Source organism: Bowmanella pacifica (genome assembly GCF_014645355.1).
Classification (GTDB): domain Bacteria; phylum Pseudomonadota; class Gammaproteobacteria; order Enterobacterales; family Alteromonadaceae; genus Bowmanella; species Bowmanella pacifica.
Genome location: NZ_BMLS01000003.1, coordinates 458,519 through 515,785, shown reverse-complemented (window position 1 = coordinate 515,785; position 57,267 = coordinate 458,519). Strand labels below are relative to the sequence as shown.

Annotated in this window: 57 protein-coding genes, 1 pseudogene and 1 riboswitch (2 of these 59 only partly in view); of the genes and pseudogenes, 33 read left to right on the top strand and 25 right to left on the bottom strand. The window is 51.3% G+C overall.

Annotated features, from left to right (window positions below; translation table 11 throughout):
- Together IEX02_RS12345 and IEX02_RS12340 are read left to right on the top strand one after the other, a co-directional pair.
- On the top strand, positions 1-645 hold the final stretch of the coding sequence (locus IEX02_RS12345) for a TonB-dependent receptor (protein WP_188695401.1). The gene continues 2,034 nt to the left of window position 1, outside the view; 645 of the gene's 2,679 nt are visible here — the last part of the coding sequence; its start codon lies off the left edge, out of view; it ends in the stop codon at positions 643-645.
- A gap of 160 nt (positions 646-805) precedes the next feature.
- The gene (locus IEX02_RS12340; protein WP_229702209.1) at positions 806-1,132 is read left to right on the top strand and encodes a cation transporter; all 327 of its coding nucleotides are present in this window, start codon (positions 806-808) and stop codon (positions 1,130-1,132) included.
- A 28-nt stretch (positions 1,133-1,160) separates the two neighbouring features.
- On the opposite strand, the gene IEX02_RS12335 is transcribed toward IEX02_RS12340, so the two are convergent.
- The 5 genes from IEX02_RS12335 to IEX02_RS12315 form a co-directional block, all read right to left on the bottom strand.
- Entirely contained in the window at positions 1,161-1,610 is a 450-nt protein-coding gene (locus IEX02_RS12335) for a GNAT family N-acetyltransferase (RefSeq protein WP_188695395.1), read from the bottom strand.
- A gap of 30 nt (positions 1,611-1,640) precedes the next feature.
- Complete coding sequence (locus IEX02_RS12330; protein WP_188695392.1) at positions 1,641-2,252, bottom strand: DUF1294 domain-containing protein; 612 nt, start codon at positions 2,250-2,252, stop codon at positions 1,641-1,643.
- Positions 2,253-2,421: 169 nt separating this feature from the next.
- Positions 2,422-3,021 carry a pentapeptide repeat-containing protein gene (locus IEX02_RS12325; protein WP_188695389.1) on the bottom strand — a complete coding sequence of 200 codons (600 nt, stop codon included), beginning with the start codon at positions 3,019-3,021 and terminating at the stop codon, positions 2,422-2,424.
- A 304-nt stretch (positions 3,022-3,325) separates the two neighbouring features.
- Positions 3,326-4,579 (bottom strand): sugar-transfer associated ATP-grasp domain-containing protein, encoded by a 1,254-nt coding sequence (locus tag IEX02_RS12320; protein ID WP_229702208.1) that lies wholly within the window; start codon positions 4,577-4,579, stop codon positions 3,326-3,328.
- Positions 4,580-4,936: 357 nt separating this feature from the next.
- Entirely contained in the window at positions 4,937-5,227 is a 291-nt protein-coding gene (locus tag IEX02_RS12315) for a hypothetical protein (protein WP_188695385.1), read from the bottom strand.
- Between the two features lie 195 nt (positions 5,228-5,422).
- Here IEX02_RS12315 and IEX02_RS12310 point away from each other — a divergent pair, with 195 nt between their 5' ends.
- Together IEX02_RS12310 and IEX02_RS12305 are read left to right on the top strand one after the other, a co-directional pair.
- Complete coding sequence (locus tag IEX02_RS12310) at positions 5,423-6,100, top strand: heavy metal response regulator transcription factor (RefSeq protein WP_188695382.1); 678 nt, start codon at positions 5,423-5,425, stop codon at positions 6,098-6,100.
- 1 nt (position 6,101) lies between these two features.
- Positions 6,102-7,508: a heavy metal sensor histidine kinase gene (locus tag IEX02_RS12305; RefSeq protein WP_188695380.1), complete on the top strand. Its 1,407-nt coding sequence runs from the start codon at positions 6,102-6,104 to the stop codon at positions 7,506-7,508.
- Here the strand turns inward: IEX02_RS12305 and IEX02_RS12300 are convergent.
- Positions 7,505-8,218 carry a substrate-binding periplasmic protein gene (locus tag IEX02_RS12300; protein ID WP_188695377.1) on the bottom strand — a complete coding sequence of 238 codons (714 nt, stop codon included), beginning with the start codon at positions 8,216-8,218 and terminating at the stop codon, positions 7,505-7,507. The genes IEX02_RS12305 and IEX02_RS12300 overlap by 4 nt on opposite strands.
- Positions 8,219-8,504: 286 nt before the next feature.
- On the opposite strand from IEX02_RS12300, the gene IEX02_RS12295 reads away from it, so the two are divergent.
- The gene (locus IEX02_RS12295; protein ID WP_188695373.1) at positions 8,505-8,891 is read left to right on the top strand and encodes a DUF6746 family protein; all 387 of its coding nucleotides are present in this window, start codon (positions 8,505-8,507) and stop codon (positions 8,889-8,891) included.
- Positions 8,892-8,940: 49 nt separating this feature from the next.
- Here IEX02_RS12295 and IEX02_RS12290 read toward each other — a convergent pair whose 3' ends face one another.
- Positions 8,941-9,351, bottom strand: a complete 411-nt coding sequence (locus IEX02_RS12290; RefSeq protein ID WP_188695370.1) for a VOC family protein — start codon at positions 9,349-9,351, stop codon at positions 8,941-8,943.
- Between the two features lie 236 nt (positions 9,352-9,587).
- Between IEX02_RS12290 and IEX02_RS12285 the strand changes: the two genes are divergently transcribed.
- From IEX02_RS12285 to IEX02_RS12270, 4 genes are all read left to right on the top strand, one after another.
- On the top strand, positions 9,588-10,151 hold the full coding sequence (locus tag IEX02_RS12285) for a sigma-70 family RNA polymerase sigma factor (protein WP_188695367.1): 564 nt from the start codon (positions 9,588-9,590) through the stop codon (positions 10,149-10,151).
- Complete coding sequence (locus IEX02_RS12280; RefSeq protein WP_188695364.1) at positions 10,148-11,173, top strand: FecR family protein; 1,026 nt, start codon at positions 10,148-10,150, stop codon at positions 11,171-11,173. Before IEX02_RS12285 ends, IEX02_RS12280 begins: the two co-directional genes overlap by 4 nt.
- A 76-nt stretch (positions 11,174-11,249) precedes the next feature.
- Positions 11,250-14,177: a TonB-dependent receptor gene (locus tag IEX02_RS12275; RefSeq protein ID WP_229702207.1), complete on the top strand. Its 2,928-nt coding sequence runs from the start codon at positions 11,250-11,252 to the stop codon at positions 14,175-14,177.
- A 60-nt stretch (positions 14,178-14,237) separates the two neighbouring features.
- On the top strand, positions 14,238-15,131 hold the full coding sequence (locus IEX02_RS12270; RefSeq protein ID WP_188695362.1) for a hypothetical protein: 894 nt from the start codon (positions 14,238-14,240) through the stop codon (positions 15,129-15,131).
- Between the two features lie 116 nt (positions 15,132-15,247).
- Here IEX02_RS12270 and IEX02_RS12265 read toward each other — a convergent pair whose 3' ends face one another.
- Both IEX02_RS12265 and IEX02_RS12260 read right to left on the bottom strand, forming a co-directional pair.
- Positions 15,248-16,009 (bottom strand): SDR family NAD(P)-dependent oxidoreductase, encoded by a 762-nt coding sequence (locus IEX02_RS12265; protein WP_188695360.1) that lies wholly within the window; start codon positions 16,007-16,009, stop codon positions 15,248-15,250.
- A gap of 266 nt (positions 16,010-16,275) precedes the next feature.
- Positions 16,276-17,334: a zinc-binding dehydrogenase gene (locus IEX02_RS12260; protein ID WP_188695357.1), complete on the bottom strand. Its 1,059-nt coding sequence runs from the start codon at positions 17,332-17,334 to the stop codon at positions 16,276-16,278.
- Between the two features lie 166 nt (positions 17,335-17,500).
- Between IEX02_RS12260 and IEX02_RS12255 the strand changes: the two genes are divergently transcribed.
- Entirely contained in the window at positions 17,501-18,505 is a 1,005-nt protein-coding gene (locus tag IEX02_RS12255) for an AraC family transcriptional regulator (RefSeq protein ID WP_188695353.1), read from the top strand.
- A gap of 247 nt (positions 18,506-18,752) precedes the next feature.
- Positions 18,753-19,334 (top strand): TetR/AcrR family transcriptional regulator, encoded by a 582-nt coding sequence (locus IEX02_RS12250; protein WP_188695350.1) that lies wholly within the window; start codon positions 18,753-18,755, stop codon positions 19,332-19,334.
- Between the two features lie 33 nt (positions 19,335-19,367).
- Here the strand turns inward: IEX02_RS12250 and moaE are convergent, their stop codons facing one another.
- From moaE to IEX02_RS12210, 8 genes are all read right to left on the bottom strand, one after another.
- Positions 19,368-19,865 carry a molybdopterin synthase catalytic subunit MoaE gene (moaE, locus tag IEX02_RS12245; RefSeq protein WP_188695347.1) on the bottom strand — a complete coding sequence of 166 codons (498 nt, stop codon included), beginning with the start codon at positions 19,863-19,865 and terminating at the stop codon, positions 19,368-19,370.
- A gap of 1 nt (position 19,866) precedes the next feature.
- Complete coding sequence (gene moaD / locus IEX02_RS12240; protein ID WP_188695343.1) at positions 19,867-20,112, bottom strand: molybdopterin synthase sulfur carrier subunit; 246 nt, start codon at positions 20,110-20,112, stop codon at positions 19,867-19,869.
- Positions 20,105-20,593: a cyclic pyranopterin monophosphate synthase MoaC gene (moaC, locus tag IEX02_RS12235; RefSeq protein ID WP_188695341.1), complete on the bottom strand. Its 489-nt coding sequence runs from the start codon at positions 20,591-20,593 to the stop codon at positions 20,105-20,107. Before moaC ends, moaD begins: the two co-directional genes overlap by 8 nt.
- Positions 20,590-21,129 carry a molybdenum cofactor biosynthesis protein B gene (gene moaB / locus IEX02_RS12230; protein WP_188695339.1) on the bottom strand — a complete coding sequence of 180 codons (540 nt, stop codon included), beginning with the start codon at positions 21,127-21,129 and terminating at the stop codon, positions 20,590-20,592. The genes moaC and moaB overlap by 4 nt, the downstream gene beginning before the upstream one ends.
- Positions 21,126-21,455, bottom strand: coding sequence for a hypothetical protein (locus tag IEX02_RS12225; protein WP_188695335.1), 330 nt, complete (start codon positions 21,453-21,455; stop codon positions 21,126-21,128). The genes moaB and IEX02_RS12225 overlap by 4 nt, the downstream gene beginning before the upstream one ends.
- On the bottom strand, positions 21,456-22,424 hold the full coding sequence (gene moaA / locus IEX02_RS12220; protein ID WP_188695333.1) for a GTP 3',8-cyclase MoaA: 969 nt from the start codon (positions 22,422-22,424) through the stop codon (positions 21,456-21,458).
- Positions 22,415-22,535: riboswitch (molybdenum cofactor riboswitch) on the bottom strand. Its footprint overlaps the gene before it by 10 nt.
- Before the next feature lie 371 nt (positions 22,536-22,906).
- On the bottom strand, positions 22,907-23,572 hold the full coding sequence (narL, locus tag IEX02_RS12215; RefSeq protein ID WP_188695330.1) for a two-component system response regulator NarL: 666 nt from the start codon (positions 23,570-23,572) through the stop codon (positions 22,907-22,909).
- 193 nt (positions 23,573-23,765) lie between these two features.
- Complete coding sequence (locus IEX02_RS12210; RefSeq protein WP_188695327.1) at positions 23,766-25,619, bottom strand: histidine kinase; 1,854 nt, start codon at positions 25,617-25,619, stop codon at positions 23,766-23,768.
- A gap of 258 nt (positions 25,620-25,877) precedes the next feature.
- Here IEX02_RS12210 and IEX02_RS12205 point away from each other — a divergent pair, with 258 nt between their 5' ends.
- From IEX02_RS12205 to IEX02_RS12140, 14 genes and pseudogenes are all read left to right on the top strand, one after another.
- The gene (locus tag IEX02_RS12205) at positions 25,878-29,666 is read left to right on the top strand and encodes a nitrate reductase subunit alpha (RefSeq protein WP_188695325.1); all 3,789 of its coding nucleotides are present in this window, start codon (positions 25,878-25,880) and stop codon (positions 29,664-29,666) included.
- 1 nt (position 29,667) lies between these two features.
- Positions 29,668-31,197: a nitrate reductase subunit beta gene (narH, locus tag IEX02_RS12200; RefSeq protein WP_188695321.1), complete on the top strand. Its 1,530-nt coding sequence runs from the start codon at positions 29,668-29,670 to the stop codon at positions 31,195-31,197.
- A 3-nt stretch (positions 31,198-31,200) separates the two neighbouring features.
- Positions 31,201-31,926: a nitrate reductase molybdenum cofactor assembly chaperone gene (gene narJ, locus IEX02_RS12195; RefSeq protein WP_188695318.1), complete on the top strand. Its 726-nt coding sequence runs from the start codon at positions 31,201-31,203 to the stop codon at positions 31,924-31,926.
- A gap of 10 nt (positions 31,927-31,936) precedes the next feature.
- Positions 31,937-32,617 carry a respiratory nitrate reductase subunit gamma gene (gene narI / locus IEX02_RS12190; protein ID WP_188695315.1) on the top strand — a complete coding sequence of 227 codons (681 nt, stop codon included), beginning with the start codon at positions 31,937-31,939 and terminating at the stop codon, positions 32,615-32,617.
- 46 nt (positions 32,618-32,663) lie between these two features.
- Positions 32,664-33,461, top strand: coding sequence for a peptidylprolyl isomerase (locus IEX02_RS12185; protein ID WP_229702206.1), 798 nt, complete (start codon positions 32,664-32,666; stop codon positions 33,459-33,461).
- Between the two features lie 27 nt (positions 33,462-33,488).
- Entirely contained in the window at positions 33,489-33,827 is a 339-nt protein-coding gene (locus IEX02_RS12180) for a PM0253 family protein (protein ID WP_188695312.1), read from the top strand.
- Positions 33,828-34,084: 257 nt separating this feature from the next.
- A complete protein-coding gene (gene nosR, locus IEX02_RS12175) occupies positions 34,085-36,226 on the top strand; it encodes a transcriptional regulator NosR (RefSeq protein ID WP_229702205.1) in 2,142 nt (713 codons plus the stop codon).
- 23 nt (positions 36,227-36,249) lie between these two features.
- Positions 36,250-38,157, top strand: a complete 1,908-nt coding sequence (nosZ, locus tag IEX02_RS12170; RefSeq protein WP_188695305.1) for a TAT-dependent nitrous-oxide reductase — start codon at positions 36,250-36,252, stop codon at positions 38,155-38,157.
- A 38-nt stretch (positions 38,158-38,195) separates the two neighbouring features.
- Positions 38,196-39,482, top strand: coding sequence for a nitrous oxide reductase family maturation protein NosD (locus IEX02_RS12165; RefSeq protein ID WP_188695302.1), 1,287 nt, complete (start codon positions 38,196-38,198; stop codon positions 39,480-39,482).
- Complete coding sequence (locus IEX02_RS12160) at positions 39,479-40,396, top strand: ABC transporter ATP-binding protein (protein ID WP_188695299.1); 918 nt, start codon at positions 39,479-39,481, stop codon at positions 40,394-40,396. The genes IEX02_RS12165 and IEX02_RS12160 overlap by 4 nt, the downstream gene beginning before the upstream one ends.
- Positions 40,393-41,223, top strand: a complete 831-nt coding sequence (locus tag IEX02_RS12155; protein ID WP_188695296.1) for an ABC transporter permease — start codon at positions 40,393-40,395, stop codon at positions 41,221-41,223. Before IEX02_RS12160 ends, IEX02_RS12155 begins: the two co-directional genes overlap by 4 nt.
- Before the next feature lie 22 nt (positions 41,224-41,245).
- The gene (locus tag IEX02_RS12150) at positions 41,246-41,767 is read left to right on the top strand and encodes a nitrous oxide reductase accessory protein NosL (protein ID WP_229702204.1); all 522 of its coding nucleotides are present in this window, start codon (positions 41,246-41,248) and stop codon (positions 41,765-41,767) included.
- 8 nt (positions 41,768-41,775) lie between these two features.
- Positions 41,776-41,916: pseudogene (tatA, locus tag IEX02_RS12145) on the top strand (twin-arginine translocase TatA/TatE family subunit); the annotation flags it as partial.
- 112 nt (positions 41,917-42,028) lie between these two features.
- Positions 42,029-42,352, top strand: a complete 324-nt coding sequence (locus IEX02_RS12140; RefSeq protein WP_188695291.1) for a c-type cytochrome — start codon at positions 42,029-42,031, stop codon at positions 42,350-42,352.
- A 30-nt stretch (positions 42,353-42,382) separates the two neighbouring features.
- Here IEX02_RS12140 and IEX02_RS12135 read toward each other — a convergent pair whose 3' ends face one another.
- A complete protein-coding gene (locus IEX02_RS12135) occupies positions 42,383-42,793 on the bottom strand; it encodes a ribonucleotide reductase subunit alpha (RefSeq protein WP_188695288.1) in 411 nt (136 codons plus the stop codon).
- A gap of 105 nt (positions 42,794-42,898) precedes the next feature.
- Positions 42,899-44,098: an HPP family protein gene (locus IEX02_RS12130; protein ID WP_188695285.1), complete on the bottom strand. Its 1,200-nt coding sequence runs from the start codon at positions 44,096-44,098 to the stop codon at positions 42,899-42,901.
- A gap of 213 nt (positions 44,099-44,311) precedes the next feature.
- On the opposite strand from IEX02_RS12130, the gene nrdG reads away from it, so the two are divergent.
- Both nrdG and nrdD read left to right on the top strand, forming a co-directional pair.
- Positions 44,312-44,803, top strand: a complete 492-nt coding sequence (nrdG, locus tag IEX02_RS12125; RefSeq protein ID WP_188695281.1) for an anaerobic ribonucleoside-triphosphate reductase activating protein — start codon at positions 44,312-44,314, stop codon at positions 44,801-44,803.
- Entirely contained in the window at positions 44,790-46,571 is a 1,782-nt protein-coding gene (gene nrdD / locus IEX02_RS12120) for an anaerobic ribonucleoside-triphosphate reductase (RefSeq protein WP_188695278.1), read from the top strand. Before nrdG ends, nrdD begins: the two co-directional genes overlap by 14 nt.
- Positions 46,572-46,575: 4 nt before the next feature.
- Here the strand turns inward: nrdD and IEX02_RS12115 are convergent, their stop codons facing one another.
- From IEX02_RS12115 to ubiT, 3 genes are read right to left on the bottom strand one after another with little or no spacing between them, the layout of a single operon-like run.
- On the bottom strand, positions 46,576-46,989 hold the full coding sequence (locus IEX02_RS12115; protein ID WP_188695276.1) for a bacteriohemerythrin: 414 nt from the start codon (positions 46,987-46,989) through the stop codon (positions 46,576-46,578).
- Positions 46,986-47,411, bottom strand: coding sequence for a hemerythrin domain-containing protein (locus IEX02_RS12110; RefSeq protein ID WP_188695273.1), 426 nt, complete (start codon positions 47,409-47,411; stop codon positions 46,986-46,988). Before IEX02_RS12110 ends, IEX02_RS12115 begins: the two co-directional genes overlap by 4 nt.
- Before the next feature lie 7 nt (positions 47,412-47,418).
- The gene (gene ubiT / locus IEX02_RS12105; protein WP_188695270.1) at positions 47,419-47,895 is read right to left on the bottom strand and encodes a ubiquinone anaerobic biosynthesis accessory factor UbiT; all 477 of its coding nucleotides are present in this window, start codon (positions 47,893-47,895) and stop codon (positions 47,419-47,421) included.
- A 235-nt stretch (positions 47,896-48,130) separates the two neighbouring features.
- Here ubiT and ubiU point away from each other — a divergent pair, with 235 nt between their 5' ends.
- From ubiU to IEX02_RS12085, 4 genes are all read left to right on the top strand, one after another.
- The gene (ubiU, locus tag IEX02_RS12100; protein WP_188695267.1) at positions 48,131-49,126 is read left to right on the top strand and encodes a ubiquinone anaerobic biosynthesis protein UbiU; all 996 of its coding nucleotides are present in this window, start codon (positions 48,131-48,133) and stop codon (positions 49,124-49,126) included.
- 3 nt (positions 49,127-49,129) lie between these two features.
- On the top strand, positions 49,130-50,014 hold the full coding sequence (locus IEX02_RS12095; protein WP_188695263.1) for a U32 family peptidase: 885 nt from the start codon (positions 49,130-49,132) through the stop codon (positions 50,012-50,014).
- A 116-nt stretch (positions 50,015-50,130) separates the two neighbouring features.
- Positions 50,131-52,794, top strand: coding sequence for a nitrate/nitrite transporter (locus tag IEX02_RS12090; protein ID WP_188695260.1), 2,664 nt, complete (start codon positions 50,131-50,133; stop codon positions 52,792-52,794).
- Positions 52,795-52,806: 12 nt separating this feature from the next.
- Positions 52,807-53,997: an NnrS family protein gene (locus IEX02_RS12085; RefSeq protein WP_188695257.1), complete on the top strand. Its 1,191-nt coding sequence runs from the start codon at positions 52,807-52,809 to the stop codon at positions 53,995-53,997.
- Positions 53,998-54,071: 74 nt separating this feature from the next.
- Here IEX02_RS12085 and IEX02_RS12080 read toward each other — a convergent pair whose 3' ends face one another.
- Positions 54,072-54,830 (bottom strand): HesA/MoeB/ThiF family protein, encoded by a 759-nt coding sequence (locus tag IEX02_RS12080; RefSeq protein WP_188695254.1) that lies wholly within the window; start codon positions 54,828-54,830, stop codon positions 54,072-54,074.
- A 144-nt stretch (positions 54,831-54,974) separates the two neighbouring features.
- Here IEX02_RS12080 and IEX02_RS12075 point away from each other — a divergent pair, with 144 nt between their 5' ends.
- Positions 54,975-55,469: an NTP transferase domain-containing protein gene (locus IEX02_RS12075; RefSeq protein ID WP_188695251.1), complete on the top strand. Its 495-nt coding sequence runs from the start codon at positions 54,975-54,977 to the stop codon at positions 55,467-55,469.
- A gap of 156 nt (positions 55,470-55,625) precedes the next feature.
- Positions 55,626-56,309 (top strand): iron-sulfur cluster repair protein YtfE, encoded by a 684-nt coding sequence (gene ytfE, locus IEX02_RS12070; protein WP_188695248.1) that lies wholly within the window; start codon positions 55,626-55,628, stop codon positions 56,307-56,309.
- Positions 56,310-56,547: 238 nt separating this feature from the next.
- Here the strand turns inward: ytfE and IEX02_RS12065 are convergent, their stop codons facing one another.
- Together IEX02_RS12065 and IEX02_RS12060 are read right to left on the bottom strand one after the other, a co-directional pair.
- Entirely contained in the window at positions 56,548-56,769 is a 222-nt protein-coding gene (locus tag IEX02_RS12065) for a hypothetical protein (RefSeq protein ID WP_188695246.1), read from the bottom strand.
- A gap of 42 nt (positions 56,770-56,811) precedes the next feature.
- Positions 56,812-57,267: the final stretch of a nitric-oxide reductase large subunit gene (locus tag IEX02_RS12060; protein WP_188695243.1), read on the bottom strand. Its footprint extends 1,815 nt past the window's final position; only the last 456 of its 2,271 coding nucleotides appear in the window; its start codon lies off the right edge, out of view; its stop codon occupies positions 56,812-56,814.

Genomic DNA, 57,267 nt, shown 5'->3' with positions numbered 1-57,267 from the left:
GATGATTCTATTACCTCGGTAAATGGTTCGGATCAGTTGAAGCTTTGCTATGAAGACCCGGTTGGTAATGCGCGCTTCTGTGATACCTTCACGCGCCATCCTGTCAGTAAGCAGGTGGTGACCATTGAACAGCGTCCCGTGAATGCTGCCGTGGAGTCAGTCAGAGGGGTAGATCTTAACCTGATGTACGGTTTTGAGCTGATGGGATGGCAGGCCCGCACGAATCTGGAAGCGACGCGTTTAATTGAGCATGAACGTATTCCGTTTGCCGGTCAGCCCACCATAGATTTACTGGGTTATATCACCGAAGACCAGGGGAGCTATACCGAATGGCGCGGTAATCTTAGCTTCTCCATGCGTAAAGGTGATTGGTCTGGCACTTATTCCCTGCGTTATATCGGTCCGGCGGACGATGTTAATGCTACCGAAGCCGATCCTTTGGGGATGGCGGTTGGCAGTGTCAGCTATTCAGATATTCAGGCCAGTTATCTGGTGACACCGCAGTTAAAGATCTCGGCTGGGGTGGATAACCTGTTTGACAAAAAAGCCCCTTATCTGACGTCTTGGAATGACGCCAATACCGATGTGATGACTTACGACCTATTAGGACGTCGCGGTTACGTCAGTGTGAATTACCAGTTTTAGACTCAGTCTCCCGACCTGAGGTGCAGACCGGCCATTTGTTGATGGCCGGTTTTTTTATCTACCTCGGCTGAAGGGACTATACCTATAGAAACCGACCTTAAATCGGGCTGAAGAGTTTATGAGTGATGTCGAGCATAGGGTTGGTGTAAAGGAGGCCAACTTGGTTAAGCGAACCTTAACACTGACAGGACTTCAAGAACGTGAAAGGGTGTCGATGTGTGAGGAAATTGACCAGCTTCTGGGCATCGACGAGGTATTATTTATTCATCGAGCAGACAAATTGCTACTGGCTTACGATCCCACCCATGTGGACTTGGATGATATTGAGGCGGTGGTGCAGCGCCATGGTGGCGAATTTGCGGCCAACTGGTGGAACAGAGTGAAAGCTGGCTATTACCGTTTTGTTGATCAAAATGTCAGGGACAACGCCAAGCATGAGCCCCATTGTTGTCATAAGTTACCGCCGGGCCGTAACCGCCACAAGTAATGTCTTTGCGGACAGAATATGAGGTTGTTTACAACCTGGCACATAGCATGACCATGTCCAGGCAGCGTATACCGTTTTCATAAATTTCCTGCGGATAATCAGCAAAGACGTCGTGCTTGATATGGTCCAGTCGAAAACCGCATTTTTGATAAAGCGCCAGTTGTGACAAGCTCGAGTTGCCCGTACCCACATACAGGCAACCATGGCCACTTAGTCTGGCTATTTCTTTAACCTTTTGAATTAAGCGTTTAGCCACGCCCTGTCCCCGGTAATCCCGGCAAACTGCGATGTTTTTAAGCTCGGCCTGGCCATTACTATCAGTTAAAACCGCAACACCAATAAATTCACCTTGCCAGGATGCGACGATGACTTTTGATGTGGGCAGGTAGGCGTCGACAGCGGCTTTGTTAGGATCAGCCTCTAACAACAGGGTCATTAGCACATCGTTGACAGGTTGGTGATACTGTTCAATTTTCATATGGGTGAATAGACTCAGAGGGCGGTTAGCTCAGCCGTGGATAAAGACCAGAAACTGGCGACCAGACTGGCTAAAAAGCCACAAAAATGCTGCCAAGTTAATGATAACTGTTGCCCAGTACACGCGTTTAAAGGACAGTTTGCTGGACTTATGCCTAAGCTTGTTTTGTGCGTAAAACGCGCCGGGCCAGCCACCTAGCAGGGCGCACAAGTGCAAAGTGCGCTCCGAAATACGCCAACGATCATGCTGGGCGGCGGATTTATCCACGGCATACATCACAAAGGCTATTAGGCTGGCACCCAGATAAAGCAGCAACAGTTGCAGCGGTAATACTTTCAACAGCGTAAAGACAGCTAAAAGTGCACAGAACGCCAGAACAATAAAAGTCCCCGGAGTGCGTGAGTCCGCAGCTGGCGACTGTTTTGCTTTGCGATCAAGGGCTAGGTTGATATTGGTGGCTTTGTATTTGCCTGGTGACTCCAACACCGGCTCATAAACAATCACATCGCCTTCTTTTGGTCTTCTGGACGGGCGAACAAACGCTTTGATATGCACAAAAGCGCGTTGTCCACCCCCGTTGGGTTCGACAAAACCAAAGCCTTTTTCATCATTCCAGTTTGTTAGCCGTCCCTGGTATTTCAATTTGTTCTCCTGATTGGCTTTGACGCTGCTCGAAAGTGGGTTGTGATTATATCTAGTCAGCACGCTCCACTGTATCCTGAGCGTCCTTCAATTTTTACGTCCAGTGTCGCGTTATTAGTAATCCCCTAGTGTGGATTCTTTTTTAGCAACAGAGTGTTCGCCTTGAGGATTAATCAACCAATTCAATGCCTAAGCTTTCTAACAAGTACAGTGCTTCGTAGCGCGAGAACTTAGCCTTCTGTACATTGTTATTCAGGACGTCGATGGTATAGGCCGTTGAATCGGTAAAATCGACGGCTTGTAAATTTGTTCTCATAAACAAACTATGTCTAAAGTCACTCTGTATCATACTTGCACCGGCAAAGTCGCCTTCGCGAAAGTCAACATCATGCAACTTACAGTCGTTAAAAAGAAGGGCATGTAAGGTCAGACCGAAAAAAGACGAATCATTTAAGATGCAGCGCGTAAAGCTAAGCTCAAAATCTGCATGATACGCAGGCCACGAGGCTCTCGTCCAATCCACGCCCACCAATTTGCACTCGTTGAATTTAAGTCCGAACAGCGTAGAGCCTGAAAACTTCATCAGGCTTAAATTACAGCGTTCAAAGGTGCAATGAGTGAATTTGCAATAGGTAAATTCAGAGGCTGAAAAGTCACAGTCAGAGAAGTGACACTCTTCAAACTCGATGTCGCGATAAGGTGTGTCAGGTAATGTCACCTTTTCAAAGGAGGTGTCGAAATAGTGCTCACCGCTTGTAAATCTTGTCATTGTGTTCGCTTATTGGCCGTACAGTACTGTAGACAATAAAATACCCGTCTATGTCAGGCGTTTCACTGCACTTCTATTTGGTCATCTTGTAGCATGCCACACAGCGTTTTCCTAGCATAAGCGCCAGTATGCTGGGTAGTGGGGGTGAAAGGACGCCATCTAGTCTTGCGTACCCAGGCTGGCAGCGCCAAACGGCACAGACGATCTGCCAGACAGGTAGCCATTACTGCAACGCCAGTAGTGAAGGACGTACTTATTGTGTGTTCAATTGCACCGAGCCTATCGTCTAGCGACCTTATTGGTATTACCAAAGCCAATGGTGTTTACGGATCCCTCGTCGATGATTTCTTGGTGATACTTCGTCGTTATTCCCTGAATAAAGTAAGTTCTTGAGGCCTCGCTGTGCCAATAAGGCTTCAAATGCTTCATCAACAAAGGGCTGGCGATAGGCATGTTGTGATAAATCAATATCGCCAAAGGCATTTACCTCCAGAACTTTGGGACCATCATTGCAGATTGCAATATCCCACCCGGGGCAAAGAAAACCGGGAAAGGCTTTTTGGCCGTCAATGACTATGCGTCTGATTTCTTGCCAAAAAGGGAGCATAAACCCGACTAGTGATTGTCCGGTTTCAGGGTGTTTGAGCAGGCTGACTTGCTCTAAGCCGGTTCCCGCGATAGCGCGAGTGATCTGCCCAGTTTCAACATCAACAGCGGCGAGCATATTGCCACTGGCACCGTGTTCAAAATTATCTGAATCCCGTTGTCCCTGATTAATTTTGAACATAGCTCTGGTAACCTGCACGCCACTGACACCTAAAAATGTGTGAACTCGCACACCAGACACTTTCGCAGTGCCGGTGAGCCTTTCGATGTCCTTGTGTGAGCTTAACGGCTCTTGAAATATCCAACCTAAGGTTCGACCATCATCGGTGTTGTTGCAAAAGGCCTTGACGGATTCTTTGACACCATTTGCCAGTTTTACTGTGTTACCGTCTGATTCTTCAATCAGAACATTCCCTCTGCCATAGGCTCCAAATGCACGTTTTACGTAGCAGGGTAAGTTGGTCGGGTCAGACAAAAATTCTGCCATCTCCTGGTGGGAGTGAATTTGTGCAATGCAAGAAGGACGGAGTGTACGATAGGTGGCCTTTATTTTCGGCGTGGGGATATTCAACCCCTGAAGCAGACCGTACATACTTACTTTATCTAGGCTGAGGATCTTAGAATAATCATCTATCAACATATCCTCAATAACAGCCTGAGCGCGTTGCCCGGCGAATTTTTGTTTTTGCACAAATGAAATATCGTCTTTGTACAGTTGAAAGTCGATGTATTCGCTCAGCCCCAACTTAAGACCGGTGAACCTTAGTCTCAAAGCCTCCACAAGTAAGCTCGTCAGGGGTCTGCCTGATACTTTCGATGCATTTACATAGTTGCTTAACATGGTCTCTCCCAAGCCTGGTAATGGCGTGTGTCCTGTTATTATTTGGCTGTTAACCAGTTTGGCCCCATCAATCAACTTGATTAAAAGGCAACTGAATGCAACCAAGTCCATTTCGGATATAAAGCAATTCGCTTCTAGACTTTAGAAATGGTTACAACAAGACTCAGTATCGGAGGTGATGCCACTGCACTAACGCGATGATTACCAACCTAAAGTGATACTTTGTTGCTAACTATCCGGTTGCTAACTCTTTAAATCGCAATAAGTTGAACGAACCGGACAAACTAATTTTAGCTCCAGCCACTAATTTTGCATTTTGAGTCTGTTCTCTTGTGACGTTCAGGGCATTTTGATGGAGGGGATGAGACTAATTCGTTGATGATTGCTTCTTCAGGGCGTGCGCCCGATTAGCTAAAAGTGGAGGTAAAGTCCGAGATGACCTGTGCTGACAGGCCATCTTTAGTGCTGTTAGTGTTGGTGCTTTTGTTTTTCTTGATGGTCATGGCCATCGTGACCCTGATGTTTGCTGTTTTCTTTGACCTTCTTATGATGTTTCTGTTCGGCGCATTTTTTCATCATGGCCTGTTTTGCGGCCTCATCCATTTTTTCATGCTGCATCTTGTCGTGCTGCATCGCTTCGCAGCGCATGTGGCTATGGGTATCGTTGGTGTGTGCTTTCTCTTTATGATCATGCGCAAGAGCAGGTGTGGCCAGAGTTAAACCAGACAGCATCACTAGGGCAGAGAACAGGTTTTTCATAACATTTCCTCGATATCAGTCAGCGTAGAATTTGCAGCGTTCCGGCCGCTATAGCGCGACCTAACCCTGAAAATAACAAGCCAAGCTTATAATTCCGGCCTGACCCATCCATGACAGCCGCATTACAAAGCTGTAATGGTGATCACAGGCAAGTCAGGTAACATGCGGTTAAGGGGCCAGAAAGTGCGGTTGCATATGCGGATACTTGTTATTGAAGATGAAGTGAAAATCGGTGATTACCTGCGAAAAGGTTTAGAAGAGGCAGGGTTTTCCATACAACTTTGCCGCACCGGCCTGGATGGTTACCACGCTGCCGTAACCGAGCCCTTTGATTTGGTTATTCTGGATGTGATGCTCCCGGATGCCGATGGCTGGCAGGTACTCAAACGATTGCGTGATAAAGATCTGCAAGTGCCGGTGATGTTCCTCACTGCTAAAGACAGTCTGGAAGACAAAATTCATGGTCTGGAGTCCGGGGCGGATGATTATTTGGTTAAGCCTTTTGCCTTTGCCGAGTTGCTGGCCAGGGTTCGCACCTTGTTGCGCAGGGGCACCAAGCAAGTGCTGTCTGATGCCTTAGTGATTGACGATCTGAAGCTCGACTTACCCCGCCGCCGCGCCAGTCGTCAGCAAAAGCGTCTGCATCTGACACAAAAAGAATTTGCTCTGCTGGAGCTGTTGGTGCGCCATCGCGGTGAGGTGTTAACACGTTCATTAATTGCCTCGCAGGTATGGGATATGAACTTTGACAGTGACACCAACGTGATTGATGTGGCGATTCGTCGTTTGCGCGCCAAAGTGGATGACCCATTTGAACTGAAACTTATCCATACCGTGCGTGGCATGGGTTATAAATTGGATACCGAGGAATAGCGTGCGTCTGATTGATAAAATCCTCTCCCTGCGTTCTCGAATGCTGTTGCTGGTAGGCGGTACCCTCATCCTTTGTTTTGTGTTGGTGGGGGTGCTGGTGGATCGCCAGGTAAAAGATCACTTTACCGAACAAGATGTGGCCGAGCTGGCGGTGGTTAGTCAGGCGGTGCGTGAGCGACTTCACCCCTTTAAACAAATGCCATCACCCGAGCAGTTAGTCCAAGTGCTGTCCGGTGCAGAATCCGGATTTCATGGCATGTACTTTAGTTTGTACGATAAACGAGGACAGCAGATATACAGCAACAGTGCACTGGCGCAGATACCAGTGCTAAGAACCCGGGCTATGGACAAGGTGGAAGACGCGCAGCCTGTGGTGTGGAATGAGCAATCAGAGCACCTACGTGGCATCTTGCTCACTATAACCTTGCCTGGTGGCGAACCTGGCGAGATGGCGGTTTCACGCAATATCGATTTTCATCAAACTTTCCTCGGTGGCTTTCATCAAACCTTGTGGCTGACGTTGTTGATGATATGGATTATCACTTTATTAATGGGGGCGATTGCCATTCGCTTAGGTTTAGGGCCGCTGCACCGTCTTAGCCGGCAAATAAGTGGCATTACCACCGAGCGCTTAGATTTACGTTTGGATCCCACTCAGGTGCCAAGAGAACTGTCTGAATTGGTGGTGTCCTTTAACCAGATGATCAGCGAAGTGGAGCTGGGTTTTGAACGCCTGAAGCATTTTTCTGCCGACATTGCCCATGAGCTGAGAACGCCGCTGACGGTATTGGCAATGCAAAGCCAGGTGGCGTTGAATCAGGCCCGTAACCCGGATGAGTATCGGGAAGTGCTGTATTCCAATCTGGAGGAATATGAACGTCTGACCGCCATGGTGAAAGACATGCTGTGGCTGGCCAAGACAGATAATGGCCTGGTGGCATTGGAACTAGAGTCTTTCGAGCTGGCGGAGGATGTGGATAAACTGGCCGAATATATGGGGGTGCTATCCGAGGAGCGGCATATCCATATTCGTCGTAGCGGACAATCTTTGCTACTGGCTGACCGCGGATTGATCCAGCGCGCCCTGAGCAATCTGCTTGGCAATGCCATACGGCATGCCCGTGAGGGAAGTGAAGTGTTAGTGTTGCTCTCGCAAACACCACAACAGTCATTGATTGAAGTTATCAATCAAGGGGAGCCCCTTACTGAAGAACAGCAATCTCATCTTTTCGAGCGATTTTATCGGGCTGATGGCGCTCGTTCACGGAGCAAAGAGGGAACAGGATTGGGTTTGGCAATGGTAAAATCCATTGTTGAGCTGCATCAGGGGAAAATCAGTGTAGCGTCACAGCAGGGACGCATCAGTTTTAAGATAGCCTTACCTAAGTCTATGCCACCAAGCAGTTAACGCGACGGCTCAATGGGTTGTGACAGACGCAGCAAGCGCAACCCCTCATCCAGTTTACTCATTGCTGCTTTGGCGGATGGACGTTCGCGACTAAAAGCCACATGGATATCACTGATATGATTAATGGGGCCTTTACGGATACTGCTTAGCGGCAATTTCAATTGCTGCAGGTGATATTCGGCAACCCGGTCAAACATAATTGCAGACTGTACCCTGTCCCGGCGCAGCAACTTGATAATTTGATTTTGACTGGACACCGCCACTTCGCTGAAACGATAACGCTGTTTGTCATACAGATCGCCGTATTCATAACCGATGATAATCGCTACCGTCATGCGATTTGGGGCATTGAGAATGGACTCGAAGTTCAGTGATGAATTAGGGGGAAAATAAAACGACGCGGTGGCCTGCAAAAGCGGCTCATCACCAAACAGAAAATCACGCTCGGTGGACTCTTGTCGCGTGACATTAAAAGCGCCGTCTACATCGCCTTGTTTGGTTAGGTGCAGGGCACGGGCGTAAGGCACAATCACAAAGGTGACTTTCGTGCCGGTTAGGGCGTAGGCCTTTTCAATAATATCGCGGGAGATCCCTTGTCCGTCTGCTTTAGCATAAGGCGGCCAACTGCTTTCTGCGGCCAGAATAACAGTGGTCTGGGCATAACTGGATTGAGCGGCGAATAACAACCAGCCAAGCAAAAATAAACGCATGAAATCCATCTGCAAGTGTTTGAGCCAATCTAACCATATTAACCGCACTGAAACCACAAGACTTTGATTTACCTCAGAGATTTTTCAGGTTTAAGGCGTGTTTTCAATGCGTGGCAGTAAACGATAGCTTAGTGGTGATCGTTGTTGTTTTATATGTGAAAAAGACGTCCGGGTCGCTTAACGCGTCCGGCCTGCAGTCCATCGGGTTGTGGCCTGTATAATTTGCAATTGATATCTATTCTCATTATCATCCTTGCCGAAGCATGTCATCAGATAAGGAATAATCATGTGCAATAAATGGTTGAAACAAGGTCTTTGTGCGGTATTGATGGTTAGTGCAACCTCGGCCCTGGCTGATGCCAGGCCGGATCATTATCAGGGGCAGCAAGCGGATAGTCTTGAGCAGGCCATGACCAATCTGGTCAGCTACAATGCCAAGCTGAAGACGGTGCTGGCCAAGTCCAGTTTGTCTTTGGAAGATATGGCACATATTCATGAGCTGACCTACAGCCTGGAAAACGCGTTGCAGCGTTTGGATGTGGAGTTGGATAGCCTGGCTGCGACCTTGGAAGAAGTGCACATAGGCTCAGAAAAAGCACAGAGCGAGCAGGTCAAATCTCAGGGGCAAAAATACCTGAAGCACGCCGAAACCTTGCTGCAATCAGGACGTTAAAACGTTCCGCTAAAGGCCGGGGGAACCCATTCGCCGGCCTTGGTATTTTTTAGTTTGCGCCTGCCACGGCAGCAGGATCCATCCAAAACGCTTCCCAAATATGACCATCTAAATCCGCCAGGGCCCGGCTGTACATAAAGCCCATATCCTGTATTGGGTTGATATCGGCCGTTCCCCCATGCTTGGCGGCGGTCATATTCATGGCATCAACACTGGCGTGACTGTCGCAGGTAAGGGCCAGCATCACTTCGCTTGCACCATCTGCTGGTAAAGGGCGGCGGGTAAAGCTGGCCCATTTGGTGTGAGTCAGCAACATCACATAGATATGTTCGCTCCATACCATGCACGCAGCTGTATCGTCGGTAAACTGCGGATTGTTGGTAAAGCCTAAAGCCTCGTAAAAAGCCACGGATGCGTTGAGATTGCTGACCGGTAAATTGACAAAAATCATCTTGGACATGTTGAACTCCCTTGTTGTTAAGAACCTTGTCGTGGATTAATCAGTTATAGTCGGAATACGCGCCGCACAATCGACAATGGAAGGGAATTTTTTGTCATCTTCTCGCCTACTGTTATTCAGTCCATAGTCCTCGCCCTACATAAATTTGTCACAGTAGTGCAATAAAATTCACGCCATTTAGCTGATGACTGGCGGAAATCTGTGCGTCAATCGTCATGATATAAATGAGTAACGTTTTGCAAAAAAAGCACGCCATCAGCGCCGTCTTTATATCAATGAGAGCAACCCTTGAACGGGCGGTGGGACGTATTGTTCCGGCCAAAGAAATCGAAGATGTTGTACAGGATACTTATGTTCGTATTTTGCAGTCTGAACAGTTAGATTGCATCAAGCGACCGGAATCCTACTTGTATAAAACCGCGGTGAATCTGGCTAAAGATTACCTGAAAAGTGCTCATCACAATCTGTCTGCTTATGTGGAAGATATGGATCTTGTTGAACACAGGCAAAGTGATGAGGACAGTGTATTTAAACAGTTTGCCAGTGAGCAGGAGTTTGCCCGTTTCTGCGATGCGGTGGGAGAATTGCCTGAACAATGCCGACGTGTGTTTGTACTGCGCAAGGTTTATGGTTTTTCACAAAAGGAAATTGCCAAGTCGATGGGGTTGTCGGTCAGTACCGTAGAGAAGCACATCGCCTTGGGGATCAAGCGCACCTATTTGTCGTTACGCAAATCGACCCGTCCCGCTGTTGTGCACCACACTAATGCCGGTGATAACGTTGTGGGAGGGCAGGGATGAGTAAAGTGATTCAATACCACAAGCCCGATGATGTGTTGGAGCAGGCCAGTCAGTGGTTGGCTAAACTGGACAGGGGCTTGAGCCGGACTGAGCAGCAAGCCTTTGTGGATTTTATGCAACATCCCCAGGCCAGAATCACCCTGGAAGAACTGGCACAGCTTTGGGACAAAATGGATGTGCTGGCAAAACTGGCAGAGCTGATGCCACCAACGGCCGCAGCGGCGCGTTCACGCCGCATAGGCTGGACACTACCGCTCTCCTTAGCGGCTTCCCTGTTAGTTATGGTGAGCACCTTTATGCTGTTTCAACCTCCTCAGCCCCTTCCTGTGGCTGCGGCACAGCAAACAATCCATGTTTATCAAACCGAAGTGGGCGAATACCGGCGCATTGTGCTGCTGGACGGCACTGAGGTGGCACTAAACAGCGATTCGCGCCTGCGGGTGAGTTTTACCGCTAAGGTTCGGCAGATCTATCTGGAGCGGGGAGAAGCCTTCTTTGATGTGGCTCATGAGCCAGCTCGTCCATTCAATGTGTGGGCTAATGACCGGTTGTTTCAGGCGGTTGGCACGGCATTTAGTGTTCAGGTTGACGCTCTGAAAGTGGCGCTTATCGTGCAAGAGGGTATTGTCAGCGTAAATAAAGCAGTCACGAGCCAAGGTTTGCCGGCTGAGGAGTTGGTCCCCGGCGGTCAGCTTATGCAGGCCGGTACCCGAGGGGAGTATCGGCCGATGCAGGATAACACCGCGCCTATTGTCGCCAAGGAGCTGGAAAAACGTTTGTCCTGGCGACAAGGCAATATCATTTTTACCGGCGATCGTCTGGAAGATGCCATCGCTGAAGTCAGCCGTCATACCCTTGTTCAGTTTGAGTTTATCGACGAACAGGCCCGCAATGTGCAGGTAGCCGGTCGTTTTAAACTGGGCGATTTGGATGGGTTGTTGGTGGCGCTGCAAGACAACTTCAATATTCACTACCAGCGGATCGGTGACGACAGGATCTTGCTCAGTGCACGAAGCTGGTAACAAAACCTTCATCAAAAACTTGTGGCGGATTTTCCGTGCTGTCTCGTCAATCAGGCGGTGGTGCATTGTCACTGCAATGGATGGGATGCGCGGTGCTGGCGGGTTGTCATATGGCATCTTGTTAGGCAGCTATTGGTTGCTGGCAGGTCAGGTGTTTGCCGCTGAACCGAGCAAGATTCGTTTCAATATTCCTCCGTTGCAGGCAGACAAAGCGCTCACTCTGTTTGCAGAGCAGGCGGATTTAACCTTGGTGTTTCCCTATGAAATCGCGCGGAAAACCCAGGCCAATGCCGTCACCGGCGACATGACAGTGTCGCAGGCGGCTTACCTGCTTCTGCAAGGCACGCGCCTTCAGCCATCTTATTTGGCCGATGGACGCTTAAAAATAGCGCAACTACGCACTCAGCCTGTAGAGGAACAAAACGTGAAACAACATAAATTGTCGGCTATTGCCGCTTTTCTATCTTCTTTGTTTATTGCTCCGAATGTCACCGCACAGATGTCAGAAGACGGTACGGTGGAAGAAATTGTGGTTACAGGGCAAAAGCTTTCGCGCCTTAGGGCACTGGATACTAAGCGCAATGCCTCGATGCTGATGGAAGCGCTGTCTACCGACAACCTTGGGCGTTTGCCGGATAAAAATGCCGCCGAGTCATTAAACCGTTTACCCGGCGTGTCTATTTTAATCGAGAAAGGGGAAGGGCGTTTTGCCTCTATTCGTGGTATTCGTCCCGACTGGAACCGGGTAACGGTAAATGGTTTTGAAACGGGCTCGCCGGAGAAAGACGGCAGCGGACGCTCTATGCCCTTGGATATTCTGGGCGGTGAGTTGCTGCAAAGTGTGGAAGTGTATAAAGCCAAGACCGCCGATATGGACGGTGAGGGTATTGGCGGAACGGTCAATATTGTGACCAAAAGACCGCTGGATACCGACGAGCTGCAGGTAACCACCAATCTGCGTTACGGCTTTGAAAGCGCCGATCAGGACAACCCTTATTACGACAGTGATGACCCCTATAATTTCGATGTGGCAGCTTCAGGACGGATTAACGAAAGACTGGGCTGGAACCTGGGGGCATCCACCTCGCACCGGCAATATCTGGCGCAGGGTATCTATCAGGATGACTGGGCTGAGATCAGTGGCGTTGCGTATCCCGAACAAACTAAAAACAACTACTACGTGGTGGGGCGTGATCGCGATACTGCCGTGGCGGGGCTGCAATATAAAGCGTCCGATACCACCACGTTGATGCTGCAGGGGTTTTACAGCCAATTCGACGAATTTCAGCATCGTAACCGCTTCCGTCAGGGCATTGAACAGGATGGCGAGCTGATTGCCGATATCAATGGCGATACCGTGACTATGGTGCCAGGCGGGTCCTTTATTCGCGCCGACTTACGCCGCGAAGATATTAATAAAAAGCTGCTGAATCTGAGCTTCAGCGGGGAAACCTTAAGTGGCAGCTGGCTGCATCAATACGGCATTAACTTTGGTCACAATGAAATCAGCGAGCCGAACGCCGACTGGGGCTTTCGTCAGAATACGCCCCAGGATTTAGGTCCAGATAGCTGGTCGCTAAATGAAAACGGGGTATTAGAAATTGCTGAAGGCGGGCTGCAACATAATCTTGCGTCTAATCTGCGTTTTCATGATGTGTCCTACCAGAATGACTCTGCCGAGCAGGACGTGTTTTCTGCCAAGTTCGACAGCGAATACGCCTATACCCTGAACGGTTATGCCGGTGCGGTGAAATTTGGCGGTAAGTACAGTCGTAGCAAGAAGTCTTTTGATTACAACAATCTGTCTTACGATATTGAGCGCAATAATCTGGCGGACTTTAACGTGACCGACGGTGCCTTTTTAAATGATGTGGATGGTCAGGCGCGTGCCAACTTGTGGTTCAATCTGGATGCGCTGAATGCCCTGCTACATACCAACCCTGAGCTGTTTGATCAGGTGGACGATAATGGTGTGGCCAATCTGGCATCGGATCGCAGCGTAGAAGAGCAGGTGAGTGCGGTGTATATCATGAATACCCTGCAGCTTAACAAACTGGAGCTGGTGGCTGGATTGCGCTTTGAACAAACCGACGTGACATCAAATGCCAATCAGCGTATTGATGATAAGTTCGAGCCTGTCAGTATCGAAGGCGACAACAGTGTTGTATTGCCTTCCTTAATTGCCAATTACCATTTCACCGACAAGCTGATTGGGCGGGCCTCTTATACCACGGCCCTGGGACGCCCCAATTACGGTGATATCAGCGCGACGTCCAGTTTTGGCATTGATGAAAACGGCGACGGTGTGCTGAGCATCGGCAATCCCGATTTAGAACCTTATACCGCGGATAACCTGGACTTGGCACTGGAATGGTATCCCACCGATGCCAGTTTGCTATCGGTTGCCTGGTTTCAAAAGGATATCGATAACATCATCATCAATGATGAGAAAACCCTCAGTGGCGGCAGCTATGAAGGGATTGATTATGGTGTAGATGAACTGGTTGTACGCACCAAGCGCAATGCCGACACCGCCGAGGTGCGTGGTGTTGAATTTAATATCCAGCACCAGTTCAGTAACCTGCCGCAGCCATTCGATGGGGTGGGGGCGATGTATTCCTACACTAATATCGATGCGGAATTCTATGACAGCAATATTGGCCAGAACCGTAAGCTGGAAGGACAACCGGAGGAGATTCAAAGCTTCACCCTGTTCTACGAAGATGACAACTTGTATGTGGGACTGACCTACAACTACAACGCGTCATTCCTGACCGATTCTAATGATCTGCAAAGGGTGGAAGACGATGTGGAGCAGGGCGAGTTTGGCCGCTGGGATCTGCGTATGTCCTACAACCTGAGCGACAGCCTGACACTGTACTTTGATGCCAATAACATCAATGACGAACCGACCACCGAGTTTCAAGGCGGCAACGAAGCCTGGAATACCGAATACGAATATGTGGGTACCACTTACTACTTCGGCCTGACTTACAGTCTGTAAGGCTGTCTTTAAGCAAATTATGCCCCCTTGCTTGGGGGCCTTTTAAACAAGAGCAGATAAATGAAACAGTATGCAAAAGCCTGTTTATTACTGGGCCTTAGCCTGCCTGTGTGGGCACAAGCGAATATGGCGCCAGCCCTGAGCACGCAGACCTTGGCTGAGCACCAAACCTTTGATGCCCGACAGGGCGTTGCGGTGGATGAGCAGCATTTTTATGCGGTCAACAGTTTTCGTATTACCAAGCATCGTAAGTCAGATGGCAGAGCGCTACTGCAGTGGGATGGTGAGTCCGACCAGCACGGGCCCTTGATTCATCTGGACAGTGGCATGGTATGGCAGGGAAAGCTGTATGCCTCGCATTCCAATTATCCTCATTGGCCAATGACAAGCTCGGTGGAAGTATGGGATACCGCCAGCATGGCCCACATTGCCACTTATAGTTTTGGCACTGAGCTTGGCTCGTTTACCTGGCTGGATAGGCATCAAGGCTACTGGTGGGGAGCCTTTGCCAATTACGACAAAGTACAAAAAGGCCAGACTCAGGCCTATGGCCTGACCGCCAATACCCAAGTGGTAAAAATGAACGATCAGTTTCAGATCCTGGAAAAATGGCAATTGCCAGCCGGTATTCTTAAACGTATATCGCCCATGAGTAACTCTGGTGGCAGTTGGGGGCCGGATGGGCTTTTATATCTGACCGGTCATGACCATGGGGAAATCTACGTTTTGGCCTTGCCCGACTACGGCAGTGAACTGCACTGGCTGGCCACTGTTGCTGCGCCGGATATTCATGGTCAGGGCATTGCTTGGGAGCGGAGTAAAAAGGAACGGATTCTATGGGGAATTCGCAAAAAAGATCGCAAGGTATTTCAAATGCTAGTGCCAGAGATAGCGCCGATACCGGTAAAGGCGGCCCAACCTATCAGAACCCCTGGGCACTTTAATCAACAATAGCTTACTGCCACAGACAGGTTGCCCGACAGCCTGTCTTTTCCTCTGCACTGGCAGTGCCTTTTAGGCCTCATTGGGGAAAAATGCCGGGGGTTGCCCGCCCGGCAAAGGGGAGCACGCTAGCTCAATAAGGGATATTTGAAGTTCTCAAAGCCATCGGCGGCGCTGATCGTGACACCATTGATGCTATTGGCCTCTTCGCTGGCTAAAAATGCCACCACATTGGCGATTTCTTTAGGTTGGGTGAAGGTTTCACGCATATGCTCTTTGCGAATGTGATCCCACAAGCCCACCTCTTTATATTGATGCAGCATCGGCGTATTAACGCGACCCGGCGCCACGGCGCAGACCCGAACGCCAAGGGGGGCCAGTTCCAAAGCGGCACATTTGGTCATCATGTCGACAGCGGCTTTGCTGACGTTATAGCTAAAGGTTAATTCGGAGGCCATCTTGGCATAGACAGATGAGGTGTTAACGATGACGCCGCCGGTTCCTTGTGCACTGAACTGTCGACCTGCCGCCAAAATGCCGTAATAGACCCCTTGTTGGTTTACTCGGGTGATAGGATCAAAGTCTGCCGCTGGATCGTGTTCAAGCAACGGCTTAGCGGTGGCAATACCCGCGTTATTAATCAGCACATCCAAATGTCCAAAGTGACTGACAAGATGGCTGATCATGGCTTCTACCTGGGCGTAATGGGTAATATCTGTGGCCAGGGTGACAAGACGTGGCGAGTTATAGTGGCCGAAAACCGCCAGTGCTTCATCTGAGATATCAGAAGCTAATACATTGGCTCCTTCGGTGAGCAGTTTGTTGACCATGGCTTGGCCTATACCGCCTGCCGCACCTGTCACAATAATGTTCTTGTTTGCTAATCGCATCTTGACTCTCCGGTTGTTGATACGACTTACTATAATCTTGCCGCACTCTCCTATCTTGATATTTTACGAGCTGTATTTGACTATTTGCGAATGCGGGGCGAGGGTGAAATCAGCCTTATTGCATGCTTGTAAGTTTGGGCTACTAAAACGGGTATTCGGGTCATTGGACTAAGCTGCGGGGAAAATTAGCGCGGGCGTAACAAACATTAGGGGATAAAAACAGAAAAACCGGCCATAGTATGGCCGGCAAAAGAGATAGCTTATTCTTAATAGACTTCGAGGAGCCCTTTACGCCAGGGTTCGATCATCACTTTGATATGCTGATTGGGCTTCATTAGCTGGGCAAAGGCATCGCCTACACCATCAATCCCCACTTTACCTGTGAGCAGCAGTTGCCAGGGAATTTCGCCCTCGGCAATGGCATCCAGACATTCTTTAAATTCATCCGGTTGGTAATAGTAGGAAAAACGCAGATCCAGCTCTTTCACTGTGGCGTAAGCATAATTGATGGTAGAGGGCGTAGTATGCACGCCGGTGATGACAATCCTAGCGTTAGCCGGCGCACGGCGCACAAAGCCATCGATAAGACTGTGAATGCCTACGCATTCAAAAATCACCAAGCGGTTGCTGCCGGCATATTTTGCTGCGACGGCCACTTCGTCCTGCTCTTTGGGGTTAACATCGGCCGTTGCGCCAAACTCCCGTGCCATTGCCAGCTTGTCTTGTTGCAGATCGGCGGCCAGAATGTTTTTTACGCCTTTGCGATGCAAGGCAGAGATAACCGCTAAACCAATAGGGCCACAGCCAACCACTAAGGCGGTATCCTCAGGACGGATATCGGCGCGATTTACGGCATGTAATCCTACCGCCAATGGCTCGGTTAAGGCAGCAGCTTCGGCTGGGACATGATTAGGCACCGGCAAGAGCAGCGCTTCATCGAGGATAAAGTATTCGGAGTAGGCGCCCCCTACACCAGGTGTCACGCCAACCCCGGCATTATCCTGGCTGAGCAGAATGGGCACGGATGTCACCCGGCTTCCAATGGGCAGTTCTTGCTGGGTATTGGGTCCGTAACTGATAATCTCTGCGCAGAATTCATGGCCCAGCAATACCTGGGCATGGTTGTCAGTGCCAGGAGGCAGTAAGTCCATATCACGGAAAAAGTTCAGTACGTCATCTGAATGGCGGGCAATGTGTAAGTCCGAACCGCAGATACCACATGCCAGGCTGCGCACTAACACCTGTCCGGCTTGCGGCTCTGGCAGCGGGGCTTGAATAGATTTCAAAACACCATCTTGTAAGGCAATTGAGTTCATCATCGTCATAAGTGACTCCTCTATTTAACACGGAATGTGACACCGGTCCGGCGCCAGTTTCGGGCGACAAGAACGGGGTGATGAGTTCAATGTAGTGAGAATCTGGTCATGGTTCTTGACTTATTACGCATTTAAATTGATATATTACGAGTTTCGAGGGGCGTAAGGCGGATATATGCATTTAGTACGCAGTGGGGCGGCGGCACATTTTGAACAACTGGTGTTGGAATATGGGCAAAACCCCATAGAGATTATTCGTCAGGCGGGATTGCATCAGGTGCAGTTTAGGGATCCTAACACCTATATTGCCCATGCCAAATTGGCAACCTTACTGGAGATAGCCGCTCAGCGCTGCCAGCAACCCCTGTTTGGGCTGGCATTAGCACAACGCCAGCGGGCGAATGTGTTAGGGGACTTGCCTATGTTGGTATCACGCGCTGCTACCGTGGCCGAGGCACTGGAATGGGGTAACCGCTATGTTTATTTGCATGCAGGTGGCGTGTCGCTGCAGATAGTACCGCGCGGTGACTCGGCGCGGCTGAGTTTGTCTCTCGATTTACCAGTGTCTCATTCCTTTGTACAGCTTATGCAAATGAGTGTGGCGCAAATGGCCATTTTTGTCTCTGGTCTGTTAAATACCGAGCCGAGGGCAATGACCTTGTATTTACGTCAGGCTCAGCCTATAGCCAGTCATACCTCGCTGGCGACACCGCTACCGACGATACGATTTGAGCAGGACTTTGATGGCATTGTGCTGACTACCGCCCAATTAGCCAGTCGTAATCACCATGATGATGAGGCATTAAACCGGCATTTAACCGCTTATCTGGCTTACTTACAGAACCATTATCCAGACAACCTTGCGGCGCAGACTAAGGAAGTTATTGGCCGGCTCTTGCCCACCGGGGAATGCAGTATAGATAGAGTGGCCACGGCGCTGGGAATGCATGAACGTACCTTGCAAATGCGTTTAAAAGCCGCAGAGGTCAGTTACAGTCTGCTATTGCGCGAGGTTCGACAAAACATGGCAGAACAGCAGCTTAGGTTTGGTTCACAGTCAATCACCGAATTGGCGCTGCAACTGGGGTATGCCGAAGTGGCCGTATTCAGTCGCCATTTCCGTCAATGGACGGGGCAATCTCCAAGACAGTGGCAGAAGACGGCTCGCCAACTGTCCTAGTCTAGTGCTAGTAAATTTCTTCGGTGTGCGGGCTCTGCTCTGCCCATCAGGTAAGTATCTGTTATTAGTGATTGGTGGTTGCTTTATGCATATTGAATATAGTCCAGACGATCTAGACTAATTTTGAGGTAGACTAAGCTGTACGCTATACGACACTTAGTTATTTATTTAGTTAAAAATAAATGCCATACAAAATTAGACTGTAGAGTGTATTTGTTCTGAGGTTTTGATGTCTGGGAAACGAATAGTGACAAAGAAGAGTAAACGAGATGAACTGGTCGAAGTGGCACAGAAACTGTTTTATCAGCATGGTTTCAGAGTCACTGGGATAGACACTATTTTAGCGCAGTCCGGGGTAGCCAAACGAACGTTGTACAATCATTTTAAGTCTAAAGATGAGCTAATTATTGCTGCGTTAAACAAAAGGGATGAGGAGTTTATGGCAATGATTAAGGCGTTGGTGGATAAGTATGAAAAAGTGCAAAGGGGAAAGCCGGCCTATGCCAGAATACTTGCCTATTTTGACGCCTTATCGGAATGGTTTAACTCAGAGAAGTTTAACGGTTGTATGTTTATCAATGCATCTGCTGAGTACCCAAGAAAAACCGATCCTATTCATGTGGTCTGTGCCAATCATAAGCGCTTTATTTTGCAATACATTACGGAGCTTATCTCTGGCATTGAATGTCGTCATCCTGAAGAGGTGGCCTGCCAGCTAAGCTTGCTATCCGATGGCGCCATTGTCAGTGCGCATACTGCCAATTTGGCCAATGCCGCAGAGATGGCCAAAAAGACCGCGGTGATTATTCTGGATGCCTATCAAGACTAAACTCGCACTGAAATTGGGCGGCAGGGTTGCTCTCTACCTAATATGGTGCGGGTGTTTTTGATGATACCAGTGCTGGGCTTTTTGCTGATCCTGCTGTTTGGCTTGTACCCAGTGTTCACCGGTATTATCCCGTTCTTTTTTCCAAAACGGTGCCCGGGTCTTAAGCTGATCCATAATGAATTCGCAGGCTTGAAATGCCTGGCCCCGGTGCTGACTGGTTACACCGACAAACACGATTTGTTCTCCGGCCTGTAAGCTTCCCACCCGGTGAATCAAGCGGACGCGGCCAACAGACCACAAGTGTCTTACCTCAGCCACTATCTCCCTAAGCGATTTTTCCGTCATGGCCGGATAATGTTCCAGTGTCAGTCCTTGTACCTGGCTGTGTTGATTAAAATCCCGTACCAACCCAACGAAGCTGACCACGGCACCGTCCTGCTGGTTACCAGCGCAAAGTTGCAGGTATTCTTCGGCCTGGCTGAAGTTGGTTTCTCTTACCGAGATAAAGTCTGATGGCAGCGTGTGATGCATGTTAGCCTCCGGTAACAGGGGGAAAGAAAGCGACTTCGTCACCGGCATGCAAGGGATGACTGTCATCCACTAAGCACTGATTTACCGCTGCCAGGGAATTGTCCGGCGCCAGGTAGGACTGCCACTCTCTATGCTGTGCCATCAGGTACTGACGAAGTGCACCTAGATCGGCAAAGGCATTTTGCAGCGCCAGTTTGTCATGACCCATCTGCTCGCGCAGCTGAGCAAAAAACAATACTTCAATCATGATCTTCTCTCGCTTGCCAGTGACCACTCTTGCCACCGGACTTGGTGATGACTCTGATACCGCCAATCTGCATGGCCGGATCGATGGCCTTACACATGTCGAACAGGGTCAGGGCCGCGACGGACACGGCCGTCAGCGCTTCCATCTCAACTCCGGTTTGTCCTGTTACTTTGCAGGTGGCTTGAATCTCCACCCTGACGTTGTCGGCATCCACCTTAAATGCCACCTGGATATCGCTAAGCATCAGTGGGTGGCACAGGGGAACTAAACTGGCACATTGCTTGGCTGCCTGAATGCCGGCGACTCTGGCAACGGCAAATACATCGCCCTTGGGGAGCATTCCTGCGCAAATTCTCGCCAAGGTGTCGGGCTGCATTGCCACATAGCCAACAGCCATGGCCAAACGGTGCGTTAGCTGCTTGTGACTAACGTCCACCATGCTGGCTTCCCCTTTGTTGTTCAAATGCGTCAGACCGGTCATGGCCGCTGTTCACACAGGGGAGTTACATTGAGGTGGCCAAGAAAATTGCATTTACCCTGGCGTGCATCCAGTTGCGGCGCAATCAGCTGCTGCCAGGCGGTGGTGCAGGCATTGACCGAGCCTGGCAAACAACAAATCAGGGTATGGTTTGCCAAGCCTGCCAGTGCGCGGGATTGCAATGCCGATGGCCCAATATCCTGAAAAGAAAGTTGTCTGAAGAGCTCGCCAAACCCAGCGACTTCGCGGTCAAACAGCACAGACACGGCCTCGGGGGTGCAATCGTCAGCATGAAAACCGGTACCGCCATTGATCAGAATCACCTGCACATCGGTGCTGACAATCCAGGTGGATACCTGGGCACGGATAAGGTAGCGATTTCTTGGCAGTAAAAGCCGCTGGCTTAACTTATGTCCGTCGCTTAGTAGCTTTTCTTGCAGATACTGTCCGGCTTTGTCTTGTTCGAGGCTGCGGCTATCGGACACCGTCAGTATGGCGATATTCAAAGCGGCGTCGGGTGATAATGGGGTTGTAGTCATAGTGTCATTCCATTGGTAATGGCGGTTTGCCATTGCTCAGGTGTATTCAGATTGGCGAGTCCTTGCCTGGCGTCGCAGGGTCGGGCACAGGCATGCCGGTGATCCAACATATTGCGCACCGAACCTTGGCCTTCGTTATCCATCAGTTGTCTAAGGTAAGGACGCAATACCTCGGTAATAGGTAAATATAAAGGCAGAAAACAGGACTGAAAATAGCGAGCCTGGCCAGTTCTGCGCCTATGGTTATACAGCGTGTATTGAAGCTGAACTCTGTCTTGCTCCATCCGGCTGAAATGCCCGCCGGCCAGCCCCAATCCAATCAGCATTTAGCCTCCCAGCATGGCCAGTTGTTGAGTGGCGCCGGTCAAACCCTGCTGCAACCAATGGCTACTGCTTTTTTGCCCAAGCAATTGCAAAATATGTGTTTGCAGGCCGTCTATATCACCATCTTGCAACCAGGGCGCCAGAGACAACCCCTGTTCGGCAAATAGGCACAAGTGCAGATTACCTGTGGCAGACACCCGCAGCCGATTGCAACTGGTACAGAAGTCTTTGTCGTAGGGCATGATCAAACCAATGTTGCCCTGATAGTCCGGGTGACAAAACTCCTGTGCGGGGCCGGCGGTTTTATCCCGCACTATGGGCAGCCAACCACTGGCGAGCAATTCGGTTTTTATGCGCTGACCACTGAGATGGTTTTCGGCAAAAAATGCCCGATTGTCGCCAGTTTGCATCAGCTCAATCAGGCGGAGTGTGACCGGTGTGCTTTTCAGCCAGCTCAGTGCATCTTTGAGTAGGGCCTGAGAGTAGCCTTTTAACAGCACGCTGTTAATCTTGACCTTAAGCCCCTGCGAAAGGGCACTTTCTACCCCTTTTAGCACAGTATCCAGCTTGTCATGGCCGGTAATGGCGTGGAATTGTCTGGGATCCAGACTGTCGATACTGACATTCAGGGCGCTTAGCCCGGCGTCCTTCCATTGCTTAACTTGGCCGGGTAACTTGAAGCCATTGGTGGTCAGCGCTACCTTGTCAATGCCCCGAGTTTGGGCACAGATAGCAATGATCTCCGTCAGATCCTTGCGCAGCGAAGGCTCCCCTCCGGTAAGACGGATTTTTTGGGTACCCAAGCCGGAAAATGCGCCTGCCAAGGTGGTAATCTGCTGCTGGTTGAGAAAACGGCGTTTGCTGTCACCCCGATAACCGTCAGGCAAGCAATAGGTGCAGCGAAAATTGCAAACATCGGTGATGGACAGTCGCAAATACTGAAAGCGGCGGCCAAATCTATCTTCCAACATGATTCCTTACCTTTCCAAACACGGGAGGCTGACAGATTTCTCCATCAACCCTATAGGCCGTTATCCCATGCCCGACGGTTTAGCGATAACGGCTCGGTAGGCCGGGCGTTGTCCCGACGGATTAATGCTACGACAATCCAGGCGTCAGACCATTCCCCAAAAGGGATAGACCGGTGGTGCATTGGGATGATTTCCCGTTGGTGGTGACCACTAAGCCCAATCTGCTGGTGCCTAATCCCTGTGGTTTGGCCCGCTAGCGAGCCATTTCTAGTGGTAGCTTGATTCACATTAGCAGCATGGGCTGCGGCGGAGTCTCACTTATGGTTATAGGGGACAGCGTGTTGTCACTGTCAAGGGTGGTAGGGCAACTAGGGCGTTACTCCGGTCAGTGCCGAGCTTGCCCCGGCATCGCGGTTCTATAAGTATTCCCTAGTTATTTAAATGGGGTAAAGTTAAGGAGCACTAATACCAGTCAGTGGCAATCAGCCCCTGATATCTCCTTTACTTTGCTGATTAACCATCCATACCGCGGCCTCTACCCGTGAGCGCAGATCGAGCTTTTTCAACAGATGTTTGACATGCACCTTCACCGTACCATCTGAGATATCCAGTTCTCTGGCAATCAGCTTATTGCTCAGCCCCTTGGCGATAAGCTTAAGGATGTCCAGCTCCCGGCTGGTCAAACTGGCCAGGGCGCGGTTGGTTTGGCGCTGAGGGCGGCGTAAGGCGGTAGCCAGGATTTCGGTCAGCTTTGGGCTCATCACCATCTTACCCAGAACCGCTTCTTTTAGCTTATCAATCAGGGCTTCCGGCTCCATATCCTTAAGCAGGTAGCCGTCGGCTCCCAAACGAATAGCTTCTACCACATCTTCGTCACTGTCTGACACGGTAAGCATAATGATGCGAGCATCCACGCCACATTCGCGTAAAGCTTTCAGGGTTTGCAGCCCATCCATGCCCTGCATATTGAGATCCAAAGTAATAAGATCCGGGTCCAGGGACTCGGCCAGCTCAATAGCCTGCTGACCGCTACTGGCTTCACCCACCACTTCCAGGTCGTCTTCCAGTTCAATCAGTTGTGTCAATCCTTTACGCAGTAAAGGGTGATCGTCGACCATCAATACAGTGGCTGGGGTTAACTCGGACATCTTAGGCTCCGGCATTTATCTGATTAATAATCAAAGAGTAACGGTTAGGGAGAAGGATGCCAACCAATCTCAGGAGATAGGTGGGTACCTCTAAATAGGTAGATAGTGTTCTGGCTAAGGGGTAACAGTGTTCGTAGTTGTGGCTCTGCGCTGCCTGAGCTGCCGTATTAATGTCTACAATCCTGTGACGCGACTAGGTTCCTGTCACCTCATCTTTGCGCTGGGCATAATATTCAGGTTCAAATTCAAAGCTGACCAGGGTGCCGCCTTTGGGATGGCGTTGTACATTCAGCTCTCCCCCTAAATTACGACTGCGCTCGCGCATAATGGCCAGGCCATAGTGATTTAGCTTGCCTGGGTCGTTTTCAATGCCGACCCCATTATCACGAATACTAAGCTTGATATGGGATGGGGTGCTGGCATCTCGCTGCAAACTCACCACCACTTCATTGCCCCCTGAATGATGCAACGCGTTTTGCGAGGCTTCGCGGGTGATTTGCAGCAGGTGAATTTCTTCATTGGGGCTAAAGGGCAGGTTGTCCACATCAAATTCCAGCGAGAAGCGAATACTGTCGGAACGCTCCTGCAGTTGCAGCAGACTTTGTTCCATGGCTGCGCGCAAACTCTGGCCATCCATTTTCAGTCTGAAGGTGGTAAGCAGTTCACGTAACTCCCGGTAGGCTGAACTTAATCCGGTTTTCAGTTCGTCAATAACCGGGGCGGCTTTATCAGCGCCGTTAGGCTGTTTAAGTAGCTTCTCTAACCTGGCCACCTGAATTTTTAGATAAGACAGGGCCTGCGCCAATGAATCGTGCAGTTCTCTGGCAATAACAGTACGTTCATGCATTAGCACGAGTCGGCGACTTTGTTCCTGCTGGTCACGCAGGCTCAAACTTACGGCAAACTGATCAGCCACGGACTTGAGCAGGCGCATCTGCCAGGTTTCCAATTTTTGCCCTGGCTGCAACTGACATACCAGCACGCCATAGTTAGTGGAAGCACGGGTCAGGGGAAAGGTCAGTTTATTATCTGTCGGTGGGTTGGCATTCATACACCCATTACAATCTTTATTGATGCAGCGCGAGGGTAAAATTTTATCCTTGGTCATCAGGTGTTCGTAAGGCGTATTACCCGAGGCTGTCATCATGCATAGGTCCAGATCCGACAGTCCGGTAATCTTTGCCAGGCGATTTAGCAGCGGGCCAAACTCCGACGGATGATTGAGTGACTCCTGCAGGCTATTACTGATGTTGTAGAGCAGTTCCATCGACTGATTACTTTGTTGCAGGCGGATGGTTTTCTCCTGCACTTTTCTTTCCATCAAACTGTGGGAACGACTGATAGCATCTGACATATGATTAAGGGTATGACCCAGTAGTGCCAGTTCATCATGACCATGGTCGGGGGCGCGCCCGGTAAAATCACCTCGGCCTATTTGCCTGGCTATTTGGGTCAGCTGGGCCAGCGGCTGTTTAATATGTCGGCTGATGATAAACATGGCCACAATCATTAGCAGGGCGGTTAGCAATAACGCAAGGCCCTGAATCAGGCGAATAGTGGCGACATTTTGCTCGGCATGATGCTGATGAAGCTGAACCAAACGGTCGATGTCTTTGACCATGGCGTCGGTTTCATTTAGCAGGTTCAGCAAAAGGTCAGGCTGTAGAGTGGCAGACGAAATATTTGGTTTGATACGCGCTTGCCAGCGTGACTCAATTGACTCATACAACTGAAAATGCTCGCTGGCCTGTTTGGCCATCGCCGGGCGCTGTAGGGTAGGTAAATGCAGGGTTTGGTCAAATAGCTGGATCTGCTTGGCCAGGCGCTGCTGACGTTCGTCTGCCGCTAAGTCTTCACGCATCAGGCTGATGACGATCTGATAGCTTTGCATACGCAGGGTGCCGGACAGGTTGATGGCATAGGCGTCACTTTCAGCACTGTCACTGATAAACACCGAGCTGGCCATACTCACCACCGCCAACAGACTAATGACAAACATCATCAGGCCAATTCTGAACACTATTGAACGATTAAGTTGCTTTAACATCGCCTTACCTGTCAGGGGCACAGGTGGTACTCACAATAAACAGGGAGTAGTTCCTACTACCGGCTTTTGGTTTCCACCTGCCTTTCATCCCGCGATATTACTGATTTTTGCCTGATTTAACAGCTACCCCTTATGGGGTATTTGTCTTAAATCCCTTATGTGGCAAGGGATTGCGAGGCTGTTAGCGATCTATTTTACTAGGCTGCAGAGCGAGTATTTCGCCAAGACCAGTAGCTAATTTATCAACAGGAGTCCGGCATGAGTCAATTTCTGGACAGATTGCAGTATTTCAAACGTATAAAAGGACAGTTCGCCAAAGGCCACGGTGTGACCACAGACGAAGATCGGAGTTGGGAAAATGGGTATCGTCGTCGCTGGCAACACGACAAAATAGTGCGCTCCACCCATGGGGTGAATTGTACCGGCTCCTGCAGTTGGAAAATTTATGTTAAAGACGGCCTGGTGACCTGGGAAACCCAACAAACCGATTATCCTCGCACCCGGCCTGACCTGCCTAATCATGAACCTCGTGGCTGTCCCCGTGGTGCCAGTTATTCCTGGTATATCTACAGCGCCAATCGCCTCAAGTATCCGAAGATTCGTAAGCGCTTGGTGAAGCTGTGGCGTCAGGCCAAAATGCAGCACAAAGATCCGGTTGAGGCCTGGGCGTCCATCGTTGAAGACCCGGTTAAAGCCAAGGATTACAAGCAGCAGCGGGGCTTAGGTGGTTTTGTACGGGCGCGCTGGGATGAGGTGAATGAAATCATCGCCGCGGCCAACATTTACACCACCAAAACCTATGGGCCTGACAGGGTAACCGGCTTTTCGCCTATTCCAGCCATGTCCATGGTGTCCTATGCCGCCGGGGCTCGTTATTTGTCATTGATTGGCGGTAACTGCCTGAGTTTTTACGACTGGTATTGCGACCTGCCACCGGCGTCACCGCAGGTGTGGGGGGAACAGACCGATGTGCCCGAGTCGGCGGATTGGTACAACGCCAATTACATTATCTGCTGGGGCTCGAATGTACCCCAGACCCGCACCCCAGATGCGCACTTCCTCACCGAGGTTCGCTATAAAGGCACAAAAGTTATCAGTGTGACGCCGGATTATTCCGAGGTCGCCAAGCTGACCGACCAGTGGCTGGCACCCAAGCAGGGGACAGATGCCGCGCTGGCGATGGCCTTTGGCCATGTGATCCTCAAAGAGTTTTATGTTGACCGTCAGGTCGAGTATTTCACTGACTATGTTCGTCGTTACAGTGATATGCCCATGTTGGTGTTACTCGACGAGCAGGAAGATGGCAGTTTGGTACAGGGGCGTTTTCTGCGCGCGTCCGACTTGCTGGACAATCTCGGGCAGGAAAACAACCCCGAATGGAAGACCATAGCGCTTAATGAAGAGAACGGTGAACTGGTGTCTCCCACCGGCGCCATAGGTTATCGCTGGGGGGAGGCACAAAGCGGTATTGGCAAAGGTAAATGGAACCTGACCCAGCGTGACGGTAAAACCGGCGAGAACCTGCATCTGCAGCTCAGCCTGAAAGCCGGTCATGACGAGCTGGCAGCGGTTAATTTCCCGTACTTTGGTAGCCGTGAACACGAATACGGTTATTTCCAACATACCGAACATGACGCGGTGATCCCCCGTAAGGTGCCCGTCAGGTTGGTGACGCTGGCGGATGGGCGTCAGGCCAAAGTCGCGACGGTATTTGATTTGACCCTGGCTAACTATGGCGTGGAGAACGGCTATCAGGACCCTAACTGTGCCAAAACCTTCGAACAGAACCTGCCTTATACCCCGGCCTGGCAGGAAGCCATCACCGGCGTGAAGGCCGCCGATGTGGTGAAAGTGGCCCGTGAGTTTGCTGACAATGCGGCCAAAACCAAAGGTCGCTCGATGATCATTGTCGGCGCGGGGATGAACCACTGGTACAACATGGATATGAACTACCGTGGCCTGATCAATATGTTGATCTTGTGTGGTTGCGTAGGACAAAGCGGCGGCGGTTGGGCCCATTATGTGGGCCAGGAAAAACTGCGTCCGCAAACCGGTTGGACCCCATTGGCGTTTGGCCTTGACTGGGTACGTCCACCTCGTCATATGAACGGCACGTCCTTTTTCTATAATCACTCCAGCCAGTGGCGCTATGAAAAACTGCATATGCAGGAAGTGATTTCGCCGCTGGCGGATAAGAGCAAGTGGACCGGAGCCATTATCGACTACAACACCCGTGCCGAGCGCATGGGTTGGCTGCCGTCGGCGCCGCAACTTGGTATGAACCCGCTGCAGCTTTGTCGTGATGCCCGTGACGCCGGTATGTCAGCCAAAGATTATGCGGTGCAGCAATTAAAAAGTGGCGAGCTGGAATTTGCTTGTCTGGATCCGGATAACCCGAAAAACTTCCCGCGTAATATGTTTATCTGGCGCTCCAACTTGCTGGGGTCTTCCGGTAAGGGTCATGAATATATGCTGCGCCACTTACTGGGTACCAAGCACGGCTTGATGGGTAAGGATTTAGGTGAAGAGGGCGGTGACAAGCCCGAAGATGTGCACTGGCGTGATGATGCGCCGGAAGGCAAGGTGGATTTGTTTGTCACCTTGGATTTTCGTATGTCCACCACCTGTTTGTATTCCGACATCGTGTTGCCTACTGCGACCTGGTATGAAAAAGACGACCTGAATACCTCGGATATGCACCCCTTTATTCACCCCTTGTCCAGCGCCGTGGACCCGGTTTGGGAATCGCGTAGTGACTGGGACATCTTCAAGGGGATTGCCAAGTCGTTCTCAGAGCTCTGTGAAGGACACCTTGGCCAGGAAGAAGATCTGGTGACTCAGCCGATGCAGCATGACAGCCCCGGTGAGCTGGCACAGCCTTTTGGCAGCCAGGCCTGGTGGAAGGGCGAATGCGACCTGATCCCAGGCAAAACTGCGCCGAATATGATTACCGTCGAGCGTGACTATCCCAATACCTATGCGCGTTTTACCTCCCTTGGTCCATTAATGGACAAATTGGGCAACGGCGGTAAGGGCATTAGCTGGAATACCCAGAAGGAAGTGGATTTTCTTGGTGAGCTGAATCAGCGTCATATCAAAGCTGGTGCCAATCAGGGCCGGCCAAAAATTGACACAGCCATTGATGCGGCCGAAGTGATCCTATCTTTGGCGCCAGAGACCAACGGTCAGGTAGCCGTTAAGGCCTGGGATGCGCTGTCGCAAATTACCGGCTTAGACCACCGCCATCTGGCGCTGCCTAAAGAAGAGGAGAAGATCCGTTTTCGCGACATAGTCGCGCAGCCGCGCAAGATCATCAGCTCACCTACCTGGTCAGGCTTGGAAGACGAGCATGTGTCCTATAACGCAGGTTATACCAATGTGCATGAGTTGATCCCCTGGCGCACCATCACAGGTCGTCAGCAGTTTTATCAGGATCATGAATGGATGCGTGACTTTGGTGAAATGCACTGTCTGTACAAACCACCGGTTAACCTGAAAACGGTGCGGCCTGTATTAAACAAGAAGAGTAACGGTAACAAAGAGCTGGTGCTGAACTGGATCACGCCACACCAAAAGTGGGGCATTCACAGTACTTACTCGGACAATCTGCTGATGCTGACCTTGTCCCGTGGTGGCCCTATTGTGTGGCTGGCCGAGCCAGACGCTGCCAAAGCCGGGATTGAAGATAACGACTGGATTGAGGTGTTTAACGTCAATGGCGCCATCGCTGCCCGGGCCGTGGTGTCACAGCGGGTGCCGGAAGGGATGAGCATGATGTATCACGCCCAGGAGCGGATAGTGAACGTACCTGGCGCTGAAACCACCGGCACCCGTGGCGGTATTCATAACTCCGTGACCCGCGCAGTGTTAAAACCCACGCATATGATTGGTGGCTACGCCCAACAGGCTTACGGCTTTAACTATTACGGCACAGTGGGCTGTAACCGCGATGAGTTTGTGATTGTGCGCAAGATGAGCAAAGTGGACTGGTTGGATGACGACAGTGTCGACGCCCTGGATGCCCAACTGAACGAGCAGGAGAAGTAACATGAAAGTCAGAGCGCAAATAGGCATGGTACTGAACCTGGACAAATGCATTGGCTGCCACACTTGTTCGGTTACCTGTAAAAACGTCTGGACCTCCCGTGAGGGGATGGAATATGCCTGGTTTAATAACGTTGAAACCAAACCTGGCATCGGTTATCCCAAGGAATGGGAAAACCAGGAAAAATGGAACGGCGGTTGGGTCCGTAGCAAAAACGGTAAGCTGGAGCCCAAGCAGGGCGGCAAACGCCGTATTCTGGCCAACATTTTTGCCAACCCGGATCTGCCGGATATCGACGATTATTACGAACCTTTTGATTTTGATTACCAGCATCTGCACCGCGCAGGGGAGAGTAAACACCAGCCGGTGGCCAGACCCCGCTCATTAATCAGCGGCCAGCGTATGGAGAAAATCGAGTGGGGGCCGAATTGGGAGGAGATCCTCGGTACCGAATTTAGTAAACGCCGTAAGGACAAAAACTTCGATAAGGTGCAGGCCGACATTTATGGCCAGTTTGAAAACACCTTTATGATGTACCTGCCACGTTTATGCGAACACTGCCTGAATCCGGCCTGTGTGGCATCTTGTCCCAGCGGCGCCATCTACAAACGCGAAGAAGACGGCATTGTGCTGATTGACCAGGATAAATGTCGCGGTTGGCGTATGTGCGTATCGGGTTGTCCGTATAAGAAAATCTACTACAACTGGAAAACCGGCAAATCAGAGAAGTGTATTTTCTGCTACCCGCGTATTGAGGTGGGCCAACCCACAGTCTGCTCGGAAACCTGTGTGGGCCGTATCCGGTATTTGGGTGTACTGCTGTACGACGCCGATAAGATAGCCGATGCGGCATCGGTACCTAATGATCAGGACTTGTACCAAGCGCAGTGCGATATCTTCCTGGATCCATTCAACAAAGACGTACAAGCCGCGGCAAAACGTGAGGGGATCCCAGATGCCTGGCTGGAAGCCGCGCAGCAATCACCGGTCTACAAAATGGCCATGGAGTGGAAGGTTGCCCTGCCTTTGCACCCTGAATACCGTACCTTACCTATGGTTTGGTATGTACCGCCTCTGTCACCTATTCAAACGGCGATAGAGTCAGGGCATGTGGGCATGAATGGCGTTATCCCTGATCTTAAATCCTTGCGCATTCCGCTTAAATACCTGGCTAACCTGCTCACCGCGGGTGACGAGAAACCCGTGATCCGCGCCCTTGAACGGATGCTGGCGATGCGTGCTTATAAACGAGCACAGCAGGTGGAAGGGGTGAAAGATGATGAAGTCATTGCTGCTGCCGGATTACATGATTGGCAGGTGGAGGAAATGTACCGGGTGATGGCGCTGGCCAACTATGAAGACCGCTTTGTCATTCCCACCAGCCATACCGCTTATGCCCAAGACGCTTACGATATGAAGAGCGGTTGTGGTTTCAGCTTTGGTAACGGCTGTGGCAGTTCTTCCGAGGTGAACTTGTTTGGGACTAAGAGCCAGACCGTCCGCCAGGTTATCCCCGTTGAGATTCAGGAGTAGGCCATGAAAATACTGACGTTACTGGCCAGATTACTGGATTACCCGCAGGCCGGCTTGCTGGCCGCCCGGGACGAGGCCTTAGAGGTGATTGCCAGCGCCGACTTAACCGCTAACACACAGCAGGCGTTAAGCCAGTTTGTGTTGCGACACCTGGACGGCGACCTATTGGACTGGCAAGAGGAATACGACGGTTTGTTTGAACGAGGGCGGTCGCTGTCCTTACTGATTTTCGAGCATATTCATGGTGAATCCCGCGACCGCGGGCAGGCCATGGTGGAATTGGTGGCGCAATATCGCCAGGCCGGGCTTGAAATTGCTGAACATGAGTTGCCCGATTATCTGCCTTTGTACCTGGAATTTGCGGCTACCCAGCAGCATCAGGCCACAGACTGGATTGCCGATATTGCCCCGGTGCTTGGGTTGCTGGCGGTACGCTTGCAAAAACGTCGTTCGGATTATGCCGTGCTCTGTGAAGCCTTGCTGGAAGTCAGTCAGGTGTCTTTGGACCTGGATGCCTTGCAAGCACAGATCGCCTCTGAGCAGGCTGACCATACGCCTAAGGCGCTGGATAAGGTATGGGAGGAAGAGGCGGTGACTTTTGGTGGTGATGCCATTAATGGCGGTTGTCCCAGCCAATTGAACCGGCCCGAGTCCGGCCAGCGCCGTGACCAGCATGTGCCCATCGAATTTGTGGATGCAGCCAGTGGCGATAGCGCCCGGCTGAACTGAGGAGCGGATTATGTCGTTTATCAATCATTTGCTGTTTGGAATTTATCCTTATATCGCGCTGGCGGTGTTTGTACTGGGTAGTCTTATCCGTTACGACCGCGAGCCCTATAGCTGGAAAACCGGCTCCAGTCAGATGCTGGAAAGTAAACAACTACGCAAAGGCAGTTTTGCCTTTCATATCGGCATTCTGGCGATTCTGGCCGGCCATTTTGTTGGTTTGCTGACCCCTCATCAGGTGTGGGATGTACTGGGTATTTCCCCGGCAACCAAGCAGTTGGTGGCCATGGGAGCAGGGGGCCTGTTTGGGCTGATATGTCTGTACGGCATGACAATTCTGCTTAAGCGCCGGTTACATAATCCGCGTATCCGCGCCACCAGTACCCGTATGGATATAGTTATCCTGGTTCTACTCTACGCACAGTTAATTCTTGGCTTGCTGAGTATTCCGTTTTCCATGGGCCACCTGGATGGCTCGGAAATGCTTAAGCTGATGGCCTGGGCGCAAAATACGGTGACCTTCAATGCGCAGGCAGCATCTCTGGCCATTGCTGACGTGGGCTTGATTTACAAGCTGCATGTGCTGCTGGGTATGACCTTATTCCTGTTGTTCCCGTTTAGCCGTTTGGTGCATATCTGGAGCGTGCCGGTGAAGTACATGCGCCGCAATTACCAGGTCGTGCGTCAGCGTTAGTTTCACTCAGCAGACACAAGGATGTGTCCTTTTTCACAGGTGAGAAATGATGGTTATAAGTGATATTCCATCCGTTACGGTAAATCAGCAGGTTATCAGCGCCGAGCAAATCAGTGCTGAAATGCAGTATCACCCGGCTGCCAGTCGCCGAGAAGCGGCGGTTAAATCTGCCCAGGCTCTGATTATTAACGAAGTAGTGCGACAACGTGCGGTGGCGCTCGGACTATATGCAGGCGAGGCCCCCTTTGATGGTGAGCAGGAACAATGGGTGATAGACAAACTGCTGGCCGCCGAATGTCCGCCGGCTCGGGCCAGCACTGATGAGTGTCGTCAGTATTTTGCGGCCAATCGTGGCAAATTTGCCACTGCGCCATTGCTGGAAGTCAGGCATATTCTGCTGGCTGGCGATCCTCGTGACTTGCCGGAAAGGGACAGAGCCAGGCAACTGGCCGAGCACATATTGCAAAGTCTGGGCAATGGCGAAGGGGATTTTGCCAGCCTGGCGTCAGCGCACTCCAACTGTCCGTCGGCCAGGCTGGGGGGGAATCTTGGCCAAATCAGCAAAGGTCAGACCGTACCAGAGTTTGAGCGTCAGCTGTTTGCCGCGCCACAAGGCTTGATGGCCAAACCCGTGGAAAGTCGCTACGGCTATCATGTGGTTGAGGTAGTCAGGCGGGTAGAGGGAAATCCCTTGCCCTTTGAGCAAGTACGGGCTGACATTCAAAGCTACCTGGATACTAAGGTCAGGCGCAAAGCCAGTGCTCAGTATATTACCAGGCTGCTCAGCGACGCGGATATTCAGGGCTTTGATTTTGGCCTGGATGGTTCGCCGCTAATGCAATAATCACCTCAAAGAACCTAGCTTCTGGCTATGCAGAATAATCCCTTCACTGCCAAATGGTCTGCACAAGGCCATACCTTGTGCCTGGGCCACTGGATTATCCATTATCAGGGCTTACCCCTGAATCTGCCTGATAGTAAGGCAGAAAACGATATGGATACCCGTGGCAATTTCAGTTACCTGTTTCCCGATGAAGACGACTTTATTGAGGGCACAGCCGAAGATGAGTGGATAGTGGCCAATGTCGACTGGCTGGCGGAGGTATTTGAACAACATCAGGTGCCTCTGGACGAGCCACATCTGCGCTGGTTTTATCGTGCCGTGAATGCAGCGGACTGGCGCTGCGGCAGCTGTGGAGGCTGCATTTAACGCCTGTTAGCCCGCAAAGCCGTTTACGCTCTGTTGCCAACCGCCAACCGCCAACCGCCAACTAGCCCTTTTACTCCCCTTAGCTAACCACTAAGGGGTATTTCAGTGCACCCCGCTCAGGGCCAAAATAACCCTATCCATCAATGCCTTGGAACATCTGTTCAAAGCGGAGAAATAACATGAAGCCTGTCCGGCAATGGCCAATAATTAACAGTTGTTATTGGTGCTGTCTTGCTGTTTGGCTGCACCTTGCAGTCTTGTGCCTACCTTTTGCGGCCCATGCCGCTTCCTTTGACGATATCGGGTGGCAGCGGGTCAGCCAACTGTTTCCCACTGCCACCCGTTGGTCTGAGCCGGAGGGCGAGTATCAGGTTCGTCGTCTGCTGGCCGGTGACAGCTTAGTGGGATATCAGTTCCAAAGCCTGCAGGTGGTGGATATTCCCGCCTATTCAGGCAAGCCCATTAATCTGCAGATACTCCTGGATACCGATGGGCGTATAGCCGATGCCTATGTGCTTGAGCATCACGAGCCGATTTTGCTGGTGGGGATCCCCGAGCAAAAGCTGCATGACTTTAGCGCTAAATACCAAGGGGTTATGGCCGACCAGCGTGTGGTGGTGGGCAATACTTCAGATCCTGAGGCGGTCACAGTGGATGCGGTAACCGGCGCCACAGTGACTGTGATGGTGGTTAACGAAGTCATCATGCGTTCTGCCCATGAAGTGGCGGTGTCTTTGGGGCTAATCGAGGATGTCAGTAATCGCCCCCACGCCCCTGCGGTAGTGAAAACGGATGGTTTTACTGAAACGGACTGGCAAAGTTTAACTGGCGATGGCTCGGTGCGACGCTTACACCTGACCTGGACGCAGGTTGATAAGGCCTTTGCTGATATTGCAGAAAAAGACCTACAAGGGCACAGGCAAGGTCGCGGGCAAGGGCAACATCAACGCAGGCAGGGAGGTGAAAGCAAACAAGGCACCTTTATCGATATGTACGTGGCGCAATTGGATCCCCCCAGTATAGGCCGCAACCTGCTCGGTGAGCGTCAATATGCTTACCTGCAGGAGCAATTAAAAGACGGCGAGTTTGCCATTGCGGTGCTGGCCAGTGGCGATTATTCCTTTAAAGGCTCCGGCTATGTGCGCGGCGGTATTTTTGACCGCATCCAGCTGCGTCAGTTTGGCGACATCATCAGTTTTCGCGATTTAGACCAACAAAGGTTGTCGGATCTTTATATTGACGGGTTACCGGAGCTGGGTGAGATGTCCATCTTCACCATCCGTGACCATCATCAATTCGACCCCGGTTCGCCCTGGAGTCTGGAGCTGTTAGTACGGCGTCAAACCGGTCCGGTGGATGGGGTGTTTACCAGCTTTGAACTGGGCTATCAGCTACCCGAGCGCTATGTTGAACGTCCAGCCCCTAGTGCAGAGCAACTGGCGGCTATTGAAGCGGCAAATCGTCCCATGTGGGTCAACATCTGGTATCAGAAGAGTTTTCAAATTGGCGTGGTGCTGACTGCCTTGTTGGTACTGATGGTGATCTTGTTCTTGCAGGACAAGTTCACGCAAAAGCCGCAATTCTTACATTGGTTGCGTCGCGGCTACCTGCTGTTCACTGTGGTGTTTATCGGTTGGTACGCACTGGGGCAGTTGTCGGTGGTGAACGTGCTGACCTTTGTCCACGCCATGATGCAGGATTTTCGCTGGGAGCTATTTCTTATTGACCCGGTGATTTTCATTCTGTGGACCTTCACCGCCGCCTGCATATTGCTGTGGGGGCGTGGGGTGTTCTGCGGCTGGTTGTGCCCCTTCGGTGCCCTGCAGGAACTGATAAACGAAGCGGCGCGTAAGCTGAAAATTCCCCAGTACGAGCTGCCGTTTGCCGTACATGAGCGACTCTGGGCCATCAAGTACATCATTCTGCTGCTGTTGTTCGGTATTTCGCTGGAGTCTCTTGCCACTGCCGAGCGCTTTGCTGAAGTTGAGCCCTTCAAGACCGCTATAACCCTGAAGTTCGATCGTCAATGGTGGTTTGTGTTGTATGCCGTCATCCTGCTGATTGTCAATATTTTTACCCGCAAGGTTTACTGCCGCTATATCTGCCCATTAGGCGCGGCGCTGGCCATTCCCACCAAACTCAAGCTGTTTGATTGGCTGAAGCGCCGTAAAGACTGTGGTAACCCGTGCAAGCTGTGCGCCATCGAATGTGAAATCCAGGCCATTCACCCGGATGGGCATATCGACCACAACGAGTGCCATTACTGCCTGGATTGCCAAATGACCTATCACAACGAACGTAAATGTCCGCCTTTGGTCGCGAAGAACAAAAAACGCCAGCGCGCCGCCAAGCAGGACGCGGGGCAGATCCCGGTCGTTCAGATTGAATCACAAGCGTAACCCTGTTTCTAAAGGAGACAACCATGACAAGCAATAAAGACAACGACAAGCAAGGTATGAGTCGCCGCGCCTTTTTAGGTGCGAGTGCCATGACCGGAGCCGGCGCCGCCATGTTGGGGGCCGTGGGTATTGGTTCTACGGTAATGAGCAAGGAAAGCTGGGCCGCGGCGGTAAAGGATGCCAAACAAAAAGCCCATGTGGCGCCCGGTGAACTGGATGAGTACTACGGCTTCTGGAGCGGCGGCCATCAGGGCGAAGTAAGGGTGCTGGGTGTTCCTTCCATGCGCGAATTGATGCGTATTCCGGTGTTCAATATTGACTCTGCCACTGGTTGGGGCATTACCAATGAAAGTAAAGCCATCATGGGTGAGAGTGCCAAGTTCTTAAACGGTGATTGTCACCACCCGCATATTTCTATGACCGATGGTCAATATGACGGCAAGTACTTGTTTATCAACGATAAGGCCAATAGCCGTGTGGCACGTATCCGTTTGGATATTATGAAGTGCGATAAGATGCTGACGGTGCCTAATGTGCAAGCAATCCATGGTTTGAGGCTGCAAAAAATGCCCCATACCAAGTATGTGTTTGCCAATGCTGAGTTTGTTATCCCGCACCCTAACGATGGCAAACACTTTGATCTGCAAGCCGACTATAGCTACACCATGTTTAACGTGATTGATGCGGAAAAGATGGAAGTGGCGTTTCAGGTTATGGTGGACGGTAACCTGGATAACTGTGACGCCGATTACAGCGGTAAATATGCCGCTTCTACCTGTTATAACTCAGAAAAAGCCTATGATTTGGGCGGTATGATGCGTAACGAACGCGACTGGGTCGTGGTGTTCAATATTCCGGCCATTGAAAAAGCGGTGAAAGCCGGCAAATTTGTCACCTTGGGTGACTCCAAGGTGCCTGTGGTAGACGGACGTAAAAAAGACGGCAAGGACAGCCCCTTTACCCGCTATGTACCGGTGCCGAAAAACCCCCACGGTCTGAATACCTCGCCGGATGGTAAGTTCTTTATCGCCAACGGCAAGCTGTCGCCGACCGTGACCATGATTGCCATTGATAAACTCGACGACCTGTTTGCCGGCAAGATAAGTGATCCCCGTGATACCGTGGCAGCCGAGCCTGAGCTGGGCTTAGGGCCACTACATACCACCTTTGACGGACGCGGTAACGCGTACACCACCTTATTTATCGACAGTCAGGTGGTGAAGTGGAGTATGGCCGATGCTATCAAGGCTTACCAGGGGCAGGATGTGAGCTACATCCGCCAGAAGCTGGACGTACAGTATCAGCCGGGACACAACCATGCCTCTTTGACCGAAACCCGCGATGCGGACGGTAAATGGCTGGTGGTGTTGTGTAAGTTCTCCAAAGACCGCTTCCTGCTGACCGGTCCTTTGCATCCGGAGAACGACCAGCTTATCGACATTTCCGGCGAGGAAATGAAACTGGTGCATGACGGCCCGACTTATGCTGAGCCTCATGACTGTATTCTGGCCCGTCGTGACCAGATCCACCCACGCAAAATCTGGGATCGTAATGACCCCTTCTTTGCCCCAACGGTGGAAATGGCCAAAAAAGACGGCGTCAAACTGGAATCCGATAATAAGGTCATCCGTGATGGTAACAAGGTACGGGTATATATGACCTCTGTGGCACCGACTTACGGCATTACCGAGTTTAAGGTTAAACAGGGCGATGAAGTAACTGTGGTGATCACCAACCTTGACCAGATAGAGGACGTATCGCACGGCTTCTGTATGACCAATCACGGTGTCAGCATGGAAATCAGCCCGCAGCAAACCGCCTCTGTTACTTTTGTGGCGGACAAGCCCGGCATGCATTGGTACTACTGTAACTGGTTCTGCCATGCCCTGCATATGGAAATGGTTGGCCGCATGTTGGTTGAGCCTGCATAACAACGGGAGCCGGTGGGGTGACCCACCGGCCTTTTGCTATGAACAGAAGTAAAGCGTTATTGGGTGCGTGCTTATTGGGGCTTAGCTTAGCTAGTTCACCTTGGTTGGCTATTGCAAAGGAACCTACTCAATCCTTGCCCTTGGTTGCCACAGATGACGGCGTGTGGATATTGCCCGCAGGTGTATATAGCGGCAATTTTCAGATTGTGCAAAGTCAGGTTATTCAGTGTCAGCCCGGTGCGATTCTGGATGCAAAGGGGCAGGGCCATATACTGGAAATTCATGCCGCTAATGTCACCCTGAAGGGCTGCGAACTGCGCGGTGGTGGCCGTGACTTGACTGCTATGCATTCCGCCATCTTTATTCACCCTAAGGCCCAGGGCGCGATTATCCAAGACAACCGAATTAATACCCCCGGATTTGGTATTTGGGTGGATGGTGCGCCACAGGTGAAGATTCTGGACAACCAAATCAAGGGTGATGCCAGCTTACGTTCTCAGGACAGAGGCAATGGTATTCACTTGTATGCCGTGCGTGATGCCAGGGTGATAGGGAATGAAGTACGCGACGGGCGTGACGGTATTTATATTGATACCTCTAATCACAACCTGCTGGAACATAACTTGCTGGAAGACGTGCGCTACGGCATCCATTACATGTTTTCTCATAACAACCAAGTGATTGCCAATACAACCCGGCGTACCCGTACAGGTTATGCGCTGATGCAAAGCCGCCAGCTAACCGTTGTCGATAACCGCTCAGAGGATGATCAGAATTACGGCATCCTGATGAATTACATCACCTATTCCACCTTATCCGGCAATTATGTCAGCGGGGTGAAAAGCGGCAGCACCGGCGACAGCATGATTCAAGGGGCTGAAGGTAAGGCACTGTTTATCTACAACTCGGTATTTAACCGTATTACCGACAATTATTTTGCCCACAGTGCCCTGGGTATTCATCTTACCGCAGGCTCAGAAGACAACCAGCTTAGTGGTAATCGCTTTGTGGCCAATCGCCAGCAAGTGAAATATGTGGCGACCCGTACTCAGGAATGGTCATTGGATGGTCGGGGTAACTATTGGAGCGATTATCTGGGCTGGGATCGCAATGCCGACGGTATAGGCGATGTGCTCTACGAGCCAAATGACAATATTGACCGTTTGGTGTGGATGTATCCACAAATGAAGCTATTGATGCACAGCCCTGCGGTGGAACTACTGCGCTGGGTGCAGCAGATGTTCCCGGTGATCAAGTCTCCCGGTGTCAGAGACAGCTACCCGCTGATGTCTGCCACTCCAGAAACACAGGATAAAGGCCAATGAAACTGGTTGAGTTACACAGTGTTCGCCATTGTTATGGGAAGTTAGAAGCCCTGCATGATTTGAACTTAAGCCTTAACGAAGGAGAAGTATTGGGGTTGTTTGGCCATAACGGCGCCGGCAAAACCACTACCATGAAGCTTATTTTGGGGCTACTGCGTCCCACATCTGGGCAGGTGTGCGTATCTGGTGCATCGCCTGAGCATGTAGGAGTTCGTCAGCAGTTAGGCTATCTGCCGGAGAATGTGTCTTTCTATCCGCAGTTAACCGGGCTGGAAACCTTGCGCTACTTCGCGCGGCTTAAATCCGCGCCTTCAGCGCAGGTTGAGGCTTTGCTCAGGCAGGTTGGGCTGACTGAGGCCTGCCAGCGTAAAGTGAAAACCTACTCCAAAGGTATGCGTCAGCGCCTGGGGTTGGCGCAGGCATTATTGGGAAAACCACGCTTGTTGCTGCTAGATGAGCCCACGGTGGGCCTGGATCCCATCGCTACCCGTGAGCTGTACGCCATCATCCAGCAATTGCGTGAAGGGGGAACGGCAGTGATTCTGTGCTCCCATGTGCTGGCCGGTGTGGAAGCCTTTATCGACCGTGCTGCGATTATGGCGGCGGGGCGTCTGCAGGCTGACGGCACGCTCAGCGAGCTGCGCAGCCAAGTGGGTCTGCCCAGTCTGATTAGAGTCAATGGCCTGTTACAGGCAAGACGCTGGCAGGCGCAATTAAGTGGTGAAGGATTTAACGCCCGCTTGGTAGGAGAGGATAATTTGGAAGTGGCCACCCATAACGGCGCCAAGCAACAGGTGCTGAAAATTCTGTTAGAGCAGGGCGATGCCGAGGATATCGAAGTGCGTCAGGCCAATATGGAAGAGATCTACAGCCATTTTATGACTCAGCCATCTGCTCATAGGAGTGCCCCATGAAGCCGATTCTTTTTATCGCGTTAAAAGAGTTGCAAGATGGCCTGCGCAATCGCTGGTTACTGGCCATCAGTTTGCTGTTTGTGATGCTGGCGGCGGGTATTGCCTGGTTTGGTGCGGCAGCCGCCGGTCAGGTGGGGTTTAGCTCCATTGCCTCCACTATTGCTAGTCTGGCAAGTTTAGCCACTTTTATTATTCCATTGATTGCCTTATTGCTGGCCTACGATGCCATTGTGGGGGAGGACGAGGGCGGCACCTTGCTGCTCCTGCTCACTTACCCTTTGGGCAAACGTCAGCTATTGCTGGGCAAGTTTGTCGGGCAGGGGCTGATTTTGGCGTTAGCCACGCTAATAGGCTTTGGCGGGGCGGCGCTGGCCATCAGTTTACTGGTACCCGATATCGACAAGCTGCAATTATTTGTGGCCTTTGGCCGCTTTATCGCGTCAGCCATTTTGCTCGGCTGGGTGTTTATTGCCATGGCTTATGTGCTCAGCAGTCGGGCGCGGGAGAAATCCAGTGCCGCGGGTATGGCGCTGGGTATTTGGTTTTTGTTTGTGCTGGTGTTTGACCTGGCCTTATTGGCCCTGCTGGTGCTGAGTAAAGGTCAGCTTAATCCAGACTGGCTACCCTGGTTATTACTGCTCAATCCTGCTGATATTTTCCGTCAGCTAAATCTCAATGGCCTGGATGCGGCAGCACAGCTTAACGGCGTGATGTCGTTGGGCCAGGACTTAGCCGGTGCCAGCAGTACGCTATGGGCAGCATTACTGGGCTGGATGGTGCTTTGTCTGGTGCTGGCACAGCGCAGTTTTATGCGCAGACCGATTTAATCAAAGATGTAGGAGAAACACAGTGCGATTAGCAAATTTAGTCTGGTTGGTACCGGCCGTAACCCTGTTGCTTGGCGGTTGCGGTGATAAGGCGGCGCAGAGCGTGGTTATGCAGCCAACGGGGTTTCATAGTGATGATGAATGTCATGTGTGCGGTATGGTGATTACCCGTTTCCCTGGACCAAAGGGACAGGCGCTGAATGGCTCAACCCAGCAGGTCAGAAAATTTTGCTCGGCATCTGAAATGCTAAGTTGGTGGGTGCAACCTGAAAATCGTCAGGCCAATTTGACCTTGTATGTGCATGACATGGGCAAAAGCCAGTGGGACAAACCTAATGATGCGCATCTTATTCCGGCTGCACAGGCATTTTATGTGCCTGCACCAGATTTGCCGGGTGCTATGGGCCTCTCCTTGGGGAGCTTTTCTGACAAACAAGCGGCACAGCAGTTTGCCGCTGCGCAGGGCAGTGAGGTGCTGACCTTGGATGAAATGGTCGCAAGGCTAAGCGCCGCGCCTGGTGCTGCGCATCACGGCCATCATTAGGAGGTTGTATGGGTATCAGTATTTGGCAGCTAGCCATAGTGCTGTTAATTGTATTGCTGCTGTTCGGTAGCGGTAAATTGCGTCATATCGGCAGCGATCTTGGTGGTGCCATCAAAGGTTTTCGCCGGGCATCCAGTCTGGAGCACAAAGATCCGGAATAACAACTTACCCCTTTGGGGGTACTCACAAGGTCTTGCAGCGTAATGCGTGACCTTGGCGTAGCATGTAGACAGTTAAGCCAATAAAAATAGAGGTGTAGTAATGAAGAGAATCTTGTTAGGTGCAGCACTGCTGGTGTTGGGGAGTCAGGCTGCTGTTGCGGCAGGTGATGCCGAAGCGGGTAAAGCCAAGTCAGGAATGTGTGTGGCCTGTCACGGGGCTGATGGCAACAGCTTAGCGCCCATGTACCCAAACCTGGCCGGTCAGCATGCACAGTATCTGGAAAGTGCCATTAAAGCCTATCGTGATGGCCAGCGCACAGGCGGTACCACGGCCATGATGACACCTATGGCGGCGAATCTGAGTGATCAGGATGCGGCTGACCTGGCTGCCTATTTCAGCCAGCAAAAGCTTAAGCAAAAATAATCCGAGTGGGGAGGCCGCGAAGGCCGCCCCTCAACCCGGCAACAAGTTCAGAATCTCGCCTTGCCGACTAAAGGCCAAAAAGTCGGTGATCTGACCGCTATTGATTTTATTCATCATCAGGCGCAAGGGCTGTGCCGCTTCATCGCTATTAGGAACCTGTCCGCCGCGTCCTGCTAAGGCGGCCACAAAGGCCACATCCCAGCTGATGCCGGTATGCAAAGACTCATCCACTAAGGTATGAAAGGCACTAACTTCGTCGGGCAGCTTGTCCACACAGAGCACCGGATTTAAGGTGCCGCCGTCGCCTTGTTCAAATTGCTGCTTTTGTTTATCGGTATGGCCGGTGGGCAGCTCAGCCTTGGCAAACACAAATAACAAACGCTGCGGCTCTGGCTGCGAAAGCGCTGCGCTTATCAGGGCTGAGTAACTGTTAATCTGCATGACATTGTCTCTCATCGTTGGAGACTGGCCAGTGTAGCGTTCGCTGTCGTGCCAAGCATTGCCCCCAAAGAGGCAGTGGCTTAACTCTTGTTAGGTAGTGCGTTGTCAGGCCACGGCCTGGCCTTGGCGACTGTTGGCATATAATGCGGCAATCAGATCCGACTGTGTGACCATGCCCACCAATTGCTGGTTTGCGTCTAATACCGGTACCTGATGCAGTCCTTGTTCTGACAGCTTGGGGATAAGTTCGATAATATGTTCATCGTCGCGTATTGCGGTGACAGCGCTTCGCATTATATCCGCCACCTGCCTGCGATGATGTTTACGCCATTGACGTTTGGCGCTGCTGTGCAGGCTGAGGTTAATCATATGTCGTAGTAACCCCCAGTAGTGGGGCACGCTGATGTCTTTCAAAAAGTCAGTGACCGACAGCATACCAATCAATTGTCTATTGTCGGTGACCACCGGCAGGGTACGAATTTTATGCTTTTGCAACAGCCGCCAGGCCGTGGCCAGCGGCGTATCGGCTCTGACGCAGATAAGATCTTGCGACATAATATCCCGGCACAAAATAGCCCCCAACTGGCGCTGGTAGGCGTGTAACTGTGCCTGTTGATATATCTGCTCAAGGTCGGTCTCGCTAACATCCACCACGGTTTGATAGTGGTTCAGGGCGTGCAGTAAATCCTCTGGTTGCAGACCAACGCGCTTCATCGGACTGACGTCTTTGTGCAGATGAACAGGATCGAAATTACGTTGTTGACGGGGTTGTAGCAGACGATTTAGCAGCAGGGCCATCATCAACATCACCATGACATTCAGCGCCACAGGCAAAAATAAAAACTCATAACCGAGCAGTTGCTCGCTTGAAGCTATAACTGGTACTAAGGCCGTGGCGCCACCGGGTGGGTGCATACATTCAAACAAATACATGGCAAACAGCACCAGGGCAATAGTTACAGCGGCCATCACCGCCATATCGGTAAAAAGGTGTGAGCATAGCAAACCAATGGCGGCGGAAATTAAGTGACCTGCAGCAAATGACCAGGGTTTGGCCAGTGGGCTTGAGGGCAGGCCGAACAGCAAAACCGCTGATGCCCCCATAGAGGCCAACAGCACCACGGTACTGGCAGGATCCGCCAGGTGTTGACTGCTGAGGGTAACCACAAACAATGCGATGCAGGCGGCACCAGCGACTTTGAGTCGCTGGGCGACAGGAATGCTGGATAAGCGCTGGCTATCTGCTTTGATAATGCCCAGCCGCGTCAACAGTGGGCTAAAAATTGTACGCAATATGGATTTCATAACACCACCCGGTGGCCCGCGATCCCGGCCTGTGATTATGGCGGCGAGCAGGGCAAACAACAGACGCGGCAGTGTACAAGGGCAAAGGGAGTAGTTCTTGGTTTATTTGGTTATAAGCTAAACCTTGGGTGTGTGATTTATTGATCCAGATCAAGGTGTGCTTTGTGTCTGAGACTACCTTTAAGCACAATATGTTGTGCCTTGGATGAAGAAATGACACAAAATGTATGGTTAAAGCCGTTTAACAGCTTTCCTCCCCAAATTTGCTTTCAGGAAGTGCCGGATCAGGTATCACTGGCCTTTAGCGTAACAGGCTGTCCACTGCGTTGCAGTGGCTGTCACAGTCAGGATAGTTGGGATCCCAACGTGGGGGAGGCGCTCACGCCGGCGCGCTTTCGTGCTTATCTTACCCGCTATCAACATCTGATTGATTGTGTGCTGTTCTTCGGTGGTGAATGGCACCCGGATGCGCTGCAAACATTACTGGATATTGCCCATGAGCAGGGCCTGAAAACCTGTTTGTATACCGGTATGGATAAAGTACCGGTACGTCTTGCCCGCCGCCTCGATTATTTGAAAACCGGGCGCTGGCTTACTAACCGGGGCGGTCTGTCCAGCCCCAATACCAATCAACGTTTCATGGAGCTTGCCTCAGGCAATCTCCTTAACTTTCGTTTTATGGAGAGAGATCATGCTGCAGCTTAATGATGAACAACTACAAGACAAGCTGGATTTTATCCAGGCTTACCAGCATGCCGTTAATGCGGCAGACGGTTCAAAACTGGATGCCAATGCCAATGTTACCCATAAGAACATCGCGACGCTGGAAGCCGAGCTGATGAAAGACTGTGTGATCCAGATAAACCGAGCCTTACTGAAAAACAAAATTGCCGCTTTGTTCGGGGATGCATTAGGCGAGGAATACGTGCGCCAGATTGAGCAGCACGAGATATATGTGCACGACGAAACCAGTCTAAAACCATATTGCACTTCCATTACTATGTACCCGTTTTTATTGGATGGCCTGACCAAGCTGGGGGGCGAGTCTAAAGCGCCGCAACATTTGGAGTCCTTCTGCGGCAGTTTCGTCAATTTGGTGTTTGCTATCAGTGCGCAGTTTGCCGGGGCAGTGGCGACGGTGGAATTCCTGACTTACTTTGACTACTTTGCCCGTCGGGATTACGGCGAAGACTATCTGAACACGCACAGCAAGGCGGTTGAAAACCACCTACAACATGTGGTCTATGCCCTCAACCAGCCAGCGGCAGCCAGGGGCTATCAGAGTGTTTTCTGGAACATCTCTTTGTACGATAGCCATTATTTTGAGGCCATGTTTGGTCATTTTGTGTTTCCTGATATGACCGCACCCAACTGGACATCGGTCAATGCCTTGCAAGGCTTTTTCCTCGATTGGTTTAATGCCGAGCGCAGTAAGGCGATTCTGACCTTTCCGGTGGTAACGGCCGCCATGCTCACGGAAAAAGGCAAGGTCAAGGATGAAGCCTTTGCCCGCTGCTGTGCCCGCAATATGAGTGAAGGCGGTTCATTTTTTATTTATCAGTCACAAAGTGCCGACTCACTGGCGTCCTGCTGCCGGTTACGCAATGAAATAACCGACCATACTTTTTCATACAGTTTGGGGGCCGGAGGCGTGGCCACAGGTTCAATCAACGTGATCACCCTGAATATGAACCGTCTTATTCAGGACGGTCGGGATTTGGCTCAGGAAGTTGAAAAGCTGCATAAATACCAAGTGGCCTATCGTAAGTTAATGGAAGAGTATCATCAGGATGGCTTGCTGAGCGTCTACGATGCGGGTTTTATCAGCTTAGATAAACAGTTTTTGACTATAGGTATCAACGGCATGGTGGAAGCCGCTGAGTTTTTAGGCTTAGAGGCCGGTGTAAACCCTGATTACCAGGCATTTGTCGACAGTCAGTTGCGGGTGATATATGAGGCAAACCGCCGGGCTCGTGAGACCTGGGGTTATTTGTTTAATACCGAGTTTGTGCCGGCCGAAAATCTGGGCATTAAAAATGCCAAATGGGACCGAAAAGACGGCTATTTTGTGCCCCGTGATTGCTACAACAGCTATTTCTATGCGGTGGAAGACGAGCGTATCAACCATTTGGATAAGTTTGTGCTGCACGGTGAGCAGATGACCCGTTATCTGGATGGTGGCTCGGCGCTGCATCTGAATCTGGAAGAGCGCTTAACTGAGGAAAACTTCCTTAAACTTTACAATATTGCCGCCAAAACCGGCTGCAATTACTTCTGCATCAACGTGCGTATTACCATCTGCAACGCTTGTGAGCATATTGATAAGCGTACCTTGCAACATTGCAGTGCCTGCGGTACCACAGATGTTGATCACGGTACCCGGGTGATAGGCTACTTAAAGCGGGTGTCGGCGTTTAGTCAGGGGCGCAGGCATGAACATGAGCTGCGCCACTATCATCGCCAATCGGCCTGAGGGATCAGGCTGGCTGCAGCTCCCTGTCTGAACTGAGAATATGGGAGCTGTACCACTCTGCCAACGAAGCCAGTTGTTCTTTAACCGATAACGAAGACATGCCAACATCAGAGGCCAGCCGCTCAATAAATGCCTGCATGGCTTGTAAGAAATGTTTGTGGTTGAGCTGATGCAGCCTTTGTTGTTGGTCACAGAGGTTTTGCAGATAAGGCGTCTCGGTCAAAAAATGGCGCTGGGTTTGCTCCAGCAGACTGGTCGCCAGCGGCAATACGCTAGGGTTTGGCCATTTTTCACGAATGGCGGCGTGCAGCAGATTGATAGTATCCAGCAACTGGCGATGCTGGTGGTCGATCTCAGGGATCCCTATGGGCATATTGACCTCACACCACAACACCAGATGAGCGCGATCTTCCATCATGGATAAAGCGCCATTAACACACGCGTCACGGCATCGGTATTGAGCATTTTGTCGCAAGCGGGGTAGAGCTCAAACTCATCATTTTCAATATGGTCAACCAGCATCAGCTCCAAGGTGCGATCGTCCTCCAAACTATCAATACGCTTGTCCAGCAGGTTCTCAATCCACTCTAACTGCTGGCGCAACTGCTGGTGTTCCTGCTGTGCCTTGCTAATTAGCTCATGGGCGGCAGATACCAATGCCAGCTCGGGAAGCAAGCGCTGCTCTTCGTGACGTATATGTAATTCCAGCCCGGTTTTGAACTTATCGAACAGTTGTCTGGACATCACCGGATCGTCCTTTTTCAAGCGTCGATAGGCGATAAACAACAGCTCCAGCCCTTGCAAATTGGTATTGAACAGTTGGGTGATGATTTTTGACATAAATACCTCAGCGCAAAGATTGATAAGCACTGGCGTAATGGGCCAGAGGGGTACGTACAAAGACCGGCAATTGTGTCAGCTCCAGGCTGTCGAGCAGATTTTTAAGGGCCAGACCCAGCTCGGTGTCGCCACTGATGGACAGCTTGCGTTGAAAAAACAGGGTATCGGGGTCCACCGCCTGACTGGCCATAAGCAGCAGGCTTTCCAGATCGCCACTGAAACACACCTGTGCCTGCCCATGCCTGTGTACCTGAATCTGTTGTTGAATAACCTGAAAATACCAACGTTGGTTGATATCGGTGATATGCACTTCTACACAGGCCGAGGCCATAAAGTCCAGTTCACCCTCAATAAGCAGCGGCTTTAGCACTTGCGTGAACAAGCGCTCGGTGATTGCTCGTTGCAGCGCTACGGGGGTCTTCCCGAATAGCTGTAAGCCCGGTTTTAGTAACGTCGAGCCATATTGGCGTAGTAATGCATGCATGGTGTTTTCCGTGGTCATTCTGAGCCCTAAGATTACGCCGCCTTGGGCAGTAAAAATTAATCTACATCAAAGATGCGTAGGATGACGCTGGGCAGAATGGGTACTCCCTATGGTGGATAGCATTAAAAGCGCGGGGTCGTACACTCGGCTCCGGTCAAAAGGTGGTTACACCCTGGTCAGTTAGATGGAGCTTGCGAGCATAAAGGCTGCAAGTGCTGGCCAATTTGGAGTCGTTATGGAATTGCTTTGTCCCGCCGGCAGCATGCCGGCCCTGAAACGTGCCGTCGAGCAAGGGGCGGATGCGGTATATCTGGGTTTAAAGGATGATACCAATGCCAGGCATTTTGCCGGGTTAAATTTCACCGATGATAAGGTCGGCCAGGCGGCCGATTTTTTGCATCATCATCAGCGTAAGCTGCATATTGCTATCAACACCTTTGCGCATCCGGATGGCTGGGACAGATGGCGTTATGCTGTAGATATGGCAGTGAAAAATGGCGCAGATGTACTTATCGTCGCCGATCTTGCGGTCTTATCTTACATCAGCCAACAGTATCCTGATGTGGAGTTGCATCTATCTGTGCAAGCGTCAGCCACCAACACCGCGGCCATTACTTTCTATCAGCAACAATTTAATGTGCGCCGGGTGGTATTGCCAAGGGTGCTGTCTATTCATCAGGTTAAACAGTTGGCGCGTCAATGCTCGGTTGAACTGGAGGTGTTTGCCTTTGGCAGTTTGTGCATTATGGCCGAGGGGCGCTGTTATCTGTCGTCCTATATGACGGGAGAATCGCCTAACACCGCCGGAGCCTGCTCGCCCGCGGCTCATGTGCGTTGGCAGGAAACCTCGCAAGGGCTGGAGTCGCGCCTAAACGGGGTGCTGATTGACCGCTACGGCAAGCAGGAAAAAGCCGGTTACCCCACGCTATGTAAAGGACGTTTTGAGGTGGATGGTCAGACCTATCATGCCCTGGAAGAGCCCACCAGTCTCAACACCCTCGACTTGTTGCCCGAGCTGGTTAAATGCGGGATCAAGGCGGTCAAAATTGAAGGCCGTCAGCGCAGCCCGGCTTATGTGCAGCAGGTAACGTCGGTATGGCGACAAGCCATTGACCGCTGTCTGCTTGACCCGCAGCAATATCAGGTGGCCACAGCCTGGCAGCAGCAATTGCAGGGACTGTCCGAAGGCAGTCAGACGTCACTCGGCGCTTATCATAGAAAATGGCAGTAAATTATGCAGTACGCACTGGGACCTATTCTTTATTTCTGGCCAAAGGCCGACGTGGAAGCCTTTTATCAGGCGGCGCTTAGCAGCAGTGCCGATATTCTCTATCTGGGCGAAACCGTTTGCTCCAAACGCCGGGAGCTGCGCACCCGCGACTGGCTGGCATTGGCTAAAACCCTGGCCGCGAGCGGTAAACAAGTAGTGCTGTCCACCATGGCGCTGCTGGAAGCCCCCTCAGAGGTAACGACCCTGAAAAGCTATTGCGACAACGGCGAGATTCTTATTGAGGCCAATGACGTTGGGGCCATTCAATTTCTTCGTGAAAACAACAAAGCTTTTGTGGCAGGTCCTGCCATCAACTGTTACAACCAGTATGGACTAAAAACCCTGCTGGATATGGGCATGCAGCGCTGGGTTATGCCGGTTGAGCTGTCCCGGGATTGGCTGGTGAATATGCTGAATAAGGCAGAAGAGCTGGGAATAAGACAGCGCTTTGAGGTGGAGGTTTTTGCTTATGGCTTTTTGCCTTTGGCTTATTCGGCACGCTGTTTTACTGCCCGCTCAGAGAATCGCCCCAAAGATGACTGTCAGCTCTGTTGTATCCATTATCCTAATGGTCGTCTGACTCGCAGTCAGGAAGGTCAGGCCCTGTTCACCTTAAACGGCATTCAGACCCAATCTGGGCAGTGCTACAACCTGATTAATGATTTATGCAGTATGCAGGGCCTGGTGGATATTGTGCGATTGAGTCCGCTGGGATTAGAAACCCTGGACTGGCTTGAACAATTCAGGGGCAACGAGCAAGGGCAGCACCCACAACAAGTAGACAAAAGCTGCAACGGCTACTGGCACGCTATAGCCGGTATGCACACAAAATCCCGCAGCGCCTCCTGACCTAACCGGGCTACTCCTTGCGGGGTAGGGCGGCGCCCGCTTGCTGCCCCTTTGTCTGTATAGTGCCGCGGGCTCCCTATCTCTATGATCAAGAAGAGATAACCGGGAGTAACAACATGATTGAGGCAGGTACGGTTTCCCCCAAAGAACAACGTCACGCCCTGTGGCTGACTACGTTGGCTTTTACCCTTTGTTTTGCGGTCTGGACGCTGTTTTCCATTCTTGGCATTAAGATCAAGGATGAACTTGGTCTGACCGATACCGAACTGGGATTGCTGATGGCCACCCCCATATTGACGGGCTCCATCAGTCGTTTGTTTCTGGGCCTGCTGACCGACAGATTCGGTGGTCGCTGGGTGTTCGGGCTGTTAATGCTCACCACGGCAGCTGCTGTGTTTATGCTCAGTCTGGCCGACAGCTATGTGCTACTGCTATTGGGAGCACTCGGCATTGGGTTAGCCGGCGGCGGTTTTATTGTTGGGGTGGCCTATCTGTCCAGTTGGTATGAGGAAGGGAAGCAGGGTACCGCCCTTGGTATTTTCGGGGCGGGCAATGTGGGGGCAGCGCTGACTAACTTTGCCGCGCCGTTTTTGCTGTTGGCGGTGGGCTGGCAAAGTACCGCACAGGTGTATGCTGGTGTGATGGCGGCTATGGGGATTGGTTTTATCTTGTTTGCCAAGGCCGATCCCAGCCACAATCAGCGCCAGCAAAGCGCGACTAGTCTGACGGCACAACTGATGCCGCTGACCGAACTGCGGGTCTGGCGTTTCTCCTTGTATTACTTCTTTGTGTTTGGTGCTTTTGTGGCCCTGGCGTTATGGCTGCCTCACTATCTGATGGAAGTTTACCATCTGGATCTGGCCACGGCCGGTGTATTAGCGGCGCTTTATACTATTCCCGCGTCATTGTTTCGCATCTTAGGCGGGTGGCTGTCTGACCGTTACGGGGCAAGAAAGGTCATGTACTGGACCCTGATCGCCTCGGTCATTTGCACCTTTTTACTTAGCTATCCTGCCACTGAGTTTCAGGTGCAGGGGATTCGCGCTGAGCTGAGCTTTTCCTTGCATACCAGTTTGCCGATGTTTGTTCTGCTGACTTTTGTTCTGGGCTTTTTTATGTCTTTGGGTAAGGCCGCGGTGTTTAAACATATTCCGGTTTATTATCCCAAGCATGTCGGGGTAGTTGGTGGTGCAGTTGGCATGGTCGGCGGTTTAGGGGGATTCTTTTTACCCCTGACCTTCGGCATGCTCAACGACGTGGTGGGTATCTGGCAGAGTAGCTTTATGCTGTTGTTCCTGGTTTGCGCGCTGGCCTTGTGGTGGATGCACTTTGCTATTCGTCGCGCTGAACATCGGGAGTGGCTGGCCGGTGAGGAAGTGACCGACCTGCCTGAAATGACCACTGACAGCTGGCTGCTGGAAGACTGGCGGCCAGAGAACAAAGGCTTCTGGCAGGACAAAGGGCGAAGTATTGCGACCCGTAATCTATGGATTTCCATTCCCAATCTGTTCCTGGCCTTCGCGGTATGGTCCATCTGGAGCATTATGGTCGTGAAAATGCCCAAGCTGGGCTTTACCTATAGCCCCAATCAACTGTTCTGGCTGGCGGCTTTGCCCGCGTTATCGGGTGCCACCTTGCGTATTTTCTATGGCTTTATGGTGCCTATCTTTGGGGGCAGGCGCTGGACTGCTATTTCCACAGCCTCACTCATTCTGCCTTGTTTGTGGATGGGGATCGCGTTACAAGATACCGATACCCCTTATCTGGTGATGTTGATCCTGGCACTGCTGTGCGGTTTGGGTGGGGGAAACTTCTCATCCAGTATGGCCAATATCAGCTTTTTCTATCCCAAGGCGGAAAAGGGCGCTGCACTGGGATTGAATGCCGGGCTGGGCAATCTTGGGGTGTCAGCCATGCAGCTAATCGGGCCGCTGGCGATCTCTGCCAGTCTGTTTGGTGAGATGGGCGGCGAGCCGCTGGTGCTGCTCGACAGTACCGGAGCCAGCCATGCGCTGTGGTTGCAGAATGCCGCCTTTATCTGGATCCCCTTTATTCTGTTTGGCGCCATCGCAGCCTGGTTTGGCATGAATGATATTGCTGATGCCAAGGCGTCCTTCAAAGAACAGGCTGTGGTGTTTAAACGCAACGACACCTGGATCATGTGTTGGTTATATCTGGGCACCTTTGGCAGCTTTATCGGCTTTGCGGCGGGTTTTCCCCTGCTATGTGGCTTGCTGTTCCCGGATGTAGACCCGGTTAAATACGCCTTTATCGGTCCCTTGGCGGGTGCATTGGCCAGGCCATTTGGTGGCATTATCTCCGACCGCTTGGGCGGTGCTAAAGTGACCTTGTGGACCTTTGTTGTCATGGCGTTAGGGGTGATGGCGGTGCTGCATTTCTTACCCGATGCGCAGCAAAGTGGCAGTTTTGTGGGCTTCTTTGTCGCCTTTATTGTGCTGTTTATTGCCAGCGGTATAGGTAATGGCTCGACCTTTAGGATGGTTCCGCTGATTTTTCTGACACTGCGAAGCCGCGCTCTGGGCGCCAGCGGCGCAAAACAGGCAGAAGTGGAAGGCAACCGTGAGAGTGCGGCGGTATTGGGCTTTATTTCGGCCATTGCGGCTTACGGCGGCTTCTTTATTCCCAAGGCCTATGGATCATCTATCGCGGCCACAGGTTCGGTGGCCATGGCCTTGTATGGCTTTGTGGTGTTTTATATCAGCTGTGTGCTGATTACCTGGTGGTACTACGCCAGGAAGCAGGCTCCCATCCCTTGTTAATGGAGTTTTGATATGACGGTTTCATCCCCGCATGAGTTACCCGCCCCTTTATTCAGACTGGGCTTCAGGCCCATGTTTTTGGTGGCGGCACTGTTTGCCATAGTGGCCATTGGTGCCTGGGGAGGCACTTTCGCCGGTTGGTGGGGGCTGACCCCGTATGGCGGCAGTTATTTCTGGCATGCCCATGAAATGTTGTTTGGCTTTGTTGCGGCCGTGGTAACCGGCTTTTTGCTCACCGCGGTGCAAAACTGGACAGGGGTGCCGGGTGTTAAGGGAAGGCCATTAGCCCTGCTGGTCTTGGTCTGGGCAGTGGGTAGAGTCCTGATGTGGTGGGGGCCCGGCTGGTCACCTTGGCTGGTGGCCTCGCTGGATCTGTTGTTTTTGCCCATGGTAGCCGGGTTTATGGCCTATCCACTGATTAAGGTCAGCCAATGGCGTAACCTGTTCTTTGTTCCTGTGCTGGCGCTGATGACCCTGGCTAACTTCCTTACTCACCTGAGTGTCATAAGTGGCGAGGCGCATTGGTTTAAACAGGGCAGTTACTTAATGCTGATGCTGGTGACGCTGCTAATGGCGGTGATAGGTGGCCGGGTTATTCCCATGTTTACCGCCAATGGCACAGGAACAACGAAAGTACTGCCCATTGCCTGGCTTGAGAAAGCCGCTTTACTCTGTATCTGGTTGCTGGTGCTGAATGTGCTGTTTGGCAACCTGCTGCCAGCTAATGTGTTGGGCTTACTCTGTCTGCTTGCCGGCAGTTTGCATCTGTGCCGCTGGTGGCGCTGGCGGGTATGGTTGACCTTGGCAGTGCCCCTGTTGTGGTCATTGCATATGGCTTATTTGTTTATTCCCCTTGGTCTGCTGGCACTGGCCGCTCACTACCTAGGGGATTGGCTGCCCCTGAGCACTGCTGCACATCTGCTCACTGTTGGCGGCATGGGGGGAATGATTATGGCAATGATGGCCAGGGTGTCGCTTGGCCATTCCGGCCGCCCGCTGCAACCTCGCCCCATTATGAGCCTGGCATTTGCGCTGATCTTTTTGGCCGCCCTGGTACGGACACTGGGCAGTTGGCTGTTGCACCAACAGATCCTGACCGTATTCGTGTTGGCCAGTATTTTATGGTGTTTGGGCTTTGCCATTTTTACTGTTGTTTATTGGCCGGTGCTGACAAGACCGCGTGTTGATGGCAAGCCGGGTTGAAGATTTCACCGTTTGTAATAAGTCAGGGGAGGCTGTGAGCAGAATGAAACCTTGCCATTAAAACAGCCTGACGTTTATCGGGCTGATTGACCACAAGTCGGGCAATCGGGTCTGGCGGCGAGACGAAACTGCTGCCATTGGGTGGTTTTGGCATCAAACAGATTCAGCACTCCGGCCTGGATCTTCAGCCCGGCTAAATATTTTACCGCTTCCAATGCCTGCATGGTGCCAATGATACCGACTACAGGAGACAGAATACCTGACTCCACACAGCTGAGCCTTTGCTCACCGAACTTGTGAGACAGGCAGTGATAACAGGGATGATTTGCACCGGGAAGGTAGCAGAATAGCTGTCCTTCCATGCGGATGGCCGCACCGGATATAAGGGCGGTACTGTGGGTTACACATAGCTTATTTATCAGGTTGCGACTGTCCAGATTATCTGTGCAATCCAGTACCACATCATGCCGGATAACCAGCTCTGCCAGTTCTTCTGGCGTAGCACGACGGTCTAACGGCACAATTCTGGTCTCTGGGTTACAGGCTTGCAAGCGTGCTGCTGCGGCATGGACTTTGTTTTTGCCAATATCACTTTGTGCGAAAAGTACCTGTCGCTGTAAATTACTCAGCTCCACTTTGTCATCGTCGCATAAGGTCAGTGTGCCAACGCCAGATGCTGCCAGGTATTGCGCCGCCGCATTGCCCAAACCGCCAACGCCGATAATCAGTGCGCTGCCTGCCAACAGCTTTTCCTGGCCTTCCAGATCAAAACCGGGTAACAAAATTTGCCGGTTATAGCGCAGTGCTTGCTGGTGGGTGAGACTGTCGTGCATTGAAATACTCCATAGGTTTTGCTCTTTTTAACCTTGCACGCCAGTGCTGGCAATACCAACTTGGCCTTGACCACTACCTATTTGGATGTATGGCGTCCTGCATAACTAACTGGTGAACTGGTAATCAAAAACTCGGAGGTAGGCATGAATACGGTAGGGATGGTAGTTACCCACCAATGCAGCGATGTCTGGCTGGCGTCTAAGGCATTTGATAAGGCACTGTGCAGAGTTAAAAGCATACTGAACCAATGTGGTATCAAAGATATCAAGATCAGTCGCAACTGCTTTACGGCCGGTCACGTACCGGATATTTACCCTCAGCAAGGGGTGCTATCGGCATTGCACGCGGCACTTTTTTACCAAACACACTCCCATGTGCTTTGTGTTCCACCGGATATGCCTGGTTTGTCGGTTGAACTCATCCGTTGGCTGCTGGTATCCGGTCGGATTGCCAAACGCAGCTGCCATTACCGCGATTATTCATTGCCTATGTACTTGCATAATGACCAGGCGCTGCGTGAACGCCTGGAATATCGGCTAAGTGAAGGGCTGCCGGTCAATACCGACAATATTGAGATCCTGAAATGCCGCAGTTTGGTGGCCCCTGATCCCAGTCGACTGGTGCGGATTTTTGATTAGTGGTGTTTTTTACCCTGATGGTGATTTTTACCCTGATAAAACTAGGGTGAAAACTACCATTTCTTAAAAATGGTATTATTAAACAGTGGGTTATGTTTGGCCTGGGGCTTGCTTTATTGGTTTACGTAGACCAGTACACAGCCAACAGGAGACATTATGGAAATGCTGTACCAATCTCTGGGAAATCTTGCCACGCAAATTGCCGGGGCAACCCGGGTTTTTCACCACTATAAACTGGATTTTTGCTGCGGAGGACACCGTACGCTGGCGGAAGCCCTGCATAAAAAGGGGCTGGATGCAGAGCCTATTGTTGCGGAGCTAACTCGCCTTTCAGAAAAAAGCGAGACGGCGAATAATTGGGCATCGGCCAGTAATCAGGCGTTAATTGCCCATATTCTGGAACGATTCCACGCTAAGCACAGAATACAGTTGCCTGAGCTTATCCGTTTGGCCAGACGGGTTGAGCAGGTACATGCAGAGTCACTGGATTGCCCAACCGGCTTGGCAGAGCATCTGGAAAAAATGCAGTTGGAGCTGGAAAACCACATGATGAAAGAAGAGCAAATTCTCTTTCCTATGTTGTCCAGCGGTATGCGGCCAACTGGCCCCATCACTGTGATGCAGGAAGAACATCTTGAGCATGGGGAAGCCCTGGAGCAAATGCTGGTACTGGCCCATGAACTGGAACTACCGCCCGGTGCCTGCAATACCTGGACGGCCCTATATCTGGGATTACGTGAACTCAAAGAAGACTTGATGGATCACATTCATCTGGAAAATAACATTCTGTTTGTTGATCGCAGCAGCGGCGAAGGAAGCTGTTGCGGTAGTTGTCACTAAACGCGGCTTTCCAGCCATCGGGTGGTCTGGTCGTATTGGCCACCCGATTTTTTCACCATGCAAACCCGCTCTAGATTATTCAATCATCCTTTCAAGCCTGCGTAAGCAGCATTTCACTTCCCTTTGAGTCAACACGCTCTTGCGCGCTTAAGTGTTGAAGGTCAACGCTTATGCCCAGGCTTATTGGGGAACTATAGGCAAAAAAGTTGGTGTCCATATGACACCAACTTAATCTGACTTAAACCTCCAACTGTTGACCGTGCCGACCAATGCACCTGAGTACATAAGCAACTTTAACCAGGGTGGCGGCTAGGATAAGGCCGATATGGGCACTGATTTGTGCCGCGATGCTAAAGCGTTCTGTATCCAGGTAACCCACCCAGATAGTCAATAGTAAAAAGCCAACTGCGAATATAAGCAGCACTTCGGCGAGCCTGGTGAGATGGGGAAAGTTCAACATATGATGCACTCCAAAGGGCGGGTTGCCCCGCCCACAAGTTGATTAATCTTCAGCGGTTACCGCCACAGTTAGCGCGGTTTTTTCACCTATACCCAGCAAGCCTTTCACCACCTGCCAACTGACAGCCAGTGCGCCGACAATGAAAATGACATCACCAAAAGTTCTCACCCAGCGTAATGTTTCCAGCAGCGGCATTTGCATAAAAGCTTCACTGCGTGCGTACCAGAAACCTTGTGAAACACTGGCATAAAATTGCAGTACGCCAATGGGCAGTAAACTGGTAAACAGCATTAATACTAAGCCTGCGTTTAACCACCAAAAACCGACCTTCATCAATCGTTCGTTGAATTGCATCTCAGGGCGGATATAACGAAGGACTAACAAGGCAAAGCCCAGGGCCAAAAAGCCGTAAACACCAAAGAGGGCAGCATGGGCATGGGTGGCGGTGGTGTTTAAACCTTGCACATAGTAAAGAGAGATTGGCGGGTTAATCATAAA

Bases quoted from the DNA above. Each gene is read 5' to 3' on its own strand.
- IEX02_RS12335 (WP_188695395.1), bottom strand. From the start codon at position 1,610: ATGAAAATTGAACAGTATCACCAACCTGTCAACGATGTGCTAATGACC.
- IEX02_RS12325 (WP_188695389.1), bottom strand. From the start codon at position 3,021: ATGACAAGATTTACAAGCGGTGAGCACTATTTCGACACCTCCTTTGAA.
- IEX02_RS12320 (WP_229702208.1), bottom strand. From the start codon at position 4,579: ATGGACTTGGTTGCATTCAGTTGCCTTTTAATCAAGTTGATTGATGGG.
- IEX02_RS12315 (WP_188695385.1), bottom strand. From the start codon at position 5,227: ATGAAAAACCTGTTCTCTGCCCTAGTGATGCTGTCTGGTTTAACTCTG.
- IEX02_RS12310 (WP_188695382.1), top strand. From the start codon at position 5,423: ATGCGGATACTTGTTATTGAAGATGAAGTGAAAATCGGTGATTACCTG.
- IEX02_RS12300 (WP_188695377.1), bottom strand. From the start codon at position 8,218: ATGCGTTTATTTTTGCTTGGCTGGTTGTTATTCGCCGCTCAATCCAGT.
- IEX02_RS12295 (WP_188695373.1), top strand. From the start codon at position 8,505: ATGTGCAATAAATGGTTGAAACAAGGTCTTTGTGCGGTATTGATGGTT.
- IEX02_RS12290 (WP_188695370.1), bottom strand. From the start codon at position 9,351: ATGTCCAAGATGATTTTTGTCAATTTACCGGTCAGCAATCTCAACGCA.
- IEX02_RS12280 (WP_188695364.1), top strand. From the start codon at position 10,148: ATGAGTAAAGTGATTCAATACCACAAGCCCGATGATGTGTTGGAGCAG.
- IEX02_RS12275 (WP_229702207.1), top strand. From the start codon at position 11,250: ATGGATGGGATGCGCGGTGCTGGCGGGTTGTCATATGGCATCTTGTTA.
- IEX02_RS12270 (WP_188695362.1), top strand. From the start codon at position 14,238: ATGAAACAGTATGCAAAAGCCTGTTTATTACTGGGCCTTAGCCTGCCT.
- IEX02_RS12265 (WP_188695360.1), bottom strand. From the start codon at position 16,009: ATGCGATTAGCAAACAAGAACATTATTGTGACAGGTGCGGCAGGCGGT.
- IEX02_RS12260 (WP_188695357.1), bottom strand. From the start codon at position 17,334: ATGACGATGATGAACTCAATTGCCTTACAAGATGGTGTTTTGAAATCT.
- IEX02_RS12255 (WP_188695353.1), top strand. From the start codon at position 17,501: ATGCATTTAGTACGCAGTGGGGCGGCGGCACATTTTGAACAACTGGTG.
- moaE (WP_188695347.1), bottom strand. From the start codon at position 19,865: ATGCATCACACGCTGCCATCAGACTTTATCTCGGTAAGAGAAACCAAC.
- moaD (WP_188695343.1), bottom strand. From the start codon at position 20,112: ATGATTGAAGTATTGTTTTTTGCTCAGCTGCGCGAGCAGATGGGTCAT.
- moaC (WP_188695341.1), bottom strand. From the start codon at position 20,593: ATGACCGGTCTGACGCATTTGAACAACAAAGGGGAAGCCAGCATGGTG.
- moaB (WP_188695339.1), bottom strand. From the start codon at position 21,129: ATGACTACAACCCCATTATCACCCGACGCCGCTTTGAATATCGCCATA.
- IEX02_RS12225 (WP_188695335.1), bottom strand. From the start codon at position 21,455: ATGCTGATTGGATTGGGGCTGGCCGGCGGGCATTTCAGCCGGATGGAG.
- moaA (WP_188695333.1), bottom strand. From the start codon at position 22,424: ATGTTGGAAGATAGATTTGGCCGCCGCTTTCAGTATTTGCGACTGTCC.
- narL (WP_188695330.1), bottom strand. From the start codon at position 23,572: ATGTCCGAGTTAACCCCAGCCACTGTATTGATGGTCGACGATCACCCT.
- IEX02_RS12210 (WP_188695327.1), bottom strand. From the start codon at position 25,619: ATGTTAAAGCAACTTAATCGTTCAATAGTGTTCAGAATTGGCCTGATG.
- IEX02_RS12205 (WP_188695325.1), top strand. From the start codon at position 25,878: ATGAGTCAATTTCTGGACAGATTGCAGTATTTCAAACGTATAAAAGGA.
- narH (WP_188695321.1), top strand. From the start codon at position 29,668: ATGAAAGTCAGAGCGCAAATAGGCATGGTACTGAACCTGGACAAATGC.
- narJ (WP_188695318.1), top strand. From the start codon at position 31,201: ATGAAAATACTGACGTTACTGGCCAGATTACTGGATTACCCGCAGGCC.
- narI (WP_188695315.1), top strand. From the start codon at position 31,937: ATGTCGTTTATCAATCATTTGCTGTTTGGAATTTATCCTTATATCGCG.
- IEX02_RS12185 (WP_229702206.1), top strand. From the start codon at position 32,664: ATGATGGTTATAAGTGATATTCCATCCGTTACGGTAAATCAGCAGGTT.
- IEX02_RS12180 (WP_188695312.1), top strand. From the start codon at position 33,489: ATGCAGAATAATCCCTTCACTGCCAAATGGTCTGCACAAGGCCATACC.
- nosZ (WP_188695305.1), top strand. From the start codon at position 36,250: ATGACAAGCAATAAAGACAACGACAAGCAAGGTATGAGTCGCCGCGCC.
- IEX02_RS12165 (WP_188695302.1), top strand. From the start codon at position 38,196: ATGAACAGAAGTAAAGCGTTATTGGGTGCGTGCTTATTGGGGCTTAGC.
- IEX02_RS12160 (WP_188695299.1), top strand. From the start codon at position 39,479: ATGAAACTGGTTGAGTTACACAGTGTTCGCCATTGTTATGGGAAGTTA.
- IEX02_RS12155 (WP_188695296.1), top strand. From the start codon at position 40,393: ATGAAGCCGATTCTTTTTATCGCGTTAAAAGAGTTGCAAGATGGCCTG.
- IEX02_RS12140 (WP_188695291.1), top strand. From the start codon at position 42,029: ATGAAGAGAATCTTGTTAGGTGCAGCACTGCTGGTGTTGGGGAGTCAG.
- IEX02_RS12135 (WP_188695288.1), bottom strand. From the start codon at position 42,793: ATGCAGATTAACAGTTACTCAGCCCTGATAAGCGCAGCGCTTTCGCAG.
- IEX02_RS12130 (WP_188695285.1), bottom strand. From the start codon at position 44,098: ATGAAATCCATATTGCGTACAATTTTTAGCCCACTGTTGACGCGGCTG.
- nrdG (WP_188695281.1), top strand. From the start codon at position 44,312: ATGACACAAAATGTATGGTTAAAGCCGTTTAACAGCTTTCCTCCCCAA.
- nrdD (WP_188695278.1), top strand. From the start codon at position 44,790: ATGCTGCAGCTTAATGATGAACAACTACAAGACAAGCTGGATTTTATC.
- IEX02_RS12115 (WP_188695276.1), bottom strand. From the start codon at position 46,989: ATGATGGAAGATCGCGCTCATCTGGTGTTGTGGTGTGAGGTCAATATG.
- IEX02_RS12110 (WP_188695273.1), bottom strand. From the start codon at position 47,411: ATGTCAAAAATCATCACCCAACTGTTCAATACCAATTTGCAAGGGCTG.
- ubiT (WP_188695270.1), bottom strand. From the start codon at position 47,895: ATGCATGCATTACTACGCCAATATGGCTCGACGTTACTAAAACCGGGC.
- ubiU (WP_188695267.1), top strand. From the start codon at position 48,131: ATGGAATTGCTTTGTCCCGCCGGCAGCATGCCGGCCCTGAAACGTGCC.
- IEX02_RS12095 (WP_188695263.1), top strand. From the start codon at position 49,130: ATGCAGTACGCACTGGGACCTATTCTTTATTTCTGGCCAAAGGCCGAC.
- IEX02_RS12090 (WP_188695260.1), top strand. From the start codon at position 50,131: ATGATTGAGGCAGGTACGGTTTCCCCCAAAGAACAACGTCACGCCCTG.
- IEX02_RS12085 (WP_188695257.1), top strand. From the start codon at position 52,807: ATGACGGTTTCATCCCCGCATGAGTTACCCGCCCCTTTATTCAGACTG.
- IEX02_RS12080 (WP_188695254.1), bottom strand. From the start codon at position 54,830: ATGCACGACAGTCTCACCCACCAGCAAGCACTGCGCTATAACCGGCAA.
- IEX02_RS12075 (WP_188695251.1), top strand. From the start codon at position 54,975: ATGAATACGGTAGGGATGGTAGTTACCCACCAATGCAGCGATGTCTGG.
- ytfE (WP_188695248.1), top strand. From the start codon at position 55,626: ATGGAAATGCTGTACCAATCTCTGGGAAATCTTGCCACGCAAATTGCC.
- IEX02_RS12065 (WP_188695246.1), bottom strand. From the start codon at position 56,769: ATGTTGAACTTTCCCCATCTCACCAGGCTCGCCGAAGTGCTGCTTATA.